The following is a 55,723-nucleotide window of genomic DNA, read 5'->3' on the forward strand; positions in this document are numbered from 1 at the left end:
CAACGCTCGACCTGACGCAAATCGGTTTCAGCGGCTCGGTCGACAAAGGCCCGTGGACCTGGGCCTTCGCCGTGGTGCACGGCTTCGGCAAAGTCCGCTCCAGCCGCGATACCGGTCTCGGCCTTGCGACCGCGGGTTATCGCGCGGCGGTCGACGGCGCCCTGACCGAGATCAGCTATTACTGGACCCAAGACCAGATGCGTATCGTGCCAAAGGGGGCGCTGGAATATGTACGCGCCACCAGCGCGGCGTTCCAGGAGACCGGCGGGCTCGATCCGCTCAACGTCGGCTCGACGGCGCTCGCGCGCGCACGCGTCATGATCGGGGCCGAGATCGGCCGCTATTTCATCATCGACCAGAAAATCCTCGACCTGTCCGCCTACGGCAAGTTCGTCGACAATTTCCACCAGGATCTCGGTTCGATCCAGGTCAGCCTGGGAACCCAGAACATCGTCGTTCCCGGCATCGGGGAGAGCCGCTATGGCGCGGATGCCGGCGCCTCGGCTTCACTCAGCCTGACCAGCGTGGCGCGGCTCTACGTCAATTACGACGGCAAATTCCGCAATGAGCTGACGTCGCACCAGGGCACGGTCGGCTTCGAGTACAAATGGTGAGCTCAAGCCCGCCGGCGCTCAAGCCGGCGTCGTGGCGACATATCCCGTCAGCCCAAACCCCTCGCGCGCGGCCGCCATCATCGGCACCAGCGCGTTCGGATGGATGAACTCGTCGCGGAAGCAGGGATAGGTTTTGGGATCGAAGATCTTCTTCAGCCAGTCGACCACGATCTTGTGGCGCTCGGAGGCGCGGAACTCCTTGTGATAGGTGAGCCAGAGATCGGCGTGGTGGCTGACGCCGAGATCGACGGCGATCAGCGGCGCGCCGAGTGCGATCGAGACCGTCGGCAGGAAGCCGATGCCGGCGCCGCGTTCGACGGCATAGAGCACCCCGACCGAGGAATTGGTCTTGATCCCGACGATGCCCTCCAGCGACTTCAGTCCGAGCACGCGGGCATAGGCGCCGTCGTCGACCTGCGGCGCGCTCTGCTTGATGATGCGGTGGTCCTTCAGCTCCGCAAGGGTCGCCGGCACACCGTAGAGGCTTTCGTACTCCTTGGAGACGAAGGGATAGATGTGCAGGCGGCCGAGCTTGGTGACGATCAGGTCGGGATTGGTCGGCGGCTCGAGCTGGATCGCGATGTCCGATTCAAGCCGTGCGACGTCGGCCTGCTCCATCGCGCAGCGCAGATCGACGGTGATCCTGCGGTAGGTCTTCTGGAAGTCGATCAGTCGCGGCAGGATCCAGAAATTGCCGGGCCCCTCCGTCACCGCGACGCGCACGGTGCCTGAGGTGTCGTTCGACGATCGCGAGGCGCGCCGGAAGACGTTGAAGGCATGACGCTCCATATGCGCAACGTCGGCGATCATTGCTGTGCCTTCATCGCTGAGCGTGAGGCCGCTCTGATCGCGCAGGAACAGCTTGCAGCCGATGCTCTCCTCGAGCCGGTCGACCCGGCGCATCAGCGTGGTCGAGGTGAGCCCGAGCTCCTCGGCGGCATTGCGGAAACTTTTATATTTTGCGCACGCTAAAAACAGTTTCAAATCGTCCCAGGACGCATCCAGGGCCTCTTCACGGTGCTGCGTCATCGCAGCACCCCGGTGCAATAACTGGTGCATACTCCTGATCTCCAGCCGCTAAGCTCCTCGGCGTAGCGGGGCACGAAAGCCTCGAACGATAGAGGCGTGATATGGGTATGGAAAGGGGCTCGTTTGCCGCAAGGCATGATTTCGATGCCTTGCCGCTGAGCCCGGATGTGGACGTCCGGTGCGCGCAATCTTCCGAAATAGCCGCGCTGGCGCAGATGGCGCACCGGCTGGTGCCGGGCGTGCGGATCGGAGCGGAAGAGCTTGCGCGATATGCCACGTTCGATCCCCAGAGCATTCTGACGTTCAGCCGAAAGGGCCGTCTCGTCGGCGGCATGGCCTTCCTGTTTCTCAATGACCGCGGGCATGATGCGCTGCTGCTCGACGAGATCTGCCTGACCGCGCCCGAGACGCGCTATCTCGCTTCCGCGAAGGAAGACGTCGCCGCCATCTACATCTGGGCGATCGCGGCGACGGGGCGAGGTATCGCCGGTCTCGGCAAGGCGGCGGCGCATCTGCGACAGCTAAGGTTTCGCGGCGCGGATTGCTATGCGCAGCCGTCAACGGTGGCCGGACGCGACATCATGAGGGCGACCGGCTTTGCACCGGTCCCAAGCTTCCAGCCCGACCTCTGGTGCTACGAGCGGCCCTGGCATCGGCAGCCGATGCGCATGCCGGGCGCGATCATTCAAGCAAGGAGTTTTGCAAATGCACGGTACTAGGATTCCCGTCGCCAAGCCCAGTTCCCGCGCCATCAGCATCCGCCTTGCGCGAGATCCAAACGATCTCATGCTGGTCACCGCCATTCGCTCCGCGGTCTATCTCGCCGAGCAGGATTGTCCGTTCGAGGAGGAGTTCGACGGCAACGACATGGTCGCGGCGCACTTCATCGGCTTCGTCGGCAACGAACCTGCGGGCTGCCTGCGGGTGCGCTTCTTCGGCGATTTCGCCAAGGTGGAGCGGCTTGCGGTGCGGCACCAATACCGGCGCTCGCGCGTCTCGTTCAAGCTGGTGCAGGCCAGCGTCGACTACGTGAAGCGCAAGGGATTTCGCAAGATCTACGGTCAGGCGCAGGACAGGCTGGTGGATTTCTGGGCGCATTTCGGCGCCAAGCCGCTCGGCCATAATCGCAAGATCACCTTCTCGGATTTTTCCTACACGGAGATGCTGCTGGAGATCGAGCCGGGCCCGGACGCGATCACGCTGGACAGCGATCCCTATGTGATCATCCGTCCCGAGGGCGATTGGGACCGGCCGGGCGTGCTCGACGCCTCGGCGGGGCGGGCGGTGACCTCACCGCTGCGGGACCTCGCGCTCGCCGACCGCTGAAACTGGTGCAGCTCGGCGCAACATAATGCTGGCTTCCATCCACGACGATCCGCCGATCCTGGTCTGCGCGGATCTGCAGATCGAATATCTGACCCCAGGGCGCCGCCACGTCATCCTCGACGGCGACGGCGCCATGGCGCGCTGCCTGGAACTCCTGACGCTGTGGCGCGGCAATCTGTGGCCGGTGATGCACCTGAAGCGCATCGCGCAGGCCGCCTGGTTCAATCCAGCATCCAGGCTGACCGATTGGATCGCGGAGATGAAGCCGCGGCCGGGGGAACTGACGTTCGAGCACCCGCTGCCGTCCGCCTACAGCTCGTCGCGGTTTGTGGACTACATGTCCAATATCCGCAATGTGCACTGCATTCTGGTCGGGTTTTCGCTGGACGAGACGATCCTGGCCACCGCCGCCGACGGGTTTCACCGCAGCCATCGCTACCAGGTCGTCGCCGACGCCGTGGCTTGCCGCCAGCCGGGAACGGGCGATGCTGTCGCCTATAAGCATGCGGTAGTGAATGTGATCGGGAATTTTGCTACAATCCAATCCAGCGCCGAACTGATCAGAACCAGCGGCGTCGTTGCGGTGTAGGCGCCCGCAACCGGCGGATGGGGTGCGGGATTGTCACGGGGAGACGAGCTCGAGGAGCTGGCCAGCGACCTGTCGCATGCCGCCGAGAAGGCGCGCAGGCTTGGTCTGCCGACGACGGTCTATCTGCTGTCGATGGCGCTGGTTGAGGTGAGGGAAGCCGCAGCCGGCGCCGACGACGGGCATGACGACGGCGCGGCGTGAGAGCGGCCCCCCAGCCGTTTCCGAGATGCGGTTTCTGCGACATGCAGTTCTGTGGTGTGCCGTTCCGTGATGCGCGGCTTTGTCGTCTGCGGCTTTGTGCAACGCTGCTGAGCGCTTGCTGCCGGCGAATTGGCGTTGCAAGTTCTGCGCTATCGCAATAGCCAAGGGACTGATCATCGAGTGATGACGCCGGCTATGCCTGCGACGTGACGCTTTCAAGGATCCTCGCAAATGTCCATGCTGCCCAATTCGCAAGAGGCCCGGGATGTGGCCTATCAGCTCCATCCCTACACCAACGCGCGCACGCATCAGCAGGCCGGTCCCCTGGTGATCGAACGCGGTGATGGTCCTTACGTCTTCGATGCGTCGGGCAAGCGCTATTTCGAGGCGATGGCCGGGCTGTGGAGCGTCGGGCTCGGCTTCAACGAGAAGCGCCTGGTCGAGGCGGCGCACAAGCAGATGCAGGCGCTGCCGTTCTATCACACCTTCTCCGCCAAATCGCACGGGCCCTCGATCGACCTCGCCGAGAAGCTGGTCGCGCTCGCGCCGGTTGCGATGAGCAAGGTGTTCTTCACCAATTCCGGCTCGGAAGCCAACGACACCGTGTTGAAGCTGATCGCCTATCGCTCCAACGCGCTCGGCCAGCCGCAGCGCAAGAAGGTGATCAGCCGGATGCGCGCCTATCACGGCGTCACCATCGCCTCCGCCAGCCTCACGGGCTTGCCGAACAACCACCGCTCGTTCGACCTGCCGCTGCCGAACATTCTGCACACGGGCTCGCCGCATTTCTACAAGGACGGCGCCGCCGGCGAGAGCGAGGAGGCGTTTGCGACGCGCCGCGCGGAGGAGCTCGATGCGCTGATCCAGAAGGAAGGGCCCGATACGATCGCGGCGTTCTTCGGCGAGCCGGTCATGGGCGCGGGCGGCGTCGTCGTGCCGCCGGCGACCTATTGGGACAAGATCCAGGCGGTCCTGAAGAAGTACGACATCCTCCTGGTCGCCGACGAGGTGATCTGCGGCTTCGGCCGCACCGGCAAGATGTTCGGCTGCGAGACCTACGGCATCAAGCCGGATGCGATCGTGGTCTCCAAGCAGATCACGTCGAGCTATTTCCCGCTGTCGGCGATCATCATGAACGACCGTATGTTCGAACCGATCGCGGACGAGAGCAACAAGATCGGCGTGCTCGGCCACGGTTTTACCGCCGGCGGCCATCCGGTCGGCTCGGCGATCGCGCTGGAGAACCTCAAGATCATCGAGGAACGCGGCCTGGTCGCGCATGCGGCCGAGCTCGGCGCCTACATGCAGGGCCGCTTGCGCGAGCTCACCAGCCATCCGCTGGTCGGCGAGGTCCGCGGCGTCGGCATGATCGCGGCGATCGAGCTCGTGCTCGACAAGGGCCGCAAGACGGCCGCGGCAACGCCCGGCGCGGTCGGCGGCATCGCCAGCCGCATGCTGCAGGAGCGCGGCGTGATCTCGCGCAACATGCTGGACGCCATCGCCATCTGCCCGCCGCTGATCGTCAACAGGTCCCATATCGACGATCTGGTCGCCGCGATCTCGGGCGTGCTGGACGACATGAAGACGGAAGTGGCCAAGCTGACGCCGGCGTAGAGCGGCATTGGAGATGGTGGACCCTCACCCTGAGGAGCGCGCACGTTGCGCGCGTCTCGAAGGGCGAGGCCACCAGCCGGGCCTTCATCCTTCGAGACGCGCGTTCCGCGCTCCTCTCCATGAACACCGATTAGGCGCCGGTGGCTGGATAGGGAATGATTTGCTGACCGAGCTGACGAGCCAGCCGGCGCAGAATGCGGTGTTTGGTTTCCAATACTTTCTCCTCGTATTGAGCCACGCCGGGCAACCAGGCGCACCAGAGGATCAAGCAGCCACACTGTCTCCCGGCGGCGCTCCGCAGCCAACGATACCGTGTTCATGGTCCGTGTGCAGTGCCGGTTTTGGCGCTGGCGGCTCAGGATGAGGATCTGGTTCTGCCGCCGCTGTGACGATCGTGCTGGCCGACTACGCCCGCTGCACCCCGATCACGCGCCCCTTTTCGATCGCCAGCGCCAGCTCGCCGCGCTTCAGCTTGAGCGCAGCCTCGCCGAACAATTCGCGGCGCCAGCCGCGCAAGGCGGGCACGTCGGCCTCGTCGTCGGCCGCGATCTCCTCGAGGTCGTCGACCGTCGCGATCACCTTGCTGGCGACCGCGTGGCGCTCGGCGGTCATGCGCAGCAGTACCTTCAACAGCTCGACGATGGCGGCGCCGTTGGAATTGTTGCGCGGCTTTTCCAGCTTCGGCAGCGTCGCAAAATCCCGCTTCAGCCCGCGCTCGACCGCGGCGACGATGTCCGCGCCCCATTTGGATTTCTCGAACCCTTTCGGCACCGAGCGCAGATGGGCGAGCTTCTCCAGCGTGGTCGGCGCGTGGGTGGCGATGTCCGTGATCGCCTCGTCGCGCAGCACGCGGCCGCGCGGCACGTCGCGGCTCTGCGCCTCCTGCTCGCGCCAGGCCGCGACCTCCATCAGCACCGCGAGATCCTTCGGCTTGCGCACGCGCGTCTTCAGCCGCTCCCAGGCCCGCTCGGGATGGAAGTCGTAGGTTCGGGGGGAGGTGAGGACCTCCATCTCGATGGAGACCCATTCGCTGCGGCGGCGCTTTTTGAGGTCGGCGTCGAGCGCGGCGAACACGTCACGCAGGTGGGTGACGTCGGATACCGCGTAGTGCATCTGCTCCTTGGTCAGCGGCCGGCGCGACCAGTCGGTGAAGCGGTGGGTCTTGTCCGGACGGTGGCCGGTAACCTTTTCGACCAGCGCGTCGTAGGCGATGCTGTCGCCGTAACCGAGCACCATCGCGGCGACCTGGGTGTCGAACACCGGGTGCGGGATGATGCCGGCCTGATGCCAGATGATCTCGATGTCCTGACGGGCGGCGTGGAAGACCTTCAGCACGCTCTCGTTGGCCATCAGCTCGAAGAACGGCTTGAGGTCGATGCCGGCAGCCAGGGTGTCGATGACGATGGCTTCCTCGGCGCTGGCCATCTGCACCACGCAGAGCAGCGGGTAGTAGGTGGTCTCGCGCAGGAACTCGGTATCGACGGTTATGACGGGGTGCTTGGCCAGCCGGCTGCAGGCAGCCGCGAGGTCAGCGGTGGTGGTAATCAAATCCATGAACGGCCCATGACACTTGATATCAGCCGTTCTGCCGAAAGTGCTGTGATGTCAAGGGGCTCGATGCGAATTCGAGCCTTGCATCGGGGCCGGAATCGCTTTTTCCGACGAAATTTCTATTCGTAACGGACCCGGTGCGAGGATTTTCGGGCGCAGGGCAGCGCCACCACGATCACGCACATGACGACCAGCGCCAGCCCCAGGAACTCGAAAACCAACAGATCCACGGCGAAACCTCCAGAAACATCGGTAGATTTGTCGGTGGTGCGTTGAGGGTCTGTTAATCGCGATGGTTACCGGCGGTGCGGCCGGGCGGATGGTGGACGGGGAGTTAACGGGATTCGGCCCGGCAGAAACTCAAAGCGCAGCGCCGATGAAGTCGTGAGCAGTTCATCCGACCGCATGATCGACGATGGTTTTCACGAACTGCGCGTCAACGGGTTCACGCGAGAACCAACGGCGAAAGAACAGAGGGCCGACGAGGCTGGCTACGATATCGCCCGTGGCACGCCGATGGAGCGACGGATGGCCGGTTGCTTTGGCCCGCTCGATGACAGCTTCAAAAGGTGCCATGAAGTTACGGTGCAACTCATTTTGTACCGCAGCGATCTCCGGGTCGCGTTCAGCGGCGTCGAGGATCGAAGGGTAAGCTTTGCTCCAGGTCGTCCCGTGGAGCGCGTCAGCAAGACTCGTGAGTAGCGTGAGGAGGTCGCGGCGAAGGCTGCCCGAGTCCGGTATCGCCGCCGGCGTGCCGAAGCTCGCGCATGCATCAAGCAGCAGCGCTGATCTCGACGGCCAATGTCGATAGATGGTCGTCTTCGAGACGCCTGATTGCCGAGAGATCGCATCAATGCTGACCCCGCTGATCCCACCCTGTGACAGCTGTCGGTACGTTTCGGCCAGCACGGCCGATCGGGAACGCTCGACGCGCTTGTCGGGGGGGCGGGCATCTCGTTTCATCATCGCTTGCTGACTTGCTCGTGGTGGCTGCGGCACGAGAACCGTAGCAAATTGAACGGCATCCGCCATGGCGAGCGGACGCTTGACTTATCTGGCAACAGTACGATACCGTATCGTTCATTTTATCTTGCAGCAAGGATGTGCCCATGCGCTTCGCGTACACGCGCCTCGTCACCAATGACGTTCAGCGGCTGACCGCCTTTTACGCCAACCTGCTCGGTGCCGACCCCCAAGGCGGCGGCGACTACGTCGAGCTGCGCCCCGGCGGGGCGATTCTTGCGATCGTCAGCCGGCAGGCAGCGGAGCAGATGCACGGGGGTACATGGCTGCCCACGCCCAACCGATCGGCGATCCTGGAGTTCGAAGTCGCCGACGTCGATGCCGAACGTGCACGGATCGACGGCCTGATCTGCGACTGGTTGCAGCAGCCCAAGAACATGCCTTGGGGCAACCGCTCCATGCTGTTCCGCGATCCGGACGGAAACCCGATCAACGTTTTCAGCCCGCCGCCCGCGCACGGTCAGGCGGAGGATTAAGCCCGCGAAGGTGGTCGCACAGTTTGGGGATTGGGGCGCCCCAAACGATTTCGGCGCTCCGCTTGGCGGAGCGCCGAAGGATGCTCGTGCGAGGAGCGTCCGTTTCACGGCAGCTTCAGCGAGGTCTCCGCGTTGTACGGCTTCAGCGTCTCGTCGGCGGCTTTCTGGGCGGCGGCGAGGGCTTCCTTCGGCTGCTTCTTGCCGTTCAGGACCAGCATCACCTCGTCCTCGAGGTTCTTGCGCACAGGCACGGTCTTGTAGGTCGCAAACCACGGCTTGGCGACGTCGAGCTGCTCGACGGCGGTCTTGGCGTCGGGGTTCTTATTCAGGAAGTCGACCATGTCGGGCGTCTTGTACGCCGCCATGTTCGGCGCGAAATAGCCGGTGGCGCGGCTCCACCAGCCGCTCTTCTCGGGCGAGGTCATCCACTTGATCAGCGTCCAGGCGGCCTTCTGCTTCTCGGCTTCGAGGCCGGCCGGAACGATCAGCGAGGCGCCGCCGATCGGCACGGCGTTGCGGACGTTGCGCGGGATGAAGGCGACCTTGTAGGCGAACTTGGCGTTGTCGCGCACGTAGGTGAGCGAGCCCGTCGACAGCATCATCATCGCGGCATTGCCTGAGATAAAGGACGTGCTGACGGCCGGTCCAGGCGTGGCGCCGGGCGGGTGGACCTTGTGCTTGGCGACGAGATCGTTCCACCAGGAGAGCGCCCCGAGCATCGAGGGCGTGTCGTAATAGACCTCGCCGCCGAACTCCTCGTTGTAATAGCGGCCGCCATTGCTCATGGTGAGTGTTTCCATCATCCAGCCGCAATAATCATAGGCGCAGGGGATCGCGATGCCCCATTGGGTCACCTTGTCGCCGTCACGCTTGGTCAGCTTCTTAGCCCAGTCGGTGAGCTCGGCCCAGGTCTGCGGCGGCTTGCTCGGATCGAGGCCGGCTTCCTTGGCCTTGTCGGCATTGATGTAGAGCAGCGGCGTCGAATTGTGGAACGGCACGCCATAGACCGAGCGGTTGATCACCGCATTGCCGTGCAGCGCGGGGAAGAACTGGCCGAGGAACTGCTCCTTGGTGGTACCGTCGGCCTTGATCAGCGCATCGAGATTGGTGAGCTCGTTCTCGATCTGCATGTCGAGCAGGAAGTTGGCCGACATGATCACGGCGGACGGCGGCTTGCCGGCCTTGATCGCGGCGCGCGTCTTGATCAGCGTGTCGTCGTAGGAGCCGGTGTAGACCGCGGTCGCCTTGATGTCGCGATGGGTCTCGTTGAACTCCTTGATCAGCGTGCCCATGTCGCGGGCGAGCTTGCCGTCGACGGGGACGGGAAAGAACAGATCGATCTCGGTCGGGCCTTCGGCCATCGCCGGGGCGGCGAGGGCACCGGCCATGGTGCCTATCATGGCGAGGCCGAGTGCAAGCCTGCGGGAAAACAGCATCGAAGAATCTCCTATTTGATGCCTGAGGTGACGAAAGAGCTGATGAAGCGCTTCTGGAAAATGAGGAACGTGATGAGCAGCGGGCCGATCACCATCAGCGTGCCGGCGGCGATGGTGCCCCAGGCCTGCGTGCCTTCGGCGGTCTTGGTGAAGACCGACAGGCCGACCGTGAGCGGCCGCTTGTCCGGCGAGTTGATCACCATCAGCGGCCACAGGAAGTCGTTCCAATGGCTGGTCACCGAGATGATGGCGAAGGCCGAGAAGCTCGGCATCGACAGCGGCACGTAGATGTGGCGGATGCGCTGGAACAGGCTGGCACCATCGATCAGGGCGGCGTCTTCCAGCTCGGTCGGGATCGCCTCGAAGGCCTGCCGCATCAGGAAGGTGCCGAAGGCGGAGGCGAAGAACGGCATCATCACGCCGGTGAGCGTGTCGTAGAGACCGAGCTGGGCCACCAGCGACAAATTCGGCACGATCAGCAGCACCGGCACCAGCATCAGCTGCATCAGGAACAGATAGAAAATCAGTGTCTTGCCGACGAATTTCAGGCGCGCGAAGGCAAAGCCCGCGAGTGTGATGGTGACGAACTGCACCAGCAGGATGCCGGCGCAGATGATCGTCGTGTTGAGCGTGTAGCGCGGGAAATCGCCGATCTCCCAGGCGTCCCTGACGTTGTCGAGCGTCGGCTTCAGGCTCGGCATCAGCTCGGCCATCGCGTTGATGCCGTCGGAGGCCGGGCGCAGCGTCGCCACGACCATCCACAGGAAGGGGATGAGCCAGACGATCGCGAGCAGCACGGTCAGCAGGAAGCCGAGCTTAGGCGTGATCTCATTGCGCGTGGCGAGCGGGGCGTCCTTGGTGAGCCAGTCGAACGGCTTCACGGCCCGCCCTCGCGGCTGGCCATGGTGCGGAAGGAGAGCGCGGTCAGGCCCATCAGCGCGGCGAGCGTCAATAGCGTCGCGGCCGAGGCCTTGCCGATATCGTAATGCTCGACCGCCTGCTGGTAGATGTAGAACAGCACGAGATTGGTGGAGTTCGACGGCCCGCCCTGGGTCATGACGAAGACGTGGTCGACCTGCGTCACCGCGTTGAGGATCGCGATGACGGTGACGAACAGGAAGGTCGGCTTGAGCTCCGGCAAGATGATGTGGCGCAGGCGCTGATAGGGACCCGCGCCGTCGAGATGGGCTGCCTCCATCACGTCCTCGTGCACCGCCTGGAGGCCGGCGAGAAAGAACAGCATGTAATAGCCGGCGTTCTTCCAGATCGTGATGATCATGATCGCGGTGAGCGCGATGTCGGGATCGCCGAGCCAGTTCGGCAGCACCGGAAGCATGCGGCCGATGTAATAGTCGAGCAGGCCGACATTGGGCAGGAAGATGAACATGAACAGCGCGGAGGCCGCGACCATCGGGATCAGCACCGGCAGGAACAGCGCGGCGCGCAGCGCGCTGCTGACGGCGTGGGTGCGCGACAGCGCCAGCGCGAACAGCAGTGCCAGCCCGATGCTCGGGACCGCCGTGCCGACGGCGTAGACGAGATTGTTGACGACGGCGCCGGTGAAGGCGGGGTCGGCCAGCACCGCGCCGATATTGTCGAGACCGACGAAACGAACCGGCGCCTTCGGCGTCGTGCGCTGATGCAGCGCATCGACGAACACGCGTCCCAAAGCGCCATAGGTGAACAGCGCGAGGAAGACCAGCGAGGGCAGCAGCAGCAGATAGGCCGGCAGCGAGGCTTTGACGCGCGCGGTGAAGCGCTTCAGCACGTCCAGGCGCGGCGCCGCCGAGGTCGCGACCGGGAGAGCCGCGGGTTCGGCGAGGCTCATCTCACCGCGCCGCGAAGTTGAGCGCGTAGTCGCGGCCGTCCATTCCCGCGGGTGGCTCGAACGGGAAGCGCAGACTTTCGTCGAGGAAGTCGTGGCTGTGCACGACGATGTTGTCGTCGTCGATCAGCACGACGCCATAGGCCGGCGGCTCGTGGCTGGCGAGGTGCGGCGCGCTCTGGTCGAGCTCGAACCAGACCTGGTGGTTGGTGCCGCGCAGTGTCGAGAACGGGATCTTGCCAAAACTGCCGAAGATCGGCCGGTGCACATGGCCGAAGAACAGATGCCGGATGCGCGCGCGGTAGGGCGCGATCACCTCGGCGAACTCCGCGCTCTGCTTCAGCCCGATGTCGTCCATCGCGTGGACGCCAACCGGGAAGGGCGGATGGTGCATGAAGACGACGAACTCTTGCTCCGCCGGCGCGGCCGCCAGCGTGCTCGCCAGCCAGCCGAGGCGCTTGGCGCACATCTCGCCGGCATGGCTGGTTTCGTCCAAGGTGTCGAGGAAGACGAACAGGCCGTGCTCGGTGGTCTTCGTGCCCTGCACGAAGCCGTTGGCATCGCGCGGCGCAGCTTTCAGCGCGTCGAGGCACGTGACGCGCTTGTCGTGATTGCCGACCATGGCGATGTACGGGATCTTCAGCGTCGCCATCGCCCCGGCGAAATTGGCGTAGGAGTCAGCCTCGCCCCAATGGGTGAGATCGCCGGTCACGACCGCGAACGCAGCATCGGACTGATGCGCGTTGATGTCGGCAATCGCCGCATCCAGCCGCGCGCGCGGATCGAGGCCGTAGAGCGTCGAGCCGGGATTGGCGAGATGCGTGTCGGTGATGTGGATGAACTTGAAGGGCATGGCGCGCTGTCGGGATGGTTGGAGGACGGGCGCCTCCGGCAAGACGACCCCCACAGGCGGTTAGAGCGCGTGTGTTTCAGTTTGATGACAGCGGTTCCGGCGGACGGGACGTGTCCACAACGCCTGCGCGACAGGGTTGGGGACCGCGCAAGGCGCAATCATGCCCTGGATCAATTAGAGATGGTGGTGCGCGGTCGAACCCGCCTCACGTCCCGCAGAACGTCTGCAACACCCGCTGGTCCGGCAGCGGAGGATCGGCGTAGGCGGCATGCTCCGGCTGGTCTTCGAACGGCCTCGCCAGAACCCTCACCAGCTCCTCGAACGGCGCGTAATCGTCGTCGTTCACGGCGGCCTGGATCACGGCTTCGACGCGGTGATTGCGCGGGATGAAGATGGGATTGACGGCGTGCATCGCCGCTTTCCGCTCCGCGGCGCTCTGCGGCTCCAGCGCGATGCGGGCGCGCCAGCGTCCGGCCCATTCGTCGAAGGCGGCGGGCTCCATGAACTGGGCGCGCACGTCGGTGCCGTCATCGGCCGCGGCATCGCCGAGCTTGCGGAAGGTGAGGGTGAAGTCGGCCTGGTTCTTGGCCATGGCGTCGAGCAGGTCCTGGATCAGCGCCTCGTCGCCGTCTCGCTCGGTGAACAGGCCGACCTTCCGGCGCAGGCTGGCCTGGTAGGCGGCGCTGAACTGGTCGGAGAAGGCGCCGAGAATGTCCTGGGCCTCCGCGATCGCCTTGTCCTGCTCGCCCGAGAACAACGGCAGCAGGCATTCGGCGAGCCGCGTCAAATTCCACAACGCGATGCGCGGCTGGTTGGCATAGGCGTAGCGGCCCATCTCGTCGATCGAGGAAAACACCTGCGCGGGGTTGTAGGCATCCATGAAAGCGCAGGGACCGTAATCGATGGTCTCGCCGGAGATGGAGCTGTTGTCGGTGTTCATCACGCCGTGGATGAAGCCGACCAGCAGCCAGCGCGCGACGAGGTCGGCTTGGCGCGCGACGACCGCCGCGAGCAGCGCGTGATAGGGCCGCTCCACCTCGCGCAGCTCAGGGTAATGTCGCGCAATGACGTGATCGGCGAGGGCGCGGATCGCCGCGGTGTTGCCGCGCGCGGCGAAGAACTGGAAGGTGCCGACGCGAATGTGGCTGGAGGCGACGCGGGTCAGCACCGCGCCGGGCAGCGCGGTCTCGCGGATGACGTGCTCGCCGGTGACGACGGCGGCGAGCGAGCGCGTGGTCGGAATGCCCAAAGCGAACATCGCTTCGCTGACGATGTATTCCCGCAGCACCGGGCCGAGCGCGGCGCGGCCGTCGCCGCGGCGGGAGAACGGGGTGGGGCCGCTTCCCTTGAGCTGGATATCGCGGCGGATGCCGTCCCGGTCGATGACCTCGCCGAGCAGGATGGCGCGGCCGTCGCCGAGCTGGGGCACGAAGTGCCCGAACTGGTGCCCGGCATAGGCCATGGCGATGGGATCGGCGCCTTCGGGAACCGTCTTGCCGGCCAGGATCGCCGCGCCCTCGGGGGTCTCCAGCAGGTCCGGATCGAGCCCGAGCTGGAGCGCCAGCGGCCGGTTCAGCTTGATCAGCCGGGGGGCGGCGACCGGGGTCGGCGCGACGCGGGCAAAGAAGCTGTCCGGCAGCGCCGAATAGGAGTTCTGGAAGGGGAAATGCACCGTCATGGTCTCAAGATAGGGCTGGAACGCCTGATGGCAAAGGATCGGTCTCTGATAAGCCAAAAAGGGGCCCTCCGGGTCCAAAACAGCGCGTTCCCTTGGTTGCCGCCTCGGGTCGCGTCGGGTAAACCCTGCCGCAATCTCGGACCGGCCGTTTCCGGTGGTCCGATTCGATTCCTCAGACATCGATTTTGGGACGACCATGCATCGCTACCGGTCACATACATGCGGCGCGCTCCGCGAGAGCAACATCGGCGAGACGGTCCGCCTCTCGGGCTGGGTCCATCGCGTCCGCGACCATGGCGGCGTGCTGTTCATCGACCTGCGCGACCATTACGGCCTGACCCAGTGCGTGGTCGATCCGGACTCGCCGGCCTTCTCGCTGGCCGAGAAGCTGCGCTCGGAATTCGTGGTGCGGATGGACGGCAAGGCCCGCCGCCGCCCCGACGGCACCGACAATGACGACCTGCCGACAGGCAAAGTCGAGGTCTATATCAGCGAGATCGAGGTGCTGGGCCCGGCCGGCGACCTGCCGCTGCCGGTGTTTGGCGACCAGGAATACCCTGAGGATATCCGCCTCAAGTATCGCTTCCTGGACCTGCGTCGCGAAAAACTGCACCAGAACATCATGACGCGCGTCGCGATCATCAAGTCGATGCGCCGGCGCATGGAGGAGCAGGGCTTCTTCGAGTTCAACACCCCGATCCTGACCGCGTCCTCGCCGGAAGGCGCGCGCGACTTCCTGGTCCCGTCGCGCATCCATCCCGGCAAGTTCTATGCGCTGCCGCAGGCGCCGCAGCAGTACAAGCAGTTGCTGATGATGTCGGGCTTCGACCGCTATTTCCAGATCGCGCCGTGCTTCCGCGACGAGGACCCGCGCGCCGACCGTCTGCCCGGCGAGTTCTACCAGCTCGACGTCGAGATGAGCTTCGTCACGCAGGACGACGTGTTCGCGGCGATGGAGCCCGTCATCACCGGCGTGTTCGAGGAGTTCGCGCAGGGCAAGCCGGTGACCAAGGGCTGGCGCCGGATTCCGTTCGCCGAAGCCTTGCGCAAATACGGCAGCGACAAGCCGGACCTGCGCAACCCCATCGAGATGCAGGACGTCTCCGAGCACTTCCGCGGAAGCGGCTTCAAGGTGTTCGCGCGCATGCTCGAGGATCCCAAGAACCAGGTCTGGGCGATCCCGGCGCCGGGCGGCGGCAGCCGCGCGTTCTGCGACCGCATGAACTCGTGGGCGCAAGGCGAGGGCCAGCCTGGCCTCGGCTACATCATGTGGCGCGAGGGCGGCGAAGGCGCAGGCCCGCTCGCGAACAATATCGGGCCCGAGCGCACGGCCGCGATCCGCGCGCAGATCGGCACCAAGGAAGGCGATGCCGCCTTCTTCGTCGCCGGCGATCCCGACAAGTTCTGGAAGTTCTCTGGCCTTGCCCGCAACAAGGTCGGCGAGGAATTGAACCTCACCGACAAGGAGCGGTTCGAGCTCGCCTGGATCGTCGACTTCCCGATGTACGAGTACAACGAGGACGACAAGAAGGTCGACTTCTCGCACAACCCGTTCTCGATGCCGCAGGGCGGCCTCGAGGCGCTGAAGGGCCAGGATCCGCTCACCATCAAGGCGTTCCAGTACGACATCACCTGCAACGGCTACGAGATCGCCTCGGGCGGCATCCGCAACCACGTGCCGGAAGCGATGGTGAAGGCGTTCGAGATCGCAGGCTACGGCGAGCAGGAGGTGGTCGACCGCTTCGGCGGCATGTACCGCGCCTTCCAGTATGGCGCCCCGCCGCATGGCGGCATGGCCGCAGGCGTCGACCGCATCGTGATGCTGCTCTGCGGCACCACGAATCTGCGCGAGATCTCGCTGTTCCCGATGAACCAGCAGGCCATGGACCTCCTGATGGGCGCCCCGTCGGAAGCGACGACAAAGCAGCTCCGTGAGCTGCATGTGCGGGTGAACCTGCCGCAGAAGTAAGTGGCAGCGTGCCGCCCCCACAGCGTCATTGCGAGCGTAGCGAAGCAATCCAGAATCTTCCCGCAGGGACAGCCTGGATTGCTTCGTCGCAAGAGCTCCTCGCAATGACGAGCAGAGAGCTGCGCTTCTCTCCTACAACCCCGTCGACGCCTCGATCCTGAACTGTGCCAGTGCGCTATCCGGGGCGGTCTGGATCAGCTGCATCAATTGCATCAGCGGCACCTTGGCGCGGGGCGCGAGCTTGAGGCTCAGCGTCTGTCCTGACGTCTCGACGAAGCCGGCGAGCGCATCCACCACGCCCCGGGCGTCGACGCTGGATCCCGCGATCTTCTCGCCCTGCGCGCGGATCATCTCGACGATGGCGCTGCGCGCGGTGTCGCGGCTGACATTCTGCGTGCGCGCGAACTGCGCCACGACCAGATCGACCACGCCGCGGTCGCGCAGCGAGAGCTCGAACGCACCGGTCTCGACCTGCGCCGCCTGACCCATCGCCTGCACCGGGTCGGTGGTGAACAGGCCGCGCGGCACGTTGGCGAGCGCGAGGCGGGCCTGTGCCTTGGCCAGGTTGCCGAGATCGATGGTGGCGGGCGCAAGCGCAAATGCGCCCGACGATTCCGTCCAGGCCGCGCCGAGATCGAGGTCGATCGCGAGCTTGTCCACGCCCGCCATGATCAGCGGCTGCAGCGCCGGATTGGCCGGATCGGTCGGCGTGACCATCTTGACGACCAGATTGGCCCGGCTCGGGATCGGCCCGACCAGCTGACCCCAATTCAGGCTGATCGTGTCGATGGTGAAGTGCTGCCGCGTATTCTTGTAAGGCGACACCACTCCCTTGACCTCGGCACCTTCGAGCACGCGGAACAGGCCGAGCATTTGATCCGGCGAGGGCGGCAGCCCGGACGTCTGGAGGCTCGCCGCCCAGCGCATCAGATTCGCCGCGCTGAAGGACTTCAGCGCGAAGCGCTCGATCTTGAGCTGCCCCTGCGGCAGCGGCATGTCGAGGCCTTCCAGCGCGACCTTGTCTGGATCGTACTTGACGGCGCTGAGCCGCCACGTTCCTTGCGGCATCTCGACCGTCTGCTTGCCGATTTCGACCTTGCCGATCTGAAAGCCTTCGAAGAAGTCCGCCACTCTCGCGATCATGTCGCGCGACTGCGCCGGCGTCGGGATCGCGCCGTCAGCCGGCACCAGCGCGATGATTTCGGCCGGCCGGAATTTCGAGGGCCGGATGGCAATGTCGTCGAACGTGAAGCCGTCCACCTGCATGCGCATGCCGGGCGCCGCCGTCACGACATAGGAGTTGACCGAGATGCGCCGATAGATCCTGTGAAAATTGTCGTCGTTCGATCCTTGCTGATCGAGCGCGGCTCTCACAGCGGTTGCGTCGAAATCGTAGATCGTCAGACCGGACAATTCGCCGGTCATCTTCGCGGGCTTGCCCGGTTGGGCCAAGTCGATCGCATAGGTGACGCGGTCCATCTTCGCCGTTTCGATCTTGCCCCGGTTGACGTTCTGGACCGATAGGCCTGAATAGACATAATCACCGCTGCCGGCATTCCTGCCCGCATCGACGTTGACCGTGAGGGTCGGCACCGCGATCTCCGACGCCGAGATGGTCGCGTATTGCGCGAGGATGAAGCGGTACATGTCGATGATCGAGCCGGACAGCGGCGAGCCGTCTGCGCGGGTCGAGCCGGAAAAATCTCGCGCGCTGATCTGCGGGATCTTGTAGTTCGCCTTCACGGTCATCCGCTCGGTGGATGTGAAGCCGACCTCGACCCCTGACGCCTCGATGCTGTCGGCCGAGAAACGGGCCTCATCCGGCTGGCGCACACCGACGGCCGTGATCTTGGCGATCTTGAAGGTGGCGAGCTGCGGTTGGGCAGGCTCGACGGCGATGTCCTCGATCGTCAGCGTCCGGGTCGCAAGCGCGAATGTGATCTTGCCATGGCTCGCCTTGCCTCCGCCTGAGCGGATCTGCGCGAACACCGCCTCGACCTCGCTGGTCGCCCGGTGCTGGACATAGAAATTGAAGCCGAACCACCCGCCCGCGCCGAGCGCGGCTGCCACGATCAGGCCGATCAGGATTCGCTTCATACCGTGGCTCCAGTTGCTCTTTTGCGCCGCGCAACCTGCCATATTGCGGAAACAGCGCGCGGTCCAGGGAAAGCTTTGTTTTTCAGCTATTTGAGCGCGTGCCTTGTTGATGGGCGGGCAATCGGATGTTGCCACCGGGGCACCCGGCGTGCTTCATCCCGTGTCCATGACCCGGAGATCCGGTCCGCTTGGATGGCGGCCCCGGATCATACATTTCGAGGCCGGTAACGCGAGGCGAGACAACGCATGTCGTCCTATTCTGATGATCTCCACCAGGCGGCGATCGCCTACCATCGTCTGCCGCGCCCCGGCAAGCTCGAGATCCAGGCGACCAAGCCGCTTGCCAACCAGCGCGACCTCGCGCTGGCCTATTCGCCGGGCGTCGCCGCGGCCTGCACCGAGATCGCCAAGAATCCGGCCGAGGCTGCCAGCCTGACCACCCGCGCCAATCTGGTTGCCGTGGTCTCGAACGGTACCGCCGTGCTCGGCCTCGGCAATATCGGGCCGCTGGCTTCCAAGCCCGTGATGGAAGGCAAGGCGGTCCTGTTCAAGAAGTTCGCCGGCATCGACGTGTTCGACATCGAGATTGCCGCCGACACCATCGACCGCGTGGTCGAGACCGTGGCGGCGCTCGAGCCGACCTTCGGCGGCATCAATCTGGAGGACATCCGGGGACCCGAGTGCTTCGAGATCGAGACGCGCTTGAAGGAGCGCATGAAGATCCCGGTCTTCCATGACGACCAGCACGGCACCGCCATCATCGTCGCCGCTGCCATCACCAATGGCCTCAGGCTGAACGGCAAGAAGCTGTCCGACGTCAAGATCGTGGCGTCCGGGGCAGGGGCCGCGGCCATCGCGACGCTCAATCTCCTGGTGTCGATGGGCGCGCAGCGCAAGAATATCTGGGTCTGTGACATCGACGGGCTCGTGCACGAGGGCCGCAACACCACGATGGACCGCTGGAAGGCGGTCTATGCGCAGAAGACCGACAAGCGCACGCTCGGCGACGTCATCGGCGGCGCCGACATCTTCATCGGGCTCTCGGCACCGGGCGTGCTCAAGGCCGAGATGGCCAAGGCGATGGCGGACAAGCCGTTGATCATGGCGCTCGCCAATCCCACCCCGGAGATCATGCCGGAGGAGGCGCGGAAGGCGCGGCCCGACGCCATGATCTGCACCGGTCGCTCGGATTATCCGAACCAGGTCAACAACGTTCTCTGCTTTCCCTTCATCTTCCGCGGCGCGCTCGACGTCGGCGCCACCGCGATCAACGAGGAGATGAAGCACGCCGCGGTCGAGGCCATCGCGCAGCTCGCACGCGAGGCGCCCTCCGATGCGGTGGCGCTGGGGGTCGAGACCAACGAGATGGGCGGTTTCGGTCCGGGCTCGCTGATCCCGAGCCCGTTCGATCCGCGGCTGATCCTGCGGGTGGCGCCGGCGGTCGCGAAGGCGGCGATGGAATCGGGCGTCGCGACGCGTCCCATCACCAATTTCGACGAATATGCCGCGCAGCTCATGCGCTTCGCGTTCCGCTCCGGCCTCGTCATGAAGCCGATGTTCGCCAAGGCCAAGACCCAGCCGGTGCGCGTGATCTACGCCGAAGGCGAGGACGAGCGCGTGCTTCGCGCCACGCAGGTGGTGCTGGAGGAGAACCTGGCGCGGCCGATCCTGGTCGGCCGTCCCTCGGTGGTGGAGGCGCGCATCAAGCGCTTCGGCCTCTCGATCCGCGCCGGCAAGGATTTCGACCTCGTCAATCCCGAGGACGATCCGCGCTACCGCTCCTACGTGCAGTCCTATGTCGAGGTCGCCGGCCGCCGCGGCGTGACGCCGGATGCGGCCCGCACCGTGGTGCGCACCAACAACACGGTGATCGCCGCGCTCGCGGTCACGCGCGGCGAGGCGGACGCCATGCTGTGCGGCGTCGAGGGCCGCTACATGAGCCATTTGCGCCATGTCCGCGAGATCGTCGGCTTCTGTCCCGGCATCAGCGACTACGCGGCGCTGGCGCTACTGATCACGACCAAGGGCGCCTTCTTCATCGCCGACACGCAGGTTCGCCCCAATCCGAGCGCGGAGGAGCTGGCCGAGATCGCATCGCTCGCGGCGGTCCACGTCCAACGCTTCAACATCAAGCCGAAGATCGCCTTCGTCTCGCATTCGGATTTCGGCAGCTACGACACCGATTCCTCGCGCAAGATGCGGCTGGCGACCCAGCTGTTGAAGGACAAGCATCCCGAGATCGAGGCCGACGGCGAGATGCAGGGCGACACCGCGCTCTCCGTTGCCGCGCGAAGAATGGTGCTGCCGCATTCCAAGCTGGAGGGCGAGGCCAACATCCTGATCATGCCGACGCTGGATACCGCCAACGTCGCCTATCAGATGATCAAGTCGCTGGCGGACGCGCTGCCCGTCGGCCCGATCCTGGTCGGCCCGGCGCGCCCCGCACACATCCTCACGCCGTCGGTGACCGCGCGCGGCATCCTCAACATGACGGCCGTGGCAGTGGTGGAAGCGCAGGAGCGCGCCGCAAGGCAGCAGCCGACGTTGTTTACGTAACTGCGGAGCGCGCTGCTCTTCCCCTCTCCCCTTGCGGGAGAGGGTGGCTCGCCGCGGAGCGGCGAGACGGGTGAGGGGTGTCTGTCCGCGAGTCCTTCTCTGAATTGCGCTTGCGGACAGATACCCCTCATCCGGCGCTTCGCGCCACCTTCTCCCACAAGGGGAGAAGGGACACCGCGCGTGTGACATGTTTTGAATTCCTCGCACTTCTCCATTTCCCCGTTTGTAAACCGGCGCACGACTCTTCATAATCCTGGGAAGCATTCCCGCGCTTTGAGCTTGCCAAGAGGCCGATCATGCCAGCGTTCGTGACTTTCGGGCGAATTCTGTTCGCCGTGCTGTTCATTTACACGGGCGCGACCAAGCTCTTTGCCATCCAGGCGACGGCTGACTTCATCGCCACCAAGGTCGTGGTGCCCGAGGTCGTCGCGCCCTATGCCAGCCAGATCGAGACCGCCACCGCCATGACCACGCCGCAGCTGCTGGCGATCGCGATCGGCGGGCTCGAGATCGTCGCCGGCCTGATGATCGCGCTGAATTTCGGCGCCCGGTTCTTCGCGCTGCTGATGATCGTCTACGTCGCGGTTGCGACCGTGCTGTTCTATGACTTCTGGAACCAGGCGGCGCCCGACAATGCGAGGATGGTGGTCGACGCGCTGAAGAACCTCTCGATCATCGGCGCATTGTTCATGCTGATGGGCTACGGCCGCACCACGCGTCCGGCCGAGGCGGCCTACGGCGACGTGTAGCGATCAACCTGCACGCGGGGGCGCGATCTCGCGCATCCACTGCGAAATCGTTGCGTTGCTGGCTCCGTCCGTGCTCCGCTGCACACCGAGCAGGGCGGCCTCGCGCGCGGCGCGGGGCGTGATGCCATAGGCCGCCTTGAAGGAGCGTGTGAAATGCGCGTCGGTGCCGAGCTGCCAGCGCCGCGCGACTTCGCTGATCCTCAGGGTTCTCGCATCTGAACTGGCGAGGTCGAAGAAGGCGCGGTGCAGCCGCCGGCTGCGGATGTAATCGGCGATGCCGCCGACCGGCGCGAACAGCCGGTACAGCGAAGCTCGCGACAGTCCGAAATGCGCCGCGATCGAGCCGGCCGACAGCTCGTCGCTGGCAAGGCCGGCTTCGATATATTGGCGAATCCGCATCAGGGACGGACCCGCCGTGACGGCATGGTCGGCGTCGGGATCGCCGCGCTCGAGCTCGTTGCGCAGGCACGCCGCCAGCAGCGAGACTGTGCCCTCGACCACCGATTGGCATTCGTCGAGGCTCATGCGCGGGGCAAATTCGAACAGCGCGGTGAGATGCCCCGCAAGCAGCCTCGCGATCACGCTGCTGCCCGGCAGGACGAGACCATGCAAATCGTCGACCCGCAGCAGATGCGTGCCGAACATCGGGCGCGGAACCACCAGTGTGACATTCTCGAAGGCCGTCGCCTTGGTCTCCAGCGTCTGCGCCAGGTCGAACAGGCAGATGTCGCCGGCGCGCACGCGGATCGGACGATCGCCGGCGATGCCGTCAAAGCCGCCCCTGACGTAGAGCTGGAGGATGATGTGGTCGACGCCGCTGCGCGCGATCGTCTCGGCGGTCCGGCGGAAGCGCTGGCCGCTGGCCCGGCTCAATCCGATCAGCACCGGTCCCATCGCGTAGGAGCTGATGTCGGCACGGAACGGGCCCGGTTCGTCGGCGGCGAGCGCGTCGACGTCGAACAGCGTGGCGACAGCCTCCCGCCACGCCGCGGCGTTGGCACTGGCCTCCATCTGATCGGCGCGGAAGCCGAATGCCGGAAGCAGGGCTGAAATCGGCGTTGCATCAGCAGCCGGCCCGGAGGCGTCAGTCGATCCCGTCGTCGTAATAGTGTCGTCGCTCATGATGGTGATGGTCGCGTTTTGATCGTCAGTGAAGGAGCGGCAGGGGCGGCGCGGGCGCCAATCATGCCCGGCTGGAGGTTGATATCCGGCGAAGGGAGAGGGTTCGTTTGCGTGGAAGCCCTGCCGCCTGCGCGGCGGCAGCCGCGGGCCGAAGCCGTCCGGTCTTGCGCTTTTGTCTCAGTCTATTGATGCGGTGTTTCGGAATGGTCGGCCAGTATTGACGCAGCGCCACAGAGGTTGGCTATAGCGCCATCACCGCCGTCGGGGCCGATTATCGGTCTCGGCAGATTTGCTAGCCGGCGTTGCGCTGGCCGGCGGCGGGACCAATTTCAGCATGATATGGGCAGGATAGGTAAAGGTGTCATGATGCCGGTACTGTGCATGGGGTTGTTTTTCCAATTTTGATGCGGGCTAGCCCGGCCGCCACGGCGTCACGGTCACCTCATGCGCCGCGTCGAGCAGATACGGCGCGCCCGGCTTCAGTCCGTGCGAAGCCAGCACCTCGTGCGGCGTCCGCTGGGGGACGCCGACGAAGCAGCCCTCGCCGCCGGGCAGGCGCACATGCGGGGCCTCCGACAGCCAGAAGGTGTCGTAGCGGTCCATGAATAGGTCGAACACGACGGGGCCGCCGATCACGGCGACCATGCCGGAGGCGACGTCGGCAAAGGCGCGGGCGTCCTCGAAGCTCGCATGTGCCGGATTCCACAGCGTCGCGTTCGGCAACTCCGGATCGACGGTGAGCGCCTTGATCTTGCGGGTCAGGACCAGCCGCTTGCGATTCGGCGAGTTCGGCTGCTGCTCATGCGAGTTGCGGCCATGCACGATCAGCGCGGCGCGATCGAGCGCCTGCTCGAAGAACAGCTTGTCGCCCTCGAACTTCAGGCTGTCGGGCATGACGTGACCGGCGTCGGCAAGCATGCCGTCCGCCGAGACGATGACGTAACCTTCGATCCGGACAGACAACTGCCGTCTATTCGGAAACGGTCGTCACCACGGAATTGACCGGGCGCTGGCTCACCGTTGGCAGCTTGAGGTCCTTGATCAGCTCCTGGTCGTATTCCGGCAGCGTCGAGGCCGGGAACTTGGCGCGCATCGCCACCACCTTGTAACCGCCGGCTTTCAGTCGCTTGAGCAACTCGGGCAGGGCCTCCGCAGTGTGCTTTTGGAAGTCGTGCATCAGGACAATGCCCTTGCCCTTGGTGTCGAGCTTCTTCATCACGGTGTCGACGATCTTCTCCGGCTTGGAGGCCTTGAAGTCGAACGAGTCGATGTCGCAGGAGAAGCTCGCGACATTGCGGTTGCCGAGATAGGTGACCATCTCCGGCGGATGCTGCAGCGCCGGGAAGCGGAAGAACGGCGCGGGGGAGATGCCGCCGAGCGCCCACTTCACCGCTGCAAAGCCCTTCTCGATCTCGTCCTTGCGCTGCGCTTCGGTGAGCTTCTTGTTGTTCAGGTTGGCGTGCGACCAGGTGTGGGCACCGACGGTGTGGCCGGCGGCGTAGACCTGCTTGAGGATCTCCGGCTCGTAGGTCGCGTGCTTGCCGATGATGAAGAAGATGCCGGTGGTGCATTCATCGGCCAGCGCCTTCAGCACCGCGGGCGTGTTGCGCGGCCATGGACCGTCGTCGAAGGTCAGCACGACCTCCTTGTCGCGCAGGAAGTCGAGCTCCTTGAAGTGCTCGAAGCCGAAGCCCGGACCGCCCGTGGTGTCGATCTCGACGGTGCGGGCGACACCGAGCGCGCCCGGCGTGGTGCAGGCCGCGCGCGCCGGCTGCGGTGCCTGCTTGGGCGGCGGCGGATTGACGAAGCCCGCCGGCGCGGCGCCTGCCGCGGGAGCTGCGGGCGGAGCGGCCGCAGCCGCCGCAGCGGGCGTTGCCGCCGGTGCGGCTGGCGCTGCGGCTGCGGGCTTTGCCGGGGTCTGCGACCACGCCGCACCGGTCATGGCCAGAGATATCGCGCTTGCCAAAATCAGTCCTGCCGCCACGCGCATAATGTTGTCCTCGAGATTGATCCCGTTGTTCCGCCGCGGCTTTTCGCCACCGGCAAAACCATCCTGCCCCAAACGATCCTAGCCTAGATGGTGGGCCATCGCCATTGCAACGGCTGTTTGGCACCTCGCCATGATTGTGCCCAACCCGATTGGGCACGGCTTGCGTCAACCGGCGGCCAGCGCCTTGGCAACGGCCGTCTTGATCCGCGTGTCGGCCGGCTCGACCGCCGAGGGAAACACGTCGGCGATATAGCCGTCGCGGCCGATCAGGTATTTGTGGAAGTTCCAGCGCGGAACTTCGCGAGGCCTCGCCTCAGCGGCCCATTTGTAGAATGGATGCGCCTTGGCGCCGACTACCGCAGCCTTGGCGGTGATCGGAAAGGTCACGCCATATTGGTGGTGCGCGGTCGCCGCGATCTCGCTGGTGCCGCCCGGCTCCTGACCGCCGAAATCGTTGGAGGGCACGCCGATCACGGTGAAGCCGCGTTCGCGAAACTCGTTCCAGAGCTCCTGCAGGCCGGCATATTGTGGTGTGTAGCCACAGAGCGAGGCGGTGTTGACGACCAGCACCGGCTTACCGGTGAAAGCGGCGAGGCGGATGTCGTCGCCGGACAAGGCGGGGAAAGAAAAGGCATAGGCCGAGATTCGGCTCATGCCGCCATCGGCAAACGCACGCGTCGCCGGCGCGAGCACGCCCGCCAGCGCGGCGGTGAGCATGGTCCTGCGGTTCACCATGACGGCATCCCCCGAAATGATCCGGGCCGCATGTTACTCCGCGGCAGCGCCCCGCCTCGTCAACACCGCGTTATCGGACGCCGTGAGGCAGGCTAGTATAAGCGAACGATGAAGTCGGTGCCTTCGCCGGTCTCGCCCTGGTTGATGCCCTGGTCGGAGATGATGATGGAGCCGCCCGACGTCAGCATCTCGTTGATCTTCGCCATGGTGTCGGCGGGGATCGAGATGCGGTCGAGGGCCTGGGCCGGGCTGTCGGGTGTCACCACGGGCTTGGCGACGGGCTTGGCGGCGACGGGGATGACGGCAGCGCCCACCTTGCGTCGCGTGAGGCGGTTGTCGTCCTCGCGTGCCGCGGCACGGGCGGACATGGGCAGCGACACCACCGACCAACGCAGCGAATTGGAATCGGTCTTGTCGAGCTCGGCGGTGAAGACATGCGTGCCGAGCGGACGGTCGCTGGTGGCGATCGTGACCGGGACATCGAACAGCGGCGCAAAATTCTGCCGCACGTAGAGCTTGGAATCCTTGCGGCTGATGAAGACGGCGATCTGGCCGGCCCGCTTGGGGGCTTCCGGCTTCGCAGCCGGCGCCGGTTCGGCAACGCGGCTCTCGTCCTTCCTGGCGTCGGGCGCGACGGCGGCTGAAGGTGCCGGTGCATCGGGCGCCTTCGCGGCGTTCGTCTTAACCGCTTCAGATTTGGCCGGCTCGGCCTGATCGGCGGGCTTGGCCTCATTCGCAGGCTTGGCGGCTTCGTCCGATCGAGGCCTGGCTGCATCGGATGCGTCGGCCGTTCTGACCTCGTCGACCGGGGCGGCGGCATCCTCGCGGACCGGCGCATTGCCCGTCGTCGCATCCGACATCACAGTGTGGCCCACGGAGGCGCGCAGCTGGAGCGCGGCGTCGGCGCTGGCGGTCTTGGTTTCGATCGGCTTGGCTTCAGTCGGCTTGGCTTCGGTGGCCTTGGTTGGCGCCGTGCCCTTGTCGGCCTTGTCGCCGACATTGGTCTGCGGCTCGATGCTGACGGTCGGCTGCGGCGGCACGCGCACGGAGGCGAGCAGGGAATGGGAAAAGTTCTGCGGCGTCATCTCGCCGGGCGCCACGATGACGCGCGCGCCCATCCTGGTCCAATTCCACATCTTCATCGCGAACGACATCGGCATGCGGATGCAGCCATGCGAAGCCGGATAGCCCGGCAATACGCCGGCATGCATGGCGACGCCGGACCAGGTGATCCGCTGCATGTACGGCATGGGCGCGCCGCTATAGAGGTTGGAACGGTGGAACTTGTGCTTCTGGATGACGCTGAACACACCCATCGGCGTCGAATGGCCCTTCATGCCGGTCGACACCGGAGATTCCGCGAACACGCCATTGGTGTCGTAGACCGTGACCTTCTGCCGGTCGATCGAGACCACGATGACCAGCGGCCCTTGAGGCTTGTTGCCGGCTTCCTTCTCGGCGACAATCTGTTTCTTGTCGGTCGCGCTGCGTTTCTGCGGCTTCTGGCGCGGAAGCTCGGGAGGCCGGCTCTGACGGGGGTAATAGGATCCGTCGGAATAATCCGTCCAATAGTAAAATGCTGCGTCTGCCTGGCTGGTCGCGCCGATCACACCCGCCGCCGTCAAGATGGCGAGCTGCCAAAGCCGCACTGGCTTGGCCGAAAAACCCGACCCGATCACGCTGTTCATCCTCGAATCCATAATCCAAATCAGACGTTAGTCTCGCAAAGGGGATACGCGTTCACCAGCAGGGTGGTTCTGCCGTCGGCTACTTTTGTTCAAGACGTAACAAAAAAGCCTCACAGAGCGGTAAACGGCGGCCAGCTCTGGCTGCGCGTCGTCTTCCTGTCGGGCTGACGCGTTCCTACATTGCGGGGACTTGTTAGCGGAGAACTTCATGTCATCTCGTTTCCCTGGTCTTGCCGGCATCCGCTTGAAAGGCCTCGTCTTATTGCTCCTGGTCCTGGCTGTGCCGGCAGCGGCCGTCCAAGCTGCCGACGAGCCCGATCTGATCTTCCGCCGCTCCACCGTGTTCAAATGGATGAGCCCGAACGACAAGCTCGCGACCTATGGTCTCGACGATCCCGAGGTCGAGGGCGTCGCCTGTCATTTCACGGTGCCGGAGAAGGGCGGCTTCAAGGGCTGGCTGGGCCTTGCCGAGGAGGTCTCGGACATCTCGCTGGCCTGCCGCCAGGTCGGCCCGATCAAGTTCAAGAACAAGATGGAGCAGGGCGACGACATGTTCCGCCGCCGCCGCTCACTGTTCTTCAAGAAGATGCAAATCGTGCGCGGTTGCGACACCAAGCGGAACGTGCTGGTCTACATGGTCTATTCGGACAGGATCATCGAGGGCTCGCCGAAGAATTCGACTTCGACGGTGCCGATCATGCCGTGGGGACCGGCAGACGCAAACGTTCAGAAGTGCGGCGAGTTCTTCACGGACTGACGCGCTTGGCGAGATGCGAGCCGGTCAGCCGCACGAAGGCTTGCGGCGCCGCCTCGAAGCCGCGGCCGGACTGGAGCGACATCGCGCCGGCCGAGGCGACGCGGCTCGGCCGTTGACTTCCGCCGTCGGTCCGTTGCTCCGCCTCGCGCGGCGTTGCGCGATCTTGCCTCATCATGATGGCCATCCCTCAGCTGAACGCGCCCGGTGATCCCGGCGTCTCGGTTTCGATGGCTTGGGTCGCAGCCGATGCGCGCTCGGTTCGACGGCCCAGCCTTCGTTCGTCCCTCCTCTTCAGCAGAAAAACGTAAAATGCGTGTGAAGCGCGCAAGGCTGGACCGTGACGACGGCGGCGTAGCGCGCGCTCATGCACCGAATGCGGAACCTGGCAGGCCGCTTTGAGCTCCGGCGCGACCTGTCTGAAATGATTGGCTGTTTTCGAGAATTGTGTCGTCGCCTTGGAGCCGACGAAACAATTCTCGGGCAAGATGAAACCATTTTGCGCTTTTGGCGCATCACGCGCGAAACCGCCCATGGTTATCAACTTCACAACGACGAACGGCGCACCGCCGGCCACGGAATTCGGAGACGACACCATGCGCGCCATCAGCTTCATCCTCGCTTTCGCTTTCGTGGTTGCCGGCTCTTCGTTCGCAGGCGCGCCGGATGGCAATCTCCCGGGTATCGGCACCTTCCAGTACAGCGGCACGCCGGTGACCGTTGCGACGTCGCAGCCGATCATGGTTGCCGCGCGCTTCTGATCGACAATAAGAAATCGCCCGGTAAAGGCCGTCATGCTCGTTCGATTTTGCGCCGCTGCTTTCGTGTCCATTCTGACGATCAGCGCCGCCGAGGCGCAGGTGCGGGCGCCCTCCAGATTACCGGATCCCCGCACTGAGTTCGTGCGCCAATGCGCGCCGCGGATGCTCGGGCGCTGGGCCCATCCCGAGGAAGTTTGCGGCTGCCTGCACGATCACGCCGCGGCGGCCGTCGAGGACCGCGATCTGCGCGAAGCGCTGCTGCGCGGCATCAGCGAAACCGGCGTGCCCACCATCGAGACCGACTGGGTGCCGGCTTCCAAGCAAAGCGAGATCGGCCCGACCTTCACCAAGATCGCCAAGCCGACCTTGCAGTGCATGTTCGATCCGGCGAAGCCGTAGCTATTTCATCTTCGGACCGTATCGCGGCACACAGGTGCTGGTGCGCGCGACGCCCTTGTCGGTCATCCTCGCTCCACGCACTTCCTTGACCTGCCCGGCAGGACAGGTTCCGTCATCGACCTGCACGCGCTGACCCAGCTTGAGATCGACGATGTCCTGCTCGCGCCCAACAGAGCCGGCATGTGCCGTCGCAGCAAGCACGATGGAGATCAGGAACGAGAGGCAGGTCGTCCGGCGCAGCAGCATGGCGAAAGGTCTCGGCGACGATGCTGCAATGTAGGGACTGGCCGGCGATTCTCATAGTGAACGTTCATCACGCGCGCCTAGCGGCTCTGGTTCCCGCGCGCAGGGCTGCGCGCGATTCCCGCGCAAGCCGTTCGGCCGAGGCTTTGAGCTGCGGAACCGCATGGCCGGAAAATCCCAGCACGAAGCCGGGCAGAGGATGCGCGCGCGAATAGGTGTCGGCCAAGAGCCAGCCTTCCGCGCCGGCCGCCTGCTTGGCTTGCGCAGCCACCGACAGGTCGACCGAGGGATCGAACCTGGCGACCAGATGCAGGCCTTGTGACGGCACCGGCACCGAGAGCACGCCATCGGAAGCGGCTTCCAGCGTTTCGGCCAGCACATCGCGCGCTTCGCGATAGAGTTTTCGCACCCGCTTGAGGTTTGCGGCGAATGCGCCCGAGTTGAGCATGTCGGCCACCGCGCCTTCCATCAACGTGCCGGGGAAACGATCGAGCGCCGCGCGCGCAGCCGTCACGTCGGCGATGAGGCGTTCGGGCAGGGCGCAATAGCCGATGCGCAGGCCCGGAAACAGCGTCTTGGCGAAGGTGCCGAGATAGATGACGCGCTGGAGACGGTCGATGCCGGCGAGCGACATCAGCGGTGCGCCGTCGTAGCGAAACTCGCTGTCGTAATCGTCTTCCAGCACGAAGACGCCGGCCTGCCTGGCCCAGTCCAGAAGCTCGAGCCGCCGCGGCATTGACATCTGCACGCCGAGCGGAAACTGATGCGACGGCGTGACGTAGGCCGCGCGCGCGGACGGCGCCGCGGCGCGGCCCTTGGCGATACGCATGCCGTGCTCATCGACGGCAACGGGCACGGCGCGATAGCCGCAATGCGTGAAGGTCTTTCGCACAGCGGGATAGCCGGGGTCTTCGCACCAGACCTGGTCGCCGGCCTTCAGGATCGCGCTCAGCACGATGCGCAGCGCATGCAGGGTGCCTGACGTTAGCATGATCTGATCGGGATCGCAGCGCAGCCCGCGCGCTGACAACAGATGATCGGCGATGGCGGCGCGCAGCTCGCGGCTGCCGCGCGGATCGCCGTAATGCAGATGCTCGGATCCGAAGGCGCGCATGCGCCGGCCGACGAAAGCGCGGAAGCGCTGCACCGCGCGCGCGTCGATATGGGTGCAGCCGAGCGCGAACGCACCTTGTCGCGGCGCTTCGACCACGACCTTCGGCTTGCTCGGCGTCGCCGCGCGCGCTGGGATGCGCGCGGCGACGAAGGTGCCGGAGCCGACTTTGGCCTCGGCAAAGCCGTCAGCGATCAGGCGCTCATAGGCGATCACGATGGCGTTGCGCCGGAAGCCCGTCTGCCTGGCCAGCGTGCGCGATGGCGGCAGCGGCTCGCCAGGCTTGGCGAGGCCGGAAACGATCATCTCGCACAAGGCCTGATAGAGCCGGTGCGCGGCGGAGACGCCGGCCGTGATGTGGGGGCCGGTCAGGTCGAGCGGCAGCTCGGTCTTTGTCGGCAAAGACTTGGCCGGTGACGGCCGGGAATTGGTTGGAATTTTTCGCATGGAATTGGAACTATCGCAGACCAAATGCGCCGCTACAACTCTTCCCGATCTCCCCTAATCCGATCAGGAGCGGCCGTGAGCCAGACCGAGACCTCGAATTCCTATCCGACATCGGCGCGCAACCAGGTGAAGCGCCGGCACGACCGCGGCTTCTACGATCACGCAACGGTCCACAGCATCCTGGATTCCTCGATGCTCTGCCACGTCTCCTACGTGATCGACGGCCAGCCCTATTGCACGCCGACCTTCTTCTGGCGCGAGGGCACCAAGCTGTACTGGCACGGTTCGAGCGCCAGCCGGATGTTGCGCAACCAGACCAAGGGCGAGCGCGTGTGCCTTACGGTCGCCCATCTCGACAGCCTCGTGCTGGCGCGCTGCGGCTTCAACCATTCCGCCGACTACCGCGCGGTGATGGCATTCGGCACCGCCTATCTCGTCACCGATCCCGCGGAGAAGGAGCGGGCGGTGATCGCGATGGTCGACCGCTTCTTCCCGGACCGCACCGCGAGCCTTCGCGCCAGCACCGCCCAGGAGGTCAAGGCGACGTCCTTCATCGCGATGGAGATCGAGGAAGCCTCGGCCAAGATACGCGCCAAGGGTGTTGCCGACGACGATGAGGACTACGCGTTGCCGATCTATGCCGAGCGCATCCCGGTTCGCACGGTGCTCGGCGCGCCGGAGCCGTGTCTGCGCCTGCTCGACGGCGTGAAACGCCCTTCGACACTGGACGGCTATTCCGAAGGCCGGCTGCTCGAAGATGCATTGCGGGATGCATATTTTGTGGAGTACCCGAACGGCTGAAATCGGTTAGCTTGCGCACTCCTTGGGTCCATTGGAATGCCTGGAGTTGCCTGATGAATGCCGAAACGCAGCAGAGGATCCTCGACGCCGTCGATGCCGGCTTCGAAGCCCAGCTTGCCACCACACGCGATTTCGTCGCGATCCCTTCGACCCGCGGGGCGGAGGGGCCGTGCCAGGACATGATCGGCGATCTCCTGCGCGAGCGCGGCTACGAGGTCGACGATTGGCATATCGACGTCGACGATCTCAAGGATCTGCGCGGCTTCGGCCCGATCGAGCATGATTTCTCCAAGGCGCGTTCGGTGGTGGGGACCTACCGTCCGCAAACGAACGGCGGCAAATCGCTGATCCTGCAGGGCCATTGCGACGTGGTGCCGGCTGGCCCGCTGGAATTGTGGGACACCCCGCCGTTCTCGCCGGTCATCAAGGACGGCAAGATGTTCGGCCGCGGCGCCTGCGACATGAAGTCGGGCACCATCGGCGCCCTCTATGCGCTGGATGCGATCAAGGCCGCGGGCTTCAAGCCGACGGCGCGGATCCATTTCCAATCCGTGATCGAGGAGGAGAGCACCGGTGTCGGTGCGCTCTCGACGCTGCAGCGCGGCTACCGCGCAGATGCCTGCTTCATTCCGGAGCCGACCGGCGGCAAGATGGTGCGCTCGCAGGTCGGCGTGATCTGGTTTCGCCTGCGCGTGAAGGGGCATCCGACCCATGTCGCCTTCGCCGGCTCCGGCGCCAACGCCATCATGGCGGCCTATCATTTGATCCAGGCGCTTCAGAAGCTCGAGGTCGAGTGGAACGAGCGCGCCAAGGCCGACAGGCACTTCAAGACCCTTAATCATCCCATCAACTTCAACCCCGGCATCATCAAGGGCGGCGACTGGGCCTCCAGTGTGCCGGCCTGGTGCGACGTCGATTGCCGGATCGCGGTTTTGCCGGGCTGGTCGATCGCCGATCACCAGAAGGAGATCATGGCCTGCGTCGCGGCCGCGGCGCGCAACCACCGCTTCCTCGCCAACAATCCGCCCGAGATCGAATGGTCGGGTTTCCTGTCGGAAGGCTATGAGCTCACCGACGCCGCTGCGCCGGAAGCTGCCTTCGCCAAGGCGTTCGGCAAGGTCTATGGCGGCATGCCGGAGGATCTCGTCTTCACCGCGCTCACCGACACCCGCTTCTACGGCCTCAACGAGGGCATCCCGAGCCTCTGCTTCGGCGCCAGCGGCGGCGAAATGCACGGCTTCAACGAATTCGTCGACCTGGACTCGCTGAAGAAGACCACCAAGGCGATGGCGCTGTTCATCGCGGAATGGTGCGGAGTCGAGAAGGCGTAGCCGCCGCCTCTAATCGCAGCTGTCGCAGGGTGGGCAAAGGCGCGTTAGCGCCGTGCCCACGAGTTGTCTCGAACATGACCAAAGTCGTGGGCACGCTCCGCTTTGCCCACCCTACGGCACCGTGGTCGACGCGCTTGCTTGCACAATCATCAGTCCTCCAAAATCCTTTAAGCTTAAAATAAGCACTAGGATGCGGCTTTGACCGGTGGCAGACTGACGGCTGATCGCAGAGCCCCGAGTCCGAGGAGTGACAATGCGCGATTGGGATGATGCTTACGCCAATTCGGCCCATATCCCCGGCTCGGACAAGATGCCCGGGCTGTGGGCGGAGCGGGCGGAGGCCTACCGGGCCGGGCTGAAGAAATTTCGCGCTGATATCGCCTATGGCGCCGGTGAGCGCCAGAAGCTCGACCTGGTCCTGCCCGAGGCCGACAGCAAGGGCCTCGTCGTCTTCGTGCACGGCGGCTACTGGATGCGCTTCGACAAGTCGGCGTGGACCGATCTCGCCGAAGGCGCGCGCCGTCACGGCTGGGCGGTGGCGCTGCCGAGCTACACGCTGGCTCCGGCCGCACGCATCTCCGACATCACTGCCGAAATTACCGCCGCGATCGCGAAAGCGGCGTCGCTCGTCGCAGGACCGATCCGGCTTGCCGGCCATTCCGCCGGCGGCCACCTCATCACGCGCATGCTGTGCGACGACAGCCGGCTGGAGCCCGCCGTTTTCAACCGCATCAGCGGTACGCTCTCGATCAGCGGCCTGCACGACCTGCGGCCACTACTGAAGACCAAAATGAATGACACGCTGCGCATGACGATGGAGGAGGCGGCGCTCGAAAGCGCGGCGCTGCATCTGCCGCGCGGGCATTCGCCCGTGACCGCCTGGGTCGGTGGCGGCGAGCGGCCCGAATTCATCCGCCAGTCTGATCTGATGGCCAATATCTGGACCGGTTTCGACGTACCGACCAGTCTCGTCGTCGATCCCGGGCTGAACCATTTTACCGTGATCGACGGACTGAAGGATCCGGCCTCGCCGATCACCGCGCGCCTGATCGGCCTCGACTGAGCATTGGCCGGGGAAGATCGATCGAAAGGGCCTGCCCATGACGTCCAGCGATTATGATCCCACCAGCGAAGGCGCTGAGACCGATTTTGCCCGTCGCATGTCCTACGGCGACTATCTCGCGCTGGACGCGATCCTCGGTGCGCAACATCCGCTGTCGGAAGCGCATGACGAGATGCTGTTCATCATCCAGCATCAGACCACGGAGCTGTGGATGCGCCTTGCCATCCATGAGCTCAGTGCCGCGCGCCGCGCCATTGCCAGAGACGACGTGTCGCCGGCCATGAAGATGCTGGCGCGGATGTCGCGCATCTTCGAGCAGCTCAACAACGCCTGGGACGTGCTGCGCACGATGACGCCGAGCGAGTACACGCGCTTCCGCTCGCAGCTCGGACAATCGTCGGGCTTCCAGTCGCGCCAGTACCGGCTGATCGAGTTCCTGCTGGGCAACCGCAACCACGCCATGCTCAAGCCGCACGCGCACGATCTGGAGACGACCAAGCTGCTGGAAGCCGAGCTTGCGACCCCAAGCCTCTATGACGAGGTGCTTAGGCTCGCCGACCGCAACGGGCTGAAGATGCCCGCCGCGGTATTGGCGCGCGATGTGCGCGAGACCCACAGTTTCAACGAAGGCGTGCTGCAGGCCTGGCGCGTCGTCTACGAGGCGCCGGAGACGCATTGGATGCTTTACGAGCTCGCCGAAAAGCTAGTCGACTTCGAGGATTATTTCCGACGCTGGCGCTTCAACCACGTCACCACGGTCGAGCGCGTCATCGGCTTCAAGCGCGGCACCGGCGGCACTGGTGGCGTCAGTTATCTCAAGCGCATGCTGGAGGTCGAGCTGTTCCCCGAGCTCTGGCGCGTCCGCACCATTCTGTAGAAATGCCCAAAGCAATGTCTATGACCAGATATCGCGTCTATGACGAGACCAAAGCTCTGTTCCATCTGCCTGACGGCGTGATCTATCTCGACGGCAATTCGCTCGGTGCGCTGCCGTCGGGCGTTGCCGAACGGGTCAACCGCGTCATCACGACGGAGTGGGGCAATGAGCTGATCCGCGCCTGGAACACCGCGGGCTGGTACGTCCAGCCGCGCCAGCTCGGCGATCGCATCGCCCGGCTGATCGGTGCGGAAGCCGGCTCGGTGATGGTCGGCGACACGCTGTCGCTCAAGGTCTACCAGGCGCTCGCCGCCGCGCTCGACATGAATCCGTCGCGCAAGATCGTCCTGTCGGATACCGGCAATTTCCCGACCGACCTCTACATGGCCGAGGGCCTGATCGCGACGCTCGGGCGGGGTCACCAATTGCGTCTGGTGGCGCCGGATCAAGTCGCGGCGTCGTTGTCGGAGGAGGTCGCGGTGCTCTACATCACCGAGGTCGACTATCGCACCGGCCGCCGCCACGACATGGCGGATCTGACCGCGAAGGCGCACGCGCTCGGCATCGTCACGGTCTGGGATCTCGCACATTCCGCCGGCGCGCTGCCGGTCGATCTCGCCGGGACCGGCGCCGATTTCGCTGCGGGGTGCACCTACAAATATCTCAACGCCGGGCCGGGCGCGCCGGCCTTCCTCTACGTCGCGCCGCGGCACGCCGACAATGCGCGCGCCGCGCTCTCGGGGTGGATGGGGCACGCCAAGCCGTTCGCGTTCGAGCTTGCCTATGCAGCCGCCGGCGGTGTCGAGCGCATGCGCGTCGGCACGCCACCGGTGCTGGCGATGGCGGCGCTGGAGGCCTCGCTCGACATCTGGGACCGCGTCGATATCGCCGAAGTCCGCGCACGCTCGCTGGCGCTCGGCGACTTGCTGATCACTGAGGTCGAGCGCCGCTGTCCGTGCCTGAAGCTGGTGACACCGCGTGCGCATGACCACCGCGGCTCGCAGGTTTCCTTCGCCTTCGGCGGCGGTTACGCCGCCATGCAGGCGCTGATCGCCCGCGGCGTCATCGGCGATTTTCGCGCGCCTGACATCATGCGGTTCGGGATCACGCCGCTGTACATTGGCGAGGGCGAGATCATCCGTGCCGCCGAAATCATCGAGGAGGTGATCGCAGGCGAGCTGTGGCGGCGGCCGGAATATCAGGTCGTGAATGCGGTGACGTGAGTAAGGTCTCGTGCCCCGGACGGCAGCGCAGCGCTCTTGGCGGTGCGCTGCAGAGCCGGGGCCCACGCCGCACCGAAACCGTCGCGAGATGGGTCCCGGCTCAGCGCAGCAACGCCATAGCGCGTCGAAGACGCGCGTGAACGCGCTTGTGGCGTTGCAGCGCGTCCGGGACACCAGAATATTTGCCGCGGAGCGCCAGCGGCCATTACCTCGGACGTCATTGCTTTGCCGCGTGAAGCAATTCACGCTGAGACAACAACGAATTGGGAGAAGATCTGATGACGCCGCTCGAGAAACTCAAAGCGATGAAGATGCCGTTCGCCGAGCTCAAGGGCGTCGAGTTCATCGAGGCCGGGAAGGACCGTGTGGTGGCACGGATGACGGTCCGCCCCGATCTCTGCACGCTGCACCACACCATCCATGGCGGGGCGGTGATGGCGCTGGCCGATTCCGTTGGCGCGGCGGCGACTGTGATCAATCTGCCTGACGACGCCAAGGGCACGACCACGCTGGAGAGCAAGACCAATTTCATTGGCGGGGCCAAGGAGGGAACCACGATCCTTGCCACCGCGACCCCGGTCCATCGCGGCCGGCGGACCCAGGTCTGGACCACCCGCCTGGAGACAGAGGACGGCAAGCTGGTAGCCGTGGTGACCCAGACCCAGCTGGTCCTGTAAGACTACGGGACTTTGATTTCATTAACGAATTAGTCGTCTCCCGTGCCTTTAACTTAGGCAGGTCCCTGTCTTGCAAAAGATGCTGCGATGCACAATATAGGGGACCTAGGGATTCGAACGCCTCCTCGAGGGTCACCAAGAGGAGTTTTGACGTGGTACTTGAAGAGACCGTCCGCACTGCTCGGGGCTATGTACGGACCCTGATCCAGCAGGAAGAATTGCCGCTCCTGCGTGATCATTTGCTGAGGCTCGATGCCGCAAGCCGGCACGACCGTTTCAATGGCTATCTCGACGACAGCTTCATCGAGCGTTACGCCGCCCGCTGTGCCGAGGACGGCACCGTGATCGTTGCCTATATCGTCGACGGTGTGGTCCGCGGTGCGGCCGAACTGCATCCGCCGGAGGCTGACGCCTTGCCTGAAGTCGCCTTCAGCGTCGAAGCTTCGGCGCGGCGCCAGGGTGTCGGCACCGCGTTGTTCCGCCGCCTGATCGCGGAGGCGCGCTGGAAGGGCTATAAGCAGCTGCGCATCACGACCGGCGCCGACAATCACGCGATGAGGGCGCTCGCCAGAAAGTTCGGCGCGCACCTGGCTTTCCGCCAGGGCGAATCGACTGGCACGATCGATCTTGCCAAGACGCCCGAGGCAGAGCTTGCCGATCTCGCGGCTTCGCCCTTCGCGGCGGGACGCGCGCTGCTCAGCCTCAACTCGACCTGCTGGAAGATCATCTCCAGCATGTACGACAATCGCGCGGCCTGACTTCAAATCGCAGGCTGAATCAAAGAGCGGACCGGCATGGCCGGTCCGCTCTGTATTTCGAAAGCCGTGAAACGAACGCCTCAGGTGCCGGTGCGCTTGTCGTTGCCGAAACGGCGGACGACGCGGCGTTCGACCACGACGGAGCGCTGTGCACCCTGTTCGCCGGCGATCACGCGCGTCGCAGTGATGCGGCTGTTGGTGCGCGCCTGCTTCTTCACCTCGGCCTGCACGACGTCGAGCGGCATCCCCATCAAGGCTGCGGCGATCTCGGCCTGCTGCCCCTGGTCGTCGGTGATGCCGATGGCGGCGAAGATCGCCTCGTCCAGGGTGGGCGGATCGTGGCGCACGCGCCGCGTGCCATATTTGGTATTCCAGTCTGCGCTCATAACGGCCTCGTTTCGATGCCGGGATACCTAGTGCCGCCAATGTTGCATTGCAATATGAAATTGGTGTGGCATCTCAGCTATGCACCGGTCGGGTGTCATGGCGGCGACGCAACAGCGGAATCGACCTCAACCCGCTGCTGCGGCCAGCGTTTCAGGGCGGCGTGTCCGGCCTCGGTGAGCCCGTAGATTCCCCGGTCGGCCCGTTCGAACCAGCCATACACATTGTTAAGCAAGATCTTGCCGGCGTCAGGACAGTGCTCGCGCAATTCGCGGACGCGCCGCGGTCCGTCGGCCAGCGCGGAGGCGCAGGCCAACGCCTGCTGCCGATAGGCCGTCATGATCGGCGCGCGGGTGCTGCCGCCGAGCACGGGATCGCCCTGGCGGCGCTGATGCTCGGTGACGAGGCGCGAGCGCAGCTTCGGCTCGCGGCGCGGCGCTGCCGTCGGCGGCTTCACCAGCACCTCGACCTGGCCGCGATCGGTGACGCCGAGCATGCCGAAGCCGAGGCGGCGGCAGAGATTGCGATAGCGCGCATCGCTCTCGCGCCCCTTGCCTCGGGCCGACATCTTCGCCGCGATCCAGACCTCGTCGCCGGCCGGCGCGCGGTCGACCGCCTGGAGGATCAGCTCGAGATTGAAGGCGAGCTTGAGCTCGCCGATCACCACGACCGGCGGATCGCCGGCGCTGAGGCCCACGAGGTCGCAGCCGCCGATCTCGCCCTTCACGGTGAAGCCGAGCTCTTCGAGGAAGCGTTTGACGGGCAGGTAAAGCGCGGTTTCCAAAGCAAGGTTCCGGGGGCGATGTTCGATCGGAGAATCACTTGCGGCAGTCTAGAGCCTTCTGTGGTCCGATTGAATCAAAGCCGTCGCGCAGGATGATGTGATCGGAAGGCGCGCGCCTAGACCCGCCCGGCCACCGGGATCAGCGCGCCGGTGACGCCGCTCGCGGCGTCGCTGGCGAGGAACAGGATGACCTCGGCGAGTTCCTGCGGCGTCACCCATTTGGAGAAGTCCGCCTTCGGCATGTCGGCACGATTGGCCGCGGTGTCGATGATCGACGGCAGCACCGCGTTGACCGTGACCTTGCCTTTCCACTCGTTGGCGAGCGCCTCGGTGAGCCGGTGCACACTGGCCTTCGATGCGGCGTACGGGCCCATGCCGCTGCCGGCCTGAAGCGCGCCCATGGCGCCGATGTTGACGATGCGGCCTGCCTCGGAAGTGGCGAGATACGGCAGCGCCGCGCGTGAGGTGTTGAGCGCCGTCAGGACATTGAGCGCGTACATCCGTTGCCAGGTCTTGACGTCGCCGTCGCCGACGGTCTCGAATGCGAAGCCGCCGGCGATGTTGATCAGGACATCGAGCCGGCCGAAGTGCTTTGCTGCCACATCCACCGCCGTCTTCGCCTGCATCGCGTCGGACAGGTCGATGCCGCCGATCTCGATACGCTCGGCACTTGCGGGAATCTGCGACGGCGCGTGATCGATGCAAGCTACGCGCGCTCTGCGCGACTGCGCGATCTCGGCGACCACCTTGCCGAGTGCGCCACGTGCGCCCGTCACGATCAAAGCCTTGTCTTGCATCATCGCTCTCCCGCCGCGGCCGCCCCAGGATATTCCAGATAACGCTCCTTCAGTGCGGTCCGTTCGGCCGCGCCGAGCTTGAGTCCATCGCGCAAGTAGGTTTCGAGATCACCGTATTCTTCGCCGACGGCCTCGAAAGCCGCGGCGAGATACGAGGCCTCGACGCTGCCGATGGCGTTGCGGACATCCTCGGGCAGGTCAGCGGCGGCCGTCGCATCGCGTTTGTAGTGACGGTTGGTCAACAGATAGTCCTCGGCGATGATGTCATCGGGCACGCCGAGCGCATGCAGGATTAGCGCGCTGGCAAAGCCGGTACGGTCCTTGCCTGCGGTGCAGTGAATCACCAGCGGCGCACGGTCTTCCAGCAGATGGCCGAACAGGCTGCGAAAGCTGTGCGTATGGTGGCGGACGTAGTTGCGGTAGGACTCGCGCATCAGCTCGAGTGCCACCGGCGCGGTCAGCGTCCCCTTCGCGATCTCGGCGCGCAGCGCAGCCACGACACTCGGCTCGATCGGCAGCGAATGCACATTGATCTCTTTCACCACGCAGACGCCGGCTGTGCGCTCCTCCAGCCCGCGGAAATCGAAGGCGCTTCGCACGCCCAGCGCGCGGACGATCTCGACATCGGCGGCGGTGAGCTGGCCGAGATGGTTGGAGCGGAAGATGTGGCGCCAGCGCGTGGTGCGGCCATCGGCGGTCGGATAACCGCCGAGATCGCGAAAATTGCTGGCGCCTTGCAGGGCCAGGTGACGGGCAGGGGAGTCTCTCAGAGAGGAGTCTTGCATGGGATCGGCTTCGGGTATGGTTCCATTGGACGCGCGAGGGACGTCCTTGAATCCATTACAGGGGGCGATCACGAGCCGGCACAAGGCCCTTCTCTTGCGGGCAAGTCCGGCGGCGCCCACGGTCAAGCCTCTGAAGTCCCCCGCGACGGCCTGCGCATGGTCCTAACCGCGCAGGTTCACCCAGGAATCAAAAAGGGCCGAAACATCGTTGTTTCGACCCTTTTTCAACTGCCGCCAGGCGCTTGCGCGAACGCGGCGGTTTCAAACCGAGCACAGGCATCAGCGATCCCATTTCGGCTTGGCGTCGTCGACCGCATCCTGGTGATACCAGCTGTCGCTGCAGATCGAGACATTCGCGGGATGCGAGGCATGATCGGCGGGGAGGCGGGTCTCGCCATAGCGGCGTCCGGCGAGAGCTGCGCGGCCCCCGACCGGGAATTGGTAGATCGTTGCCGATCCGTGACTCAGACCATTGTTCATCATTGCGATTCTCCTTGGTCGAAGCGCATCGGCCTCCATGGTGCGCCCGACTCGTTCGATTGTGGTTACCGGAATCCCCATATCGGCCGCGTCCCGTGGATTGGAAAGTGCTGAAAAGGAAATCAGTTGCCGCTCAATTTGTAGGCAGCTGGAGGTCTGCATCCCCCAAGGCAGCTTCCCTAAGGCCAACGCGGAGGCCATTCCAAAGGTTGCGGCAAAGGGGCAGAAGACTTTGCAAAAATTGCCGGCGGTTGATGCGCGTTTCATCGGAAACTTCCGAGGAAGCGCCGCCTGCTGCAGAAACGGGCGATTTCCGCAGGGATTTTGCGTTGCAGCTTCACGCAGAGGTGCGCGGCTATGACGCATGTCGCCAGGGGCGGTCTGCTCGCGCCGCGGACACCTCGGTCACGATGGAAAACGGCCCGCATCTGCGGCTTTTTGGCACGCAAAATGCTTGTAAGGGGCCGGCCGATGATGGCCGGGTACAAAACGTTCAGGGGCCTCCGGGCCCCCAAACCTTTCGCATCATCTACAGAGAGGCTCAATGACCAAGTATAAGCTCGAGTACATCTGGCTCGACGGATATACGCCGACTCCGAATTTGCGCGGCAAAACCCAGATCAAGGAATTCGCGTCGTTTCCGACGCTCGAGCAGCTTCCGCTCTGGGGCTTCGATGGTTCTTCCACCCAGCAGGCCGAAGGCCACAGCTCCGATTGCGTGCTGAAGCCGGTCGCCGTCTTCCCGGACGGCGCGCGCACCAACGGCGTCCTCGTGATGTGCGAAGTCATGATGCCCGACGGCAAGACCCCGCATCCGTCCAACAAGCGCGCCACCATTCTCGACGATTCCGGCGCTTGGTTCGGCTTCGAGCAGGAATATTTCTTCTACAAGGACGGCCGTCCGCTCGGCTTCCCCGAATACGGCTATCCCGCGCCGCAGGGCCCGTACTACACCGGCGTCGGTTACAAGTTCGTCGGCGACATCGCCCGCAAGATCGTCGAAGAGCATCTCGACCTCTGCCTGGCTGCCGGCATCAACCATGAAGGCATCAACGCGGAAGTCGCCAAGGGCCAGTGGGAATTCCAGATCTTCGGCAAGGGCTCCAAGAAGGCCGCTGACGAAATGTGGATGGCCCGCTACCTGATGCTGCGCCTGACCGAGAAGTACGGCATCGACATCGAATTCCACTGCAAGCCGCTCGGCGACACCGACTGGAACGGCTCGGGCATGCATGCCAACTTCTCGACGGAGTACATGCGCACGGTGGGTGGCAAGGAGTATTTCGAGGCGCTGATGGCCGCCTTCGACAAGAACCTGATGGACCACATCGCCGTCTACGGCCCGGACAACGACAAGCGTCTGACCGGCAAGCACGAGACCGCGCCGTGGAACAAGTTCAGCTATGGCGTTGCCGACCGCGGCGCCTCGATCCGCGTTCCGCACTCCTTCGTCAACAACGGCTATAAGGGCTATCTGGAAGACCGCCGTCCGAACTCGCAGGGCGACCCCTACCAGATCGCTTCGCAGATCCTGAAGACGATCGCGTCCGTGCCGACCGACAAGAAGGCCGCGGCCTAAGATCCTCCCGGCCCGGGCTGGGGGGCTGGCCCGGGTTGGTCTCAATCCGCCGGAGCTGCATGGCTCCGGCGGATTTTTGCATTTGGATGACGGCCGTCCTCGGACCTGCCGCGCTCGGCTGCGCGAAACTTCTCCATTGCCGCCGAAAGCGCGATAGAATGTCTTGGGATGCGCGCAAGGGCCGGGGACACGGCTGGTGATTGAAGGCTTCTACAAGGTGAGATTTCAGCTCGGCGATGCCGTCGGGCGCAGTGTGATGCATGCTGCCAACGGCATGTTGCTCGGCGGCAATTCGGCGTTCGCCCATATCGGCACTTACGAGCAAACCGACAGCGGCGTCGACGTCGTGATCAACACCGTTCGCCACAACCCCGATCCGAACTACCGCGCCATGGCCGGCATCGACGACGCCACCTTGCTCGCCAAGGGCTGGGCGGACGGCGATCTCTATCGCTTCAAGGGAGAGCTGAAGGAGCTGCCGGGCATTCCCTTCCAGTCGGTGATGACGCCGATCACGGACGACGAGGTGCCGATCGCCGGTGGCATCGGCGAAGCCGGCATCGCCGACGGTCTTTATTCCATCCATCTGCGCATGCTCGACGGTCTCGACGGCGGCCTCACCGGCGTGATGCTGCTCAACCGCGGCCGCATCCTCGGCGGCGATGCCTCGTTCTACTATCTCGGCAGCTACACCGCCGCGAACGGCCGCTGGAAGGGCCAGATCCTCAACCAGGAGCACACGCCGGCCAAGGACGATCCGATCTTCGGCGGCCACGAGGTCGGCATCGGCTTCTCCGGCCGCTACGACGCGGAAGAGGCGGTGCTGGAGGCGGCTGCGCTTGCCGGCAAGCGCAGCCTGCGCCTGACCGCCGCGCTCAAGCTGATGCACCGCGGCTGATCGTGACGGGAAGCCACATGGAAAAGGTTCGCATGCTGTCGACGCTCGGCCTGATGGGCGCGATGCGGAGCCTGTCCTCGGCCTTCGAGGCCGAAACAGGCATCCATGTCGACGCGGACTTCGCGCCGACCCTTGCCCTGCTGAAGCGCTTGCGCGACGGCGAGGCCGCTGATCTCGTCATCCTCACCCGCGAAGGGCTCGACGAAATGATCGCGGAGGGCCGCGTGCTTGCCGATGGCGCGGCCGATCTGGCGCGCTCCTATGTCGGCATCGCCGTGCGGGCCGGGCAGCCGCATCCCGACATCGGAGATGAAGCGGCGCTGTGCAAGTCGCTGTTCGCGGCGCGGTCCGTCGCCTATTCGCGGCTGGGCGCGAGCGGCGTCTACTTCGCCCAGCTGATCGGACGGATGGGCATCGCAGCCGAGATCAACGCCAGGGCCACCATCGTCGAGCAAGGGTTCACGGCGCAGCGCCTCGTCAGCGGCGGGGCCGATCTGGCCGTGCAGCAGATCAGCGAGCTGAAGCAGGTCGACGGCATCGAGGTGGTCGGCCCGATCCCGCACCATTTGCAAACGCCGGCCGTATTCTCCGCCGGCCGCATGGCGAATGCCAAACAAGCCGGCGCCGCCGACCGCCTGCTGCGCTATCTGGCCTCGCCGGAGGTCGTTCCCGTGCTGCGCCAATCGGGACTGGAGCCCTAGATTTGCCGGAGCCGCACGCGACGGAACCTCTGTCGCGCGTATGTCGTTGACATCAAGACACAACGGAGCGCGGATCATGATCCGTAAGCTGGCATCAGGCGAATATCGTCTCTATTCGCGCAAGGTGAATCCCAAGACCGGCAAGCGTCGCAATCTCGGCACCTTCAAGAGCCGTGCGGCCGCCGAGAAGCACGAGCGCGAGGTGCAGTATTTCAAGCGGCATTGATGCCCGAAGAGCCTCGCGGCATCAAAAAGTGCGAAAACAACCCCATGCACAGTAGCCAAGTCCTTGAAATCGTTGGGTGCGGATTAGCGAAATCCGGCCCCCAAGGGGGACGGCAGATCCTCGTGGCCGACCCGCAATGCCCCCGCGCGCAAAAGCCGGGTGGCCGAGATGCGGCGGCAATGCTAGGTAGCCCCGCGCGGCTCTTTTCCGATGTTGTGGGCTCATTGCGTTGCTGGACGGACTCTACAAGGTTGAATACGGCGTCAACGATGGGTTCGGGCGCAGCATCATGTGCCTGCATGACGGCAAGATGCTGGGCGGCAATTCGGGCTTCGCGCATCTTGGCACCTATGCCGAGCAAGGCGGCGAGATCGTCGCCGAGGTCATTACCGAACGGCACAATGTCGATCCCAATTACAAGCCGCTGATGGGCGCGGACGTCGCCTCAATCGGGGCGCGCGGCCGGCTTCACGGCGACCAGATCCGCCTGCAGGGCGGCGCCGACACCATGCCCGGCGCGCATTTCTGGGCCAATCTCACCCGGCTCGATGATGGGGCGCTGCCGCCGCGCGGCACGATCGGGCAGGGCGGCATCGCCAACGGGCTCTACGGGATGAGCCTGCGCGCGCTCGACGGCGTCGATGCCGGCCTCTCCGGCGTGATGCTGCTGATCGACGGCCGCATCCTCGGCGGCGATGCGTTCTTCTATTATCTCGGATCTTATTCCTCGGCAGATGGCCGCTGGAAGGGCGAGATGCTGAACCAGGAGCACACGCCGGCGAAGGGTGAGAACCCCGTGTTCGGCGGCTTTGAGGTCGGGATCGGCTTCTCCGGGACATGCACGGCCGAGAGCGGCGAGCTCGAGGGCATCGCACTTGCGGGGAAGCGCAGCCTGCGGCTGGCGGCGTCGCTCAAGCTGATGCGAAGGGCGTAGGACGCGTCCTCATCGAGACCGCGCCGTTTATCGGCAAAAGGCGAACATCGAAGCGGGACTGGATGAATATCATTCCGGGGCCCAATTGCGGACGGGACGCAATGCCGCCTTATCGCATTTTCGCAGCCGCTTCACGCGCCACGCGGGTGAAGAGGCTGACGGTGGGACTCACATGGCGATGCGTCAGCCGCACCAGGCCGACCGGCCGGCGCGTCGTCGGCATTCGCAGGCGAAGCGGAACCAATGTCGGGTGCGGCGTGGGATAGCGGAGCGCGGCCCTGGGCAGGATCGCGAGGAAGCGACCGGCCGCAAGCAGATTGATCTGCATCGCGTATGAGCCGCACGTCACCGTTGCCTCCGGCACATCCAGTCCTTCGGTCCGGAAGGCTTCCTCGATGAAGGGACGCAGGAACGAGGCTGCCGGCTGGCCGAGCAGCCATCTCTCGCTGATCAGGCTCCGCAGCGTGAGGCGCCTGCGGCGCACGAGCGGATTGTGCTTTCCCGCGATCACGGCAAGCTCGTCCTCGAACAACGCCTCTCCGGTCAGATCCTCGTAACGGTCGAAGTCTGCCGCCATTCGCGTCACTGCGATGTCGATCTCGCGCTGACGCAACCTCTCATGCAGCGCCAGCGTATCGTCCGCTCTGATGACAAACCTGATCTTTGGATACACCTCCGAGATGTTCTGGATGATCGTCGCCGTCAGCGCCGTCATGGGTTCCGTCGTGCCGATACGAATCTCGCCCTGCGTCGGGTCCGCCAGAAACGCCAGCTCGCCGAGGCCTTGCTTGAGCTCGTCGGTGACGATGTTGGTGCGGCGGCGCAGCGCCCGGCCGAATCTCGTCAACTCCACGCCCGTCGATGTCCGATCGAACAGGGGCACGCCAAGCAGGTGCTCCATGTCGGATACCACGCGCGACACGGCGGGTTGCGACATGCCGAGCCGTGGCGCAGCCTTCGCCATGCTTCCGGCTTCGGCGACGGCGTCGAGAATGTGCAGATCGCGGAGCTTCAGCCGCCGCAGGCGCAGATCGTCCATCCGGCCTCCTATCTGGTTTTCTGATAGCCATATCCGATAATCGAGCTTCCCGGTATACCCCGAACCGGACCAAGGTGAACCCGCTTCTGATCAGGAGGGAGACCAACATGCGGTTCATCCGAATTGCTTTCGCGGTCGCCGGCTTCGCTGTGCTGATGCTGGAGCCTCTCACAGCCCAGAACCGCACCACGCCCCTTCGCATCATCTACCCGTTTGCCGGAGGAGGGTCCGGCGACGTCCTGACCCGGTTGGTTGCCGATCGGCTGGGCGTGGTGCTCGAACGTCCGGTGATCGTGGAGCCACGTGCGGGAGCCGCCGGCCGCCTCGGCGTGCAGGCTGTCAAGACGTCCGAGCCGGACGGCAACACGCTGCTGGCCACTCCGATAGCGCCAATGGCGGTGTATCAAAGCGTCTATCCCGCCCTCGACTACGATCCGGTCAAGGACTTCGCGCCGGTCTCACAGATTGCCACCTTTGATTTCGGCATCTGCATCGACCCGAAGATTCCCGCCAGCAACATTTCCGAGCTCGTCACTTGGCTGAAGGCAAACCCCGCCAAGGCGAACTTCGGCACACCGGGCGCAGGCACGCTTCCCCATTTCTTCGGATTGATGTTCGCGAAGGCCGCCGGCGTGCCGCTGCAGCACATCGCCTACAAGGGAGGCACGGTCGCCCTAACCGACCTGATGGGTGGCCAGATCCCCATCGTCTTCCTGTCGACCAATGAATTGGCCGAGTTGCACAAGGTTGGTCGGATACGCGTGCTGGCGACCTCCGGCGTGCAACGATCGACATTCCTGCCAGATGTTCCAACGTTCAGGGAGATCGGATACGACATCGAAGGTGGCGGTTGGTGGGGGTTCTTTGCACCTGCCGGCACTCCGGCCGCGACGGTATCCAAGCTGAGCGGTGCAATCGCGCGGATTGTCCAGGAGGACGACGTCAAGGCGCGCATTGCGCAGATCGGACTGAGGCCGACCGGTACATCGCCCGAGGAATTTGCCCGCATTCAGCGCGAGGATATCGAACGCTGGGCTGTGCCGATCAAGGCGTCCGGCTTCAGGCCGGAGCAGTAGGACCGGCATGGACGCGCCATTCACCGGGAATACGATGGCGCTTTCGCTGTGGCGAGGATCTCATGACGTTCTGCCCGTGAGCTTCGCGGCACGATTGGTAGCGGATCGCCGACGGGCTCCATGGGATGAGCCTGCGCGCGCTCGACGGTGTCGATGCCGGTCTCTCCGGCGTGATGCTGCTGATCGACGGCCGCATCCTCGGCGGCGATGCGTTCTTCTACTATCTCGGATCTTATTCCTCGGCAGATGGCCGCTGGAAGGGCGAGATGCTGAACCAGGAGCACACGCCAGCGAAGGGTGAGAACCCCGTGTTCGGCGGCTTCGAGGTCGGGATCGGCTTCTGCGGGACATGCACGGCCGATAGCGGCGAGCTCGAGGGCATCGCACTGGCGGGGAAGCGCAGCCTGCGGCTGGCGGCGTCGCTCAAGCTGATGCGAAGGGCGTAAGCTGCTGCAAGCAAGGGGAACGGCAGTTCCCTTAAGCTTCGCCTCGAGCGATCTCCGCAGGCGCTTCCAAGCCGACCTGGAGCAGAATCCTCAATTTCGCTCGCTTTTTGCGGTACCAAAGTCTTGGAGACGGAGTTCTCCAGCGACGGTCAGCCGGTCACCAAAGCGCGACGCGGAGATTGATCAATGCCAAAGCATGATGAAACATCGGAGCAGCGGGAAAAGCGGGAACTCGACGAGGAATTGGATCGGCAGTTGCAGCAGACCTTTCCCGCGAGCGACCCACCGAAAATCACGCGCAGCCAGCCAAACAAGCGGAACTGAGCTGGACTGTCCGCATCGATGCGCACGCACTGCGACCGTGCCGGATGAAACCTGCGGAGGCGGGCGCGACCGGCACAGTCGGCTTCAGTCATAATGTCCCCGAGATCGCGGACGATCTGATCGGCGCACGATGACGTGATCAAGCGCAAGCCTCAGGTGCGGGTTGCGGCTTCGATCCTGGACCGATCGTCCGGATTCGACGCTCGGAGTTCGACGGGAGGCACGACCAGGACGTCCACATTCACGGAACGCAGGACTTCTTCCGTTGCGCTCCCGATCAACGCCCGCAGCAAGCCGGATCTGCTGTGCGTGCCCATCACCAGCAGGTCAGGCCGTTTCTCCTCGACGGCACGGGTTATAACCTGCACCGCTTCGCCTTCGCCAACCCGAAGCGACCATCGTCGCATGTCGAACCCATTGGTCACGAGAAAGGCGCTCAGTTCCTCCGCCGCTCTGTGCCGCTCGCTCTCGACGTATCCATCGATGACGGCGGTGCTCGCGCCAGAGCTGATCAGCCGCGTCTTTCCCATAGGCGAGAAGGCATGCAGAAGCGTTGCCCCTTCATCTTCAAGCAGCCCGGTGGATAGACCGACGCGAATTGCTTGTGCGGACGTGTCGGACATGTCGACCGGCACCAGAACCCGCTCGTAGTGCCGCTGCGCCTCATTGTTCACCATCAGCACCGGATACTTTCCTCCGCGAATGACCCGCTCGATAGTGGTACCTGTGACCATATCGCGCAAAAACTGCTTGCGATGAGCGCCCATGACGACGAGATCCGCGCCGGCCGCCGCGGCGGCGCGCGATATCCCATCGACGGGATGGCCCTTGATGACCGTCGGATGACAGCGAATATCGCGCAGTTCCGGTACGGCTCCGATCTGCTCGATCAGGACCCGATGTGCCTCGCGCTCTTCCATGTGGACCAGATCAGGCGGTCGATCATCGTCAACCACATGGACAAGATGCAGCTCAGCATGCCGGGCGCGAGCCAGCAGACCCGCTTGCCGCACAGCGCGATGTGAGCGTGTCGAGAAATCCGTCGCAGCGACGATGTTCATGTCAGGACCTCATATTGGCCAGCGGTGGCGGCAAAGCGCTACCGGCTGTGGCAATTCGATTGGTTTGGGGGAACGGCTTATGATGCCGGATCGCGCGGACCCGCCGCGAGACGTGCAGGCGATCGCGTGGCGCTTGAACGCAACGATGTGCACTGGGGCGCGAGGCGACAAGGCACCTCCGACGTCAATCTCTTACATCACGGATCGGTGGCGGGCGCCGAGCAAATGCCGCGCGGAATCCGTCGGGATCACAAATCCAGATGAACATGATCCATGAAGTCAGGACGAACAGTGCTAAAAATACCGACATGGAGAACTCCCGGTTTGGTTCAGAACCTTGAGGTGCCGCGCCCGGGCGATGTGGAATCGCCCGGGTTACCGGCCGATCAGCAGCCGGTTCCCATGAATTCGATATTGAAGCGCTCTGGCCATCATATCCTCTGTTTACGGATGGCCGAAGACCATCCCGGATCGCTGGAGGTCGCGGCGAACTCGCACGCGGCCCGGCTCATCTCCACACTCAATTTGGGTATGCGCGGCTCGAGTTCAAATGCGGCATTTAGCCGGCCTTGGCCGGTCCGCAGAGACGCCTGGAACGAGCGCGCAGTTGGCGAATGAGGCCCCGGGCCTGGTCTCAATCGGCCTCCGGCTCGCCGGCCTGAGTAATCCGTTCGGCAGTATCGCGAAACCGGGCCGCACCCACCAACACAGTCAGCGCAATCGGAGTCGTCACGATGCCCAACGCCACAATCAGCATTTCATGCAACACTGGTCTGCTCTGCAGGACGGAGAAGTAGAGCATTGAAGCGACCGCGATGAAAAAAGTGCCGAGCGTCGTCCCGAGTGTCGGCGCATGGACCCGTTCGTAGAACGTGTTGAGCCGCAAAAGCCCCAGCGAACCGATCAGCGTGACAGAAGCGCCGAGCAGAAGGAGAACCGCCGTGAGAGCAGCGGCCCAGGGCTGCAATTGTTCGATGCCGTTCATTCGATCACCTCGCCGCGGAGCAGGAACTTGGCCAACGCGACCGTGCCGACGAAACCGAAGACCGCCATGGCCAGAGCCGCCTCGAAATAGAGCGGCTCGCCGGATCGGATTCCGAACGTCAAAAGCAGCAACATCGCATTCACGGACAAGGTGTCGAAGCCCAGGACGCGGTCCTGCGCCCGCGGCCCGAGAAAAACGCGGACAGCACCGCATCCGATCGCCAGTCCCACCAAGATCTGCGCGACAACGAGCGAGTAGTTGAGCACGAGCTGGCTCATCGGAATATCTCCAACAGATGGCGTTCGTAACGGTCCTTGATGGTGCGGATCCAGTCGTCTTCATCGACGAGGTCCAGAACATGGATCAACAACGAGCCCTTCTGAGCATCGAAGTTCACCCAAAGCGTGCCGGGGGTCGACGTAATGATCCAAGCCAAGCAGGCCAGCCCGTACGGATTGCGCATGTCGAGAGGAATGTTCACGAATCCCGACTTTCGGTGCCGCCGCCCGAAGCCGAGAACGATCTGCGCCACCGCAAGATTTGAGCGGATGACGTCAACCGCCACCAGGCCCAACAATCGCAGCATGAGGCCGGGGCGCCTGAGGCGTGTATGCGGCAGCTCGAGCACGGTGAGAATCCGACCGCCTGCGAGCGCAACGACACAACCGAGGAGGAGATGGCCGAACGTAAGCGCTTGATTGAGCAGCAGCCACAATGCGAGCAGGCAGAAGCTGACGATTGGAAAGGGCAGGAAGCGTGTCATTTGCTGTCCGCCTTTCGACTGTCTCGGACGCCAGTTTCCAGGATGTCACCGACGTAGCCGGTTGGCGCGTGCAGAGACTGCGCCGTAGCCTGCATGAAACGAATCACGGGTCCCGCCAAGACCGTTTGTGCCGCGCAAATGATCAGCAGGAACATGATCGGCGCAATCTCGATCAGGCGTACACGCGGCACCGTGCGATCCGGCGACGCCCAGAAGATGCGGATTCCGGCGCGTGTCATCGCAATCAACGTCGCGAGGCCGGACAGAATCAGCACCACGAGAAATGCCCATGCGCTGCCGGGAACGGTACCGCTCCGATGCACGGCTGCCGGGTCGAGCGCCGCAGCGAGCAGCGCAAACTTGGCGATGAACCCTGATAAGGGCGGCAAGCCGGCGATCACCAGCGCGCATCCAATGAAAGCGACGCCCAGCCACGCCATGGTGGCTACGATGGCGATGCCGACATTCTCGTCTGTTTCTTCCACTTCGACTTCTTCACCATAAGCCTCCCTGGTGACGGCGATCACGTCCGCACCAGGTTCGCGGCCACGTTCAATGAGTTCGATGAGAAGGAAAAACGCGCTGATGCCGAGCGTCGAACTGACCAGGTAGAAGAGCGCGCCGCCGGTGACGCCGACTTGTCCCATCCCTGTCGCGGCGAGCAAGGTTCCAGAGGATACGAGCACCGAAAAGCCGCCGAGGCGGGCGGTGTCCTGCGACGCCAATGTGCCGATCGCTCCGAACAGGATCGTCGCCAATCCTCCCCACAACAACCAGTCGCTGCCGAAGCCGGCCGAAGCGCCGGTTCCTTCGTCGAAAAGCAACAGCGATAGTCGGAGCACGACATACACGCCGACCTTGGTCATGATCGCGAAGATCGACGCGACCGGCGGAGTTGCGGCTGCGTAGGCCGTGGGCAGCCAGAAGCTCAGGGGCCACATCCCGGCTTTGAGCAGGAAGGCGACTGCCAGCACGCCGGCACCGGCTTCGAGCAAGCCGCGGCTCTCCGCGGCGACCTGCGGCATCCGCGCCGCAAGATCGGCCATGTTGAGCGTCCCCGTGACGCCGTAGATCAGGCTGACTCCGATCAGAAACAGCAAAGAGGCCGCAAGGTTCACGACGACGTAATGCAGTCCCGCCTTCACCCGCGTGAGGCCGGAGCCATGCAGCAGAAGGCCGTATGAAGCCGCCAGCAACAGTTCGAAAAATACGAAAAGATTGAAGAGATCGCCGGTGAGAAAGGCGCCGTTGAGGCCCATCAGCAGGAACTGAAACAAGGAATGGAAATGCGCACCCGCCCGGTGCCAACGCGCAAGAGAGAACACAGCCGAAGCCAGCGCCAGCACGTTGCTCAGCATCAGCATGAGCGCGGACAGCCGATCGAGGACGAGGACTATTCCGAACGGTGCAGGCCAATTGCCCAAACGATAGACGATGCGGGATCCGGAATCGGATAATCCAAGCAGGATCGCCGCGATCCATACCAGTGCGAGGGTTCCCGCGACGTTGAGGCCGGCGACGATGGTCCGGTGCTTTTCTCCATTGAGCAGCAGCATGCCGGCACCTGCCAGCAGCGGGAGGATGATGGGCGCAATGACCAAACCCACGGCGCCGCTCACGCTTCCGGCTCCTGACCGTCGACGTGATCGGTTCGTGCGAGGCCGCGTGCTGCGAGGAGGACCACCAGGAACAGCGCGGTGGTCGCAAAGCTGATGACGATCGCAGTCAGGACGAGCGCCTGTGGGAGCGGATCAGCATGCTTGGCGGCATCTCCGATTTCCTTTGCGATGAGCACGGGAGCCCCGGTCCGCAAGCGCCCCATGGCCACGATGAAGAGGTTGACGGCATAGGATAGCAGCGACAGCCCGATGATGACCTGAAACGTCCGCGGCCTGAGGATCAGCCAAACGCCGGACGCCGCAAGCGTACCAATGCCAATCGCCAGCACGAGCTCCATCAGGCCAATCCCTCCTTCGACCGCTCAGCCGTCAGGCGCTGGCCGGTCTGATGCGCAATTCCGTAGCGGCGCAACGATTGATGCGCGATGGCGATGAGCATCAGCACCGTGGCGCCGACCACGAGAGAGAACACGCCGATGTCGAACAGGAAGGCGCTGGCCATGGGAACGCGGCCGACCAGTGGCAGCTCGGCATACGAAAAGTAAGAGGTCAGGAAGGGATATCCGACAACGCAGGCAGCAGCTCCTGTACATCCTGCCAGCAACAGCCCCACGCCGATCCAGCGCACCGGCAGGACGTGGAGGCGCGATTCCACCCATGTCGTGCCGCGGGCCATGTACTGCAGGATGAACGCGGTTGCCATCGCCACGCCGGCCACGAAACCTCCGCCGGGAAGGTCATGCCCGCGCAACAGGAGGAAGATCGCCACCACTCCGATCACCGGGAAAAGCAGACCCATCATCAGCGCGGCAATGGCCGTCGCCTCCCTTTTGGTGTCGCCCTTCTGCCGATCGGGATGTGCCTCGTCGTGACTATCCTGGGCGTGCTGCTGTTCAGGAACGGGAATGCTCTCTGGCGCCGGACGGAAGCGGCGCAAGAGCGCGTAGACAGTCAGCGCAACAACCGCAAGCACCGTGATCTCACCCAACGTATCGAATCCACGGAAGTCCACCAGGATGACGTTGACCACGTTGGTCCCGCCGCCCTTCGTGTAGGCATTTTCGACGAAATACCGCGAGATGCTGTCGGTATCCGGGCGCTGCATGGCCGCCAGCGCAATCGCCGCCAGCCCGACGCCGACAAAGAGCGCGATGGCAAAGTCACGAACGCGATGCCATCGGATCCTGCCGGATCCCTTGTCCGAACTCGCTGGTGTCACGCGTTTCGGCAGCCATCGCAAGCCGAGCAAGAGGAGGACCGTCGTGACGGTCTCCACGACGATCTGTGTCAGCGCGACATCCGGAGCGGACAGCCATACGAAGCTGATGCAGGTCACGAGACCGGCGGTCCCGAGCAGTATCAGCGCGACGACACGATGGAATTTCGCCTGTACTGCAGCTCCGATAGCGCAGGCGGCGCCGACCGCCCAGAGCAAGGCAAAGACGGGATCGAACTCGCCGGCCAGGGGATCGGTCAGCATGATGCCGCGTGCATGGAGCGGCAGCAAGGCAGCGAGGAAAGCGATGCCGGCCAGAACCCTCAACTGCGGCTGGAGATGTCTCGTCCCGAGCTTGCTCTCGAGCCATCGTGCAAGCCGCCAGGACAACGTCACCATCAACCAGTCGAAAATTTGCTTGCCGCTGAAGCGGCGGAGCAAGGGTGGGCCTTCGTGGGCAAGCAGGTACGAGCGCAGCATCGCATAGACGGCGACGCCACCGACCATCGCGACGATGCTCATCAGCAATTCGGGGGTAAAGCCGTGCCAAATGCGCAGACTGTATTCCGGCATCTTGGAGCCGAGAACTGCTTGAGCTGCCGTATCGAGAATGGGTGCAACGGTCAAGGAGGGCGCGATACCGACGACGACGCATGCGAGCACCAGAAGTTCGGCGGGAAGCCGCATCAGGAGCGGCGGTTCGTGGGGCGTATGCGGAAGGCCGACCGGAGCCGGCCCGAAGAACACGTCGCGAATGAACCGCAGCGAATAGGCCACGCTGAAAGTGCTCGCGGCGGTGACGATATAGGGAAGCGCCCGGTCGACAAGCGAGTTGTCGTGGATCTCGATGGTTTCGGCGAAGAACATTTCCTTGGAGAGAAATCCGTTCAATAGCGGGACTCCCGCCATTGAGCCCGCGGCGACCATGGCCAAGGTCGCCGTGATCGGCATGACGGTCCATAGACCGCTCAGGCGGCGAATGTCGCGCGTGCCCGTTTCATGGTCAATGATGCCCGCGGCCATGAAAAGCGACGCCTTGAAGGTCGCGTGATTCATGATGTGAAAGATGGCGGCGATCTGACCGAACGGGGTATCGAGTCCGGTCAGGAGCGTGATCAAGCCGAGATGGCTGATTGTCGAGTAGGCGAGGAGCCCTTTCAAATCCTGCTGGAACACGGCGAGAAACGCGCCCAGAAGAAACGTGATCAAGCCGGCAGATCCTACCAGCCACAACCACTCGTTCGTTCCGCCCAGAGCCGGCCAGAGCCGCACCAGGAGGAACACGCCGGCCTTCACCATGGTGGCTGAATGAAGATAGGCGGACACGGGCGTCGGAGCCGCCATCGCGTGCGGAAGCCAGAAATGAAAGGGAAACTGGGCGCTTTTGGTGAGAGCGCCGAGCAGGATCAACACGAGCGCGGGGACGTAGAGCGCATGCGAGCGGATCGCGTCTCCGGAGGCCAACACCTTGTCCAGGTCGTAGCTGCCGACAATGTGCCCGATCAGCAGCACGCCGGCGAACAGGCAAAGGCCGCCGCTCGAAGTGATCACGAGCGCCATTCGCGCGCCGTCCCTTGCGGTCGAATTGTGGTGCCAGTAGCTGATCAGCAAGAACGAAAACAGGCTGGTCAGCTCCCAGAAGAACACCAGCTGCAGCAGGTTTCCGGACAGCACGATCCCGAGCATGGCGCCCATGAACGCGAGCAGCAGCGAAAAGAAGCGCGGAACGGGATCGCTGGGCGACATGTAGTAGCGAGCATACAGCACCACCAGAAAGCCGATTCCGGTGACCAGCATGGCGAAGGCCCAGGCGAAGCCGTCAACTCTCAGAACAAACGCGAGGTCGAGTTCGGCAACCCACTCCGTTCGCCAGGCGATGACGCCGCCATTCGTGACGCCGGGATAGGCCGTGGCTGTGAGGACAAAGGCAGCAAGAGCGACGCTTCCCGCGAGCCATGCCTCAGCATCGCGCGCATTGACCCGCAGGAGAGCCGCAATGAAGCTTCCGGCGAAAGGAAGGACGAGAACGGCAAGGAGAAACATCGCGTTCGGCTGCCTCA

The 55,723-nt window shown here is 64.4% G+C and carries 57 protein-coding genes and 1 pseudogene (2 of these 58 running past the window's edge); 27 read left to right on the plus strand and 31 right to left on the minus strand.

Features of this window, described 5'->3' with window-relative positions; genetic code table 11:
- Window positions 1-614, plus strand: the 3' portion of a protein-coding gene (locus tag DCM80_RS26190; RefSeq protein WP_257194357.1) for an autotransporter outer membrane beta-barrel domain-containing protein. It extends 544 nt beyond the left edge of the window; 614 of the gene's 1,158 nt are visible here — the last part of the coding sequence; the start codon falls outside the window, past its left edge; its stop codon occupies window positions 612-614.
- Between the two features lie 18 nt (window positions 615-632).
- Here the strand turns inward: DCM80_RS26190 and DCM80_RS26195 are convergent, their stop codons facing one another.
- Entirely contained in the window at window positions 633-1,673 is a 1,041-nt protein-coding gene (locus DCM80_RS26195) for a LysR family transcriptional regulator (RefSeq protein ID WP_257194358.1), read from the minus strand.
- 71 nt (window positions 1,674-1,744) lie between these two features.
- Here DCM80_RS26195 and DCM80_RS26200 point away from each other — a divergent pair, with 71 nt between their 5' ends.
- The 5 genes from DCM80_RS26200 (at window position 1,745) to DCM80_RS26220 (ending at window position 5,373) form a co-directional block, all read left to right on the plus strand.
- A complete protein-coding gene (locus DCM80_RS26200) occupies window positions 1,745-2,362 on the plus strand; it encodes a hypothetical protein (RefSeq protein ID WP_257194359.1) in 618 nt (205 codons plus the stop codon).
- Window positions 2,349-2,969 carry a GNAT family N-acetyltransferase gene (locus DCM80_RS26205; protein WP_257194360.1) on the plus strand — a complete coding sequence of 207 codons (621 nt, stop codon included), beginning with the start codon at window positions 2,349-2,351 and terminating at the stop codon, window positions 2,967-2,969. Before DCM80_RS26200 ends, DCM80_RS26205 begins: the two co-directional genes overlap by 14 nt.
- Before the next feature lie 25 nt (window positions 2,970-2,994).
- Complete coding sequence (locus tag DCM80_RS26210; RefSeq protein ID WP_257194361.1) at window positions 2,995-3,558, plus strand: cysteine hydrolase; 564 nt, start codon at window positions 2,995-2,997, stop codon at window positions 3,556-3,558.
- 30 nt (window positions 3,559-3,588) lie between these two features.
- Window positions 3,589-3,759: a hypothetical protein gene (locus DCM80_RS26215; RefSeq protein WP_196236032.1), complete on the plus strand. Its 171-nt coding sequence runs from the start codon at window positions 3,589-3,591 to the stop codon at window positions 3,757-3,759.
- Between the two features lie 231 nt (window positions 3,760-3,990).
- Window positions 3,991-5,373 (plus strand): aspartate aminotransferase family protein, encoded by a 1,383-nt coding sequence (locus DCM80_RS26220; protein ID WP_257194362.1) that lies wholly within the window; start codon window positions 3,991-3,993, stop codon window positions 5,371-5,373.
- A 405-nt stretch (window positions 5,374-5,778) separates the two neighbouring features.
- On the opposite strand, the gene rnd is transcribed toward DCM80_RS26220, so the two are convergent.
- Both rnd and DCM80_RS26230 read right to left on the minus strand, forming a co-directional pair.
- On the minus strand, window positions 5,779-6,927 hold the full coding sequence (rnd, locus tag DCM80_RS26225) for a ribonuclease D (RefSeq protein ID WP_257194363.1): 1,149 nt from the start codon (window positions 6,925-6,927) through the stop codon (window positions 5,779-5,781).
- Window positions 6,928-7,317: 390 nt separating this feature from the next.
- Window positions 7,318-7,956 (minus strand): TetR/AcrR family transcriptional regulator, encoded by a 639-nt coding sequence (locus tag DCM80_RS26230; RefSeq protein ID WP_257194364.1) that lies wholly within the window; start codon window positions 7,954-7,956, stop codon window positions 7,318-7,320.
- A 77-nt stretch (window positions 7,957-8,033) separates the two neighbouring features.
- Between DCM80_RS26230 and DCM80_RS26235 the strand changes: the two genes are divergently transcribed.
- Entirely contained in the window at window positions 8,034-8,423 is a 390-nt protein-coding gene (locus DCM80_RS26235; RefSeq protein WP_257194365.1) for a VOC family protein, read from the plus strand.
- 104 nt (window positions 8,424-8,527) lie between these two features.
- Here the strand turns inward: DCM80_RS26235 and DCM80_RS26240 are convergent, their stop codons facing one another.
- The 5 genes from DCM80_RS26240 to DCM80_RS26260 all read right to left on the minus strand — a co-directional run bounded on the left by DCM80_RS26240 (window position 8,528) and on the right by DCM80_RS26260 (window position 14,215).
- Window positions 8,528-9,859 (minus strand): ABC transporter substrate-binding protein, encoded by a 1,332-nt coding sequence (locus tag DCM80_RS26240; protein ID WP_257194366.1) that lies wholly within the window; start codon window positions 9,857-9,859, stop codon window positions 8,528-8,530.
- Window positions 9,860-9,870: 11 nt separating this feature from the next.
- Window positions 9,871-10,740 (minus strand): carbohydrate ABC transporter permease, encoded by an 870-nt coding sequence (locus DCM80_RS26245; protein ID WP_257194367.1) that lies wholly within the window; start codon window positions 10,738-10,740, stop codon window positions 9,871-9,873.
- The gene (locus DCM80_RS26250; RefSeq protein ID WP_257194368.1) at window positions 10,737-11,687 is read right to left on the minus strand and encodes a carbohydrate ABC transporter permease; all 951 of its coding nucleotides are present in this window, start codon (window positions 11,685-11,687) and stop codon (window positions 10,737-10,739) included. Before DCM80_RS26250 ends, DCM80_RS26245 begins: the two co-directional genes overlap by 4 nt.
- 1 nt (window position 11,688) lies before the next feature.
- Window positions 11,689-12,537, minus strand: a complete 849-nt coding sequence (locus tag DCM80_RS26255; RefSeq protein WP_257194369.1) for a phosphodiesterase — start codon at window positions 12,535-12,537, stop codon at window positions 11,689-11,691.
- Window positions 12,538-12,742: 205 nt separating this feature from the next.
- A complete protein-coding gene (locus DCM80_RS26260; protein ID WP_257198061.1) occupies window positions 12,743-14,215 on the minus strand; it encodes a YdiU family protein in 1,473 nt (490 codons plus the stop codon).
- Window positions 14,216-14,411: 196 nt separating this feature from the next.
- On the opposite strand from DCM80_RS26260, the gene aspS reads away from it, so the two are divergent.
- Window positions 14,412-16,184, plus strand: coding sequence for an aspartate--tRNA ligase (gene aspS / locus DCM80_RS26265; protein ID WP_257194370.1), 1,773 nt, complete (start codon window positions 14,412-14,414; stop codon window positions 16,182-16,184).
- Window positions 16,185-16,316: 132 nt separating this feature from the next.
- Here aspS and DCM80_RS26270 read toward each other — a convergent pair whose 3' ends face one another.
- A complete protein-coding gene (locus DCM80_RS26270) occupies window positions 16,317-18,281 on the minus strand; it encodes a hypothetical protein (protein WP_257194371.1) in 1,965 nt (654 codons plus the stop codon).
- Window positions 18,282-18,527: 246 nt separating this feature from the next.
- Here DCM80_RS26270 and DCM80_RS26275 point away from each other — a divergent pair, with 246 nt between their 5' ends.
- Window positions 18,528-20,837, plus strand: coding sequence for an NADP-dependent malic enzyme (locus DCM80_RS26275; protein ID WP_257194372.1), 2,310 nt, complete (start codon window positions 18,528-18,530; stop codon window positions 20,835-20,837).
- Between the two features lie 296 nt (window positions 20,838-21,133).
- Window positions 21,134-21,586, plus strand: a complete 453-nt coding sequence (locus DCM80_RS26280) for a DoxX family protein (protein ID WP_257194373.1) — start codon at window positions 21,134-21,136, stop codon at window positions 21,584-21,586.
- 3 nt (window positions 21,587-21,589) lie between these two features.
- Here the strand turns inward: DCM80_RS26280 and DCM80_RS26285 are convergent, their stop codons facing one another.
- The 5 genes from DCM80_RS26285 to DCM80_RS26305 form a co-directional block, all read right to left on the minus strand.
- Window positions 21,590-22,708: a helix-turn-helix domain-containing protein gene (locus tag DCM80_RS26285; protein ID WP_257194374.1), complete on the minus strand. Its 1,119-nt coding sequence runs from the start codon at window positions 22,706-22,708 to the stop codon at window positions 21,590-21,592.
- Between the two features lie 411 nt (window positions 22,709-23,119).
- Window positions 23,120-23,671 (minus strand): dihydrofolate reductase, encoded by a 552-nt coding sequence (locus DCM80_RS26290; protein WP_257194375.1) that lies wholly within the window; start codon window positions 23,669-23,671, stop codon window positions 23,120-23,122.
- A 7-nt stretch (window positions 23,672-23,678) separates the two neighbouring features.
- Window positions 23,679-24,698 (minus strand): polysaccharide deacetylase family protein, encoded by a 1,020-nt coding sequence (locus DCM80_RS26295; protein WP_257194376.1) that lies wholly within the window; start codon window positions 24,696-24,698, stop codon window positions 23,679-23,681.
- Between the two features lie 165 nt (window positions 24,699-24,863).
- Window positions 24,864-25,433: a glutathione peroxidase gene (locus tag DCM80_RS26300; protein WP_257194377.1), complete on the minus strand. Its 570-nt coding sequence runs from the start codon at window positions 25,431-25,433 to the stop codon at window positions 24,864-24,866.
- A 92-nt stretch (window positions 25,434-25,525) separates the two neighbouring features.
- Entirely contained in the window at window positions 25,526-27,121 is a 1,596-nt protein-coding gene (locus DCM80_RS26305; protein WP_257194378.1) for a L,D-transpeptidase, read from the minus strand.
- Between the two features lie 208 nt (window positions 27,122-27,329).
- On the opposite strand from DCM80_RS26305, the gene DCM80_RS26310 reads away from it, so the two are divergent.
- Window positions 27,330-27,878 carry a CreA family protein gene (locus DCM80_RS26310; RefSeq protein WP_257194379.1) on the plus strand — a complete coding sequence of 183 codons (549 nt, stop codon included), beginning with the start codon at window positions 27,330-27,332 and terminating at the stop codon, window positions 27,876-27,878.
- Here DCM80_RS26310 and DCM80_RS26315 read toward each other — a convergent pair.
- Together DCM80_RS26315 and DCM80_RS26320 are read right to left on the minus strand one after the other, a co-directional pair.
- Complete coding sequence (locus tag DCM80_RS26315) at window positions 27,868-28,053, minus strand: hypothetical protein (RefSeq protein WP_257194380.1); 186 nt, start codon at window positions 28,051-28,053, stop codon at window positions 27,868-27,870. The genes DCM80_RS26310 and DCM80_RS26315 overlap by 11 nt on opposite strands.
- A 12-nt stretch (window positions 28,054-28,065) precedes the next feature.
- Window positions 28,066-28,707, minus strand: a complete 642-nt coding sequence (locus DCM80_RS26320; RefSeq protein WP_257198122.1) for a hypothetical protein — start codon at window positions 28,705-28,707, stop codon at window positions 28,066-28,068.
- On the opposite strand from DCM80_RS26320, the gene DCM80_RS26325 reads away from it, so the two are divergent.
- Entirely contained in the window at window positions 28,670-29,035 is a 366-nt protein-coding gene (locus DCM80_RS26325) for a hypothetical protein (protein WP_257180315.1), read from the plus strand. The genes DCM80_RS26320 and DCM80_RS26325 overlap by 38 nt on opposite strands.
- Here DCM80_RS26325 and DCM80_RS26330 read toward each other — a convergent pair whose 3' ends face one another.
- Window positions 29,036-29,281, minus strand: a complete 246-nt coding sequence (locus DCM80_RS26330) for a DUF6719 family protein (RefSeq protein ID WP_257180314.1) — start codon at window positions 29,279-29,281, stop codon at window positions 29,036-29,038.
- A 67-nt stretch (window positions 29,282-29,348) separates the two neighbouring features.
- A complete protein-coding gene (locus DCM80_RS26335) occupies window positions 29,349-30,836 on the minus strand; it encodes a PLP-dependent aminotransferase family protein (protein ID WP_257194381.1) in 1,488 nt (495 codons plus the stop codon).
- A 75-nt stretch (window positions 30,837-30,911) separates the two neighbouring features.
- Here DCM80_RS26335 and DCM80_RS26340 point away from each other — a divergent pair, with 75 nt between their 5' ends.
- The 7 genes from DCM80_RS26340 to DCM80_RS26370 all read left to right on the plus strand — a co-directional run bounded on the left by DCM80_RS26340 (window position 30,912) and on the right by DCM80_RS26370 (window position 37,566).
- On the plus strand, window positions 30,912-31,637 hold the full coding sequence (locus DCM80_RS26340) for a pyridoxamine 5'-phosphate oxidase family protein (protein ID WP_257194382.1): 726 nt from the start codon (window positions 30,912-30,914) through the stop codon (window positions 31,635-31,637).
- A gap of 53 nt (window positions 31,638-31,690) precedes the next feature.
- Window positions 31,691-32,968, plus strand: coding sequence for an ArgE/DapE family deacylase (locus DCM80_RS26345; RefSeq protein WP_257194383.1), 1,278 nt, complete (start codon window positions 31,691-31,693; stop codon window positions 32,966-32,968).
- 253 nt (window positions 32,969-33,221) lie between these two features.
- On the plus strand, window positions 33,222-34,031 hold the full coding sequence (locus tag DCM80_RS26350; protein ID WP_257194384.1) for an alpha/beta hydrolase: 810 nt from the start codon (window positions 33,222-33,224) through the stop codon (window positions 34,029-34,031).
- Between the two features lie 37 nt (window positions 34,032-34,068).
- Window positions 34,069-34,908: a tryptophan 2,3-dioxygenase gene (kynA, locus tag DCM80_RS26355; RefSeq protein ID WP_257194385.1), complete on the plus strand. Its 840-nt coding sequence runs from the start codon at window positions 34,069-34,071 to the stop codon at window positions 34,906-34,908.
- Window positions 34,909-34,928: 20 nt separating this feature from the next.
- Complete coding sequence (gene kynU / locus DCM80_RS26360; protein WP_257198064.1) at window positions 34,929-36,131, plus strand: kynureninase; 1,203 nt, start codon at window positions 34,929-34,931, stop codon at window positions 36,129-36,131.
- A 278-nt stretch (window positions 36,132-36,409) separates the two neighbouring features.
- Entirely contained in the window at window positions 36,410-36,808 is a 399-nt protein-coding gene (locus DCM80_RS26365; protein ID WP_028136770.1) for a PaaI family thioesterase, read from the plus strand.
- A 152-nt stretch (window positions 36,809-36,960) separates the two neighbouring features.
- A complete protein-coding gene (locus tag DCM80_RS26370) occupies window positions 36,961-37,566 on the plus strand; it encodes a GNAT family N-acetyltransferase (RefSeq protein ID WP_257180305.1) in 606 nt (201 codons plus the stop codon).
- A gap of 80 nt (window positions 37,567-37,646) precedes the next feature.
- Here DCM80_RS26370 and DCM80_RS26375 read toward each other — a convergent pair whose 3' ends face one another.
- The 5 genes from DCM80_RS26375 to DCM80_RS26395 form a co-directional block, all read right to left on the minus strand.
- Entirely contained in the window at window positions 37,647-37,952 is a 306-nt protein-coding gene (locus DCM80_RS26375; protein WP_028136768.1) for a hypothetical protein, read from the minus strand.
- Window positions 37,953-38,047: 95 nt separating this feature from the next.
- Window positions 38,048-38,734: a DUF2161 domain-containing phosphodiesterase gene (locus tag DCM80_RS26380; RefSeq protein ID WP_257194386.1), complete on the minus strand. Its 687-nt coding sequence runs from the start codon at window positions 38,732-38,734 to the stop codon at window positions 38,048-38,050.
- A 116-nt stretch (window positions 38,735-38,850) separates the two neighbouring features.
- Entirely contained in the window at window positions 38,851-39,531 is a 681-nt protein-coding gene (locus DCM80_RS26385) for an SDR family oxidoreductase (protein ID WP_257198066.1), read from the minus strand.
- Entirely contained in the window at window positions 39,531-40,301 is a 771-nt protein-coding gene (locus DCM80_RS26390; protein ID WP_257198067.1) for a tyrosine-protein phosphatase, read from the minus strand. Before DCM80_RS26390 ends, DCM80_RS26385 begins: the two co-directional genes overlap by 1 nt.
- A 294-nt stretch (window positions 40,302-40,595) precedes the next feature.
- Complete coding sequence (locus tag DCM80_RS26395; RefSeq protein WP_028136764.1) at window positions 40,596-40,799, minus strand: DUF2735 domain-containing protein; 204 nt, start codon at window positions 40,797-40,799, stop codon at window positions 40,596-40,598.
- Between the two features lie 541 nt (window positions 40,800-41,340).
- Here DCM80_RS26395 and DCM80_RS26400 point away from each other — a divergent pair.
- The 5 genes from DCM80_RS26400 (at window position 41,341) to DCM80_RS26420 (ending at window position 45,134) form a co-directional block, all read left to right on the plus strand.
- Window positions 41,341-42,375, plus strand: a complete 1,035-nt coding sequence (locus DCM80_RS26400; RefSeq protein WP_257194387.1) for a glutamine synthetase beta-grasp domain-containing protein — start codon at window positions 41,341-41,343, stop codon at window positions 42,373-42,375.
- Window positions 42,376-42,571: 196 nt separating this feature from the next.
- Window positions 42,572-43,273 (plus strand): GrlR family regulatory protein, encoded by a 702-nt coding sequence (locus DCM80_RS26405; protein WP_257194388.1) that lies wholly within the window; start codon window positions 42,572-42,574, stop codon window positions 43,271-43,273.
- 17 nt (window positions 43,274-43,290) lie between these two features.
- On the plus strand, window positions 43,291-43,974 hold the full coding sequence (locus DCM80_RS26410) for a substrate-binding domain-containing protein (protein ID WP_257194389.1): 684 nt from the start codon (window positions 43,291-43,293) through the stop codon (window positions 43,972-43,974).
- A gap of 76 nt (window positions 43,975-44,050) precedes the next feature.
- Window positions 44,051-44,200, plus strand: coding sequence for a hypothetical protein (locus DCM80_RS26415; protein WP_007609497.1), 150 nt, complete (start codon window positions 44,051-44,053; stop codon window positions 44,198-44,200).
- Between the two features lie 229 nt (window positions 44,201-44,429).
- Window positions 44,430-45,134 carry a hypothetical protein gene (locus DCM80_RS26420; protein ID WP_257194390.1) on the plus strand — a complete coding sequence of 235 codons (705 nt, stop codon included), beginning with the start codon at window positions 44,430-44,432 and terminating at the stop codon, window positions 45,132-45,134.
- A 109-nt stretch (window positions 45,135-45,243) separates the two neighbouring features.
- Here DCM80_RS26420 and DCM80_RS26425 read toward each other — a convergent pair whose 3' ends face one another.
- Entirely contained in the window at window positions 45,244-46,173 is a 930-nt protein-coding gene (locus DCM80_RS26425) for a LysR family transcriptional regulator (protein ID WP_257194391.1), read from the minus strand.
- A gap of 107 nt (window positions 46,174-46,280) precedes the next feature.
- On the opposite strand from DCM80_RS26425, the gene DCM80_RS26430 reads away from it, so the two are divergent.
- The 3 genes and pseudogenes from DCM80_RS26430 to DCM80_RS26440 all read left to right on the plus strand — a co-directional run bounded on the left by DCM80_RS26430 (window position 46,281) and on the right by DCM80_RS26440 (window position 48,019).
- Entirely contained in the window at window positions 46,281-47,249 is a 969-nt protein-coding gene (locus DCM80_RS26430; protein WP_257194392.1) for a Bug family tripartite tricarboxylate transporter substrate binding protein, read from the plus strand.
- A gap of 104 nt (window positions 47,250-47,353) precedes the next feature.
- Window positions 47,354-47,695 (plus strand): annotated as a pseudogene (locus tag DCM80_RS26435) (GrlR family regulatory protein); the annotation flags it as partial.
- A gap of 186 nt (window positions 47,696-47,881) precedes the next feature.
- Window positions 47,882-48,019, plus strand: coding sequence for a hypothetical protein (locus DCM80_RS26440; RefSeq protein WP_257180295.1), 138 nt, complete (start codon window positions 47,882-47,884; stop codon window positions 48,017-48,019).
- A 152-nt stretch (window positions 48,020-48,171) separates the two neighbouring features.
- On the opposite strand, the gene DCM80_RS26445 is transcribed toward DCM80_RS26440, so the two are convergent.
- From DCM80_RS26445 to DCM80_RS26475, 7 genes are all read right to left on the minus strand, one after another.
- Entirely contained in the window at window positions 48,172-49,080 is a 909-nt protein-coding gene (locus DCM80_RS26445; protein WP_257194393.1) for a universal stress protein, read from the minus strand.
- Window positions 49,081-49,714: 634 nt separating this feature from the next.
- Window positions 49,715-50,065, minus strand: a complete 351-nt coding sequence (gene mnhG / locus DCM80_RS26450; protein WP_257194395.1) for a monovalent cation/H(+) antiporter subunit G — start codon at window positions 50,063-50,065, stop codon at window positions 49,715-49,717.
- The gene (locus DCM80_RS26455; RefSeq protein ID WP_257194397.1) at window positions 50,062-50,343 is read right to left on the minus strand and encodes a K+/H+ antiporter subunit F; all 282 of its coding nucleotides are present in this window, start codon (window positions 50,341-50,343) and stop codon (window positions 50,062-50,064) included. Before DCM80_RS26455 ends, mnhG begins: the two co-directional genes overlap by 4 nt.
- A complete protein-coding gene (locus tag DCM80_RS26460) occupies window positions 50,340-50,828 on the minus strand; it encodes a Na+/H+ antiporter subunit E (protein WP_257194398.1) in 489 nt (162 codons plus the stop codon). The genes DCM80_RS26455 and DCM80_RS26460 overlap by 4 nt, the downstream gene beginning before the upstream one ends.
- Window positions 50,825-52,447 (minus strand): monovalent cation/H+ antiporter subunit D, encoded by a 1,623-nt coding sequence (locus DCM80_RS26465; RefSeq protein ID WP_257194399.1) that lies wholly within the window; start codon window positions 52,445-52,447, stop codon window positions 50,825-50,827. Before DCM80_RS26465 ends, DCM80_RS26460 begins: the two co-directional genes overlap by 4 nt.
- Window positions 52,444-52,785, minus strand: coding sequence for a Na+/H+ antiporter subunit C (locus DCM80_RS26470; protein ID WP_257180289.1), 342 nt, complete (start codon window positions 52,783-52,785; stop codon window positions 52,444-52,446). Before DCM80_RS26470 ends, DCM80_RS26465 begins: the two co-directional genes overlap by 4 nt.
- A protein-coding gene (locus DCM80_RS26475; RefSeq protein WP_373569372.1) for a monovalent cation/H+ antiporter subunit A crosses the window boundary here: on the minus strand, window positions 52,785-55,723 show its 3' portion. It continues 1 nt past the right edge of the window; 2,939 of the gene's 2,940 nt are visible here — the last part of the coding sequence; its start codon straddles the right edge of the window (only 2 of its three bases are visible, at window positions 55,722-55,723); it ends in the stop codon at window positions 52,785-52,787. The genes DCM80_RS26470 and DCM80_RS26475 overlap by 1 nt, the downstream gene beginning before the upstream one ends.

It is taken from the genome of Bradyrhizobium sp. WBOS08 (genome assembly GCF_024585125.1).
In the GTDB taxonomy this organism is placed as follows: domain Bacteria; phylum Pseudomonadota; class Alphaproteobacteria; order Rhizobiales; family Xanthobacteraceae; genus Bradyrhizobium; species Bradyrhizobium japonicum_B.

Bases quoted from the DNA above. Each gene is read 5' to 3' on its own strand.
- DCM80_RS26210 (WP_257194361.1), top strand. From the start codon at position 2,995: ATGCTGGCTTCCATCCACGACGATCCGCCGATCCTGGTCTGCGCGGAT.
- DCM80_RS26220 (WP_257194362.1), top strand. From the start codon at position 3,991: ATGTCCATGCTGCCCAATTCGCAAGAGGCCCGGGATGTGGCCTATCAG.
- DCM80_RS26385 (WP_257198066.1), bottom strand. From the start codon at position 39,531: ATGCAAGACAAGGCTTTGATCGTGACGGGCGCACGTGGCGCACTCGGC.
- DCM80_RS26315 (WP_257194380.1), bottom strand. From the start codon at position 28,053: ATGATGAGGCAAGATCGCGCAACGCCGCGCGAGGCGGAGCAACGGACC.
- DCM80_RS26325 (WP_257180315.1), top strand. From the start codon at position 28,670: ATGCTCGTTCGATTTTGCGCCGCTGCTTTCGTGTCCATTCTGACGATC.
- DCM80_RS26285 (WP_257194374.1), bottom strand. From the start codon at position 22,708: ATGAGCGACGACACTATTACGACGACGGGATCGACTGACGCCTCCGGG.
- DCM80_RS26460 (WP_257194398.1), bottom strand. From the start codon at position 50,828: ATGACACGCTTCCTGCCCTTTCCAATCGTCAGCTTCTGCCTGCTCGCA.
- DCM80_RS26235 (WP_257194365.1), top strand. From the start codon at position 8,034: ATGCGCTTCGCGTACACGCGCCTCGTCACCAATGACGTTCAGCGGCTG.
- kynA (WP_257194385.1), top strand. From the start codon at position 34,069: ATGACGTCCAGCGATTATGATCCCACCAGCGAAGGCGCTGAGACCGAT.
- DCM80_RS26300 (WP_257194377.1), bottom strand. From the start codon at position 25,433: ATGGTGAACCGCAGGACCATGCTCACCGCCGCGCTGGCGGGCGTGCTC.
- kynU (WP_257198064.1), top strand. From the start codon at position 34,929: ATGACCAGATATCGCGTCTATGACGAGACCAAAGCTCTGTTCCATCTG.
- DCM80_RS26395 (WP_028136764.1), bottom strand. From the start codon at position 40,799: ATGATGAACAATGGTCTGAGTCACGGATCGGCAACGATCTACCAATTC.
- DCM80_RS26415 (WP_007609497.1), top strand. From the start codon at position 44,051: ATGATCCGTAAGCTGGCATCAGGCGAATATCGTCTCTATTCGCGCAAG.
- DCM80_RS26445 (WP_257194393.1), bottom strand. From the start codon at position 49,080: ATGAACATCGTCGCTGCGACGGATTTCTCGACACGCTCACATCGCGCT.
- DCM80_RS26240 (WP_257194366.1), bottom strand. From the start codon at position 9,859: ATGCTGTTTTCCCGCAGGCTTGCACTCGGCCTCGCCATGATAGGCACC.
- DCM80_RS26195 (WP_257194358.1), bottom strand. From the start codon at position 1,673: ATGCACCAGTTATTGCACCGGGGTGCTGCGATGACGCAGCACCGTGAA.
- DCM80_RS26320 (WP_257198122.1), bottom strand. From the start codon at position 28,707: ATGGACACGAAAGCAGCGGCGCAAAATCGAACGAGCATGACGGCCTTT.
- DCM80_RS26275 (WP_257194372.1), top strand. From the start codon at position 18,528: ATGTCGTCCTATTCTGATGATCTCCACCAGGCGGCGATCGCCTACCAT.
- DCM80_RS26305 (WP_257194378.1), bottom strand. From the start codon at position 27,121: ATGAACAGCGTGATCGGGTCGGGTTTTTCGGCCAAGCCAGTGCGGCTT.
- DCM80_RS26255 (WP_257194369.1), bottom strand. From the start codon at position 12,537: ATGCCCTTCAAGTTCATCCACATCACCGACACGCATCTCGCCAATCCC.
- DCM80_RS26350 (WP_257194384.1), top strand. From the start codon at position 33,222: ATGCGCGATTGGGATGATGCTTACGCCAATTCGGCCCATATCCCCGGC.
- DCM80_RS26270 (WP_257194371.1), bottom strand. From the start codon at position 18,281: ATGAAGCGAATCCTGATCGGCCTGATCGTGGCAGCCGCGCTCGGCGCG.
- DCM80_RS26200 (WP_257194359.1), top strand. From the start codon at position 1,745: ATGGGTATGGAAAGGGGCTCGTTTGCCGCAAGGCATGATTTCGATGCC.
- DCM80_RS26430 (WP_257194392.1), top strand. From the start codon at position 46,281: ATGCGGTTCATCCGAATTGCTTTCGCGGTCGCCGGCTTCGCTGTGCTG.
- DCM80_RS26440 (WP_257180295.1), top strand. From the start codon at position 47,882: ATGCCAAAGCATGATGAAACATCGGAGCAGCGGGAAAAGCGGGAACTC.
- mnhG (WP_257194395.1), bottom strand. From the start codon at position 50,065: ATGAACGGCATCGAACAATTGCAGCCCTGGGCCGCTGCTCTCACGGCG.
- DCM80_RS26455 (WP_257194397.1), bottom strand. From the start codon at position 50,343: ATGAGCCAGCTCGTGCTCAACTACTCGCTCGTTGTCGCGCAGATCTTG.
- DCM80_RS26310 (WP_257194379.1), top strand. From the start codon at position 27,330: ATGTCATCTCGTTTCCCTGGTCTTGCCGGCATCCGCTTGAAAGGCCTC.
- DCM80_RS26345 (WP_257194383.1), top strand. From the start codon at position 31,691: ATGAATGCCGAAACGCAGCAGAGGATCCTCGACGCCGTCGATGCCGGC.
- DCM80_RS26230 (WP_257194364.1), bottom strand. From the start codon at position 7,956: ATGGCGGATGCCGTTCAATTTGCTACGGTTCTCGTGCCGCAGCCACCA.
- DCM80_RS26410 (WP_257194389.1), top strand. From the start codon at position 43,291: ATGGAAAAGGTTCGCATGCTGTCGACGCTCGGCCTGATGGGCGCGATG.
- DCM80_RS26295 (WP_257194376.1), bottom strand. From the start codon at position 24,698: ATGCGCGTGGCGGCAGGACTGATTTTGGCAAGCGCGATATCTCTGGCC.
- DCM80_RS26335 (WP_257194381.1), bottom strand. From the start codon at position 30,836: ATGCGAAAAATTCCAACCAATTCCCGGCCGTCACCGGCCAAGTCTTTG.
- DCM80_RS26260 (WP_257198061.1), bottom strand. From the start codon at position 14,215: ATGACGGTGCATTTCCCCTTCCAGAACTCCTATTCGGCGCTGCCGGAC.
- DCM80_RS26425 (WP_257194391.1), bottom strand. From the start codon at position 46,173: ATGGACGATCTGCGCCTGCGGCGGCTGAAGCTCCGCGATCTGCACATT.
- DCM80_RS26205 (WP_257194360.1), top strand. From the start codon at position 2,349: ATGCACGGTACTAGGATTCCCGTCGCCAAGCCCAGTTCCCGCGCCATC.
- DCM80_RS26375 (WP_028136768.1), bottom strand. From the start codon at position 37,952: ATGAGCGCAGACTGGAATACCAAATATGGCACGCGGCGCGTGCGCCAC.
- DCM80_RS26250 (WP_257194368.1), bottom strand. From the start codon at position 11,687: ATGAGCCTCGCCGAACCCGCGGCTCTCCCGGTCGCGACCTCGGCGGCG.
- aspS (WP_257194370.1), top strand. From the start codon at position 14,412: ATGCATCGCTACCGGTCACATACATGCGGCGCGCTCCGCGAGAGCAAC.
- DCM80_RS26280 (WP_257194373.1), top strand. From the start codon at position 21,134: ATGCCAGCGTTCGTGACTTTCGGGCGAATTCTGTTCGCCGTGCTGTTC.
- DCM80_RS26470 (WP_257180289.1), bottom strand. From the start codon at position 52,785: ATGGAGCTCGTGCTGGCGATTGGCATTGGTACGCTTGCGGCGTCCGGC.
- DCM80_RS26330 (WP_257180314.1), bottom strand. From the start codon at position 29,281: ATGCTGCTGCGCCGGACGACCTGCCTCTCGTTCCTGATCTCCATCGTG.
- DCM80_RS26400 (WP_257194387.1), top strand. From the start codon at position 41,341: ATGACCAAGTATAAGCTCGAGTACATCTGGCTCGACGGATATACGCCG.
- rnd (WP_257194363.1), bottom strand. From the start codon at position 6,927: ATGGATTTGATTACCACCACCGCTGACCTCGCGGCTGCCTGCAGCCGG.
- DCM80_RS26365 (WP_028136770.1), top strand. From the start codon at position 36,410: ATGACGCCGCTCGAGAAACTCAAAGCGATGAAGATGCCGTTCGCCGAG.